This is a genomic window from Microbacterium sp. Root53 (assembly GCF_001426925.1).
Classification (GTDB): Bacteria; Actinomycetota; Actinomycetes; order Actinomycetales; family Microbacteriaceae; genus Microbacterium.
On the sequence record NZ_LMFR01000004.1, the window covers coordinates 1 to 56,109 of the forward strand.

General features: G+C 72.4%; 52 protein-coding genes and 1 pseudogene. 28 read left to right on the top strand and 25 right to left on the bottom strand.

The annotated features are described in order from the left end of the window. Positions 1-539 precede the first annotated feature (539 nt). Positions 540-968: pseudogene (locus ASD19_RS02680) on the bottom strand (cbb3-type cytochrome c oxidase subunit I); the annotation flags it as partial. Positions 969-1,599: 631 nt separating this feature from the next. On the opposite strand from ASD19_RS02680, the gene ASD19_RS02685 reads away from it, so the two are divergent. After that, a complete protein-coding gene (locus ASD19_RS02685; protein ID WP_055988578.1) occupies positions 1,600-2,994 on the top strand; it encodes a purine-cytosine permease family protein in 1,395 nt (464 codons plus the stop codon). Positions 2,995-3,081: 87 nt separating this feature from the next. Here the strand turns inward: ASD19_RS02685 and ASD19_RS02690 are convergent, their stop codons facing one another. Continuing rightward, a complete protein-coding gene (locus tag ASD19_RS02690; RefSeq protein ID WP_055988580.1) occupies positions 3,082-4,548 on the bottom strand; it encodes a helix-turn-helix domain-containing protein in 1,467 nt (488 codons plus the stop codon). Between the two features lie 90 nt (positions 4,549-4,638). Here ASD19_RS02690 and pxpA point away from each other — a divergent pair, with 90 nt between their 5' ends. The 6 genes from pxpA to ASD19_RS02720 are packed head-to-tail and all read left to right on the top strand — an operon-like array spanning position 4,639 to position 9,105. Continuing rightward, entirely contained in the window at positions 4,639-5,373 is a 735-nt protein-coding gene (gene pxpA, locus ASD19_RS02695; RefSeq protein WP_055988680.1) for a 5-oxoprolinase subunit PxpA, read from the top strand. Positions 5,374-5,418: 45 nt separating this feature from the next. After that, entirely contained in the window at positions 5,419-5,655 is a 237-nt protein-coding gene (locus ASD19_RS02700) for an acetyl-CoA carboxylase (protein ID WP_055988582.1), read from the top strand. Positions 5,656-5,694: 39 nt separating this feature from the next. Continuing rightward, entirely contained in the window at positions 5,695-7,050 is a 1,356-nt protein-coding gene (locus tag ASD19_RS02705; protein ID WP_055988584.1) for an acetyl-CoA carboxylase biotin carboxylase subunit, read from the top strand. Further along, positions 7,047-7,940 carry a 5-oxoprolinase subunit B family protein gene (locus ASD19_RS02710; RefSeq protein ID WP_055988586.1) on the top strand — a complete coding sequence of 298 codons (894 nt, stop codon included), beginning with the start codon at positions 7,047-7,049 and terminating at the stop codon, positions 7,938-7,940. Before ASD19_RS02705 ends, ASD19_RS02710 begins: the two co-directional genes overlap by 4 nt. Further along, entirely contained in the window at positions 7,930-8,895 is a 966-nt protein-coding gene (locus tag ASD19_RS02715) for a biotin-dependent carboxyltransferase family protein (RefSeq protein WP_055988589.1), read from the top strand. The genes ASD19_RS02710 and ASD19_RS02715 overlap by 11 nt, the downstream gene beginning before the upstream one ends. Positions 8,896-8,910: 15 nt before the next feature. Next, on the top strand, positions 8,911-9,105 hold the full coding sequence (locus ASD19_RS02720) for a tautomerase family protein (RefSeq protein WP_055988591.1): 195 nt from the start codon (positions 8,911-8,913) through the stop codon (positions 9,103-9,105). 67 nt (positions 9,106-9,172) lie between these two features. Here the strand turns inward: ASD19_RS02720 and ASD19_RS02725 are convergent, their stop codons facing one another. Both ASD19_RS02725 and ASD19_RS02730 read right to left on the bottom strand, forming a co-directional pair. After that, positions 9,173-9,784, bottom strand: a complete 612-nt coding sequence (locus tag ASD19_RS02725; protein ID WP_055988593.1) for an amidase family protein — start codon at positions 9,782-9,784, stop codon at positions 9,173-9,175. A 207-nt stretch (positions 9,785-9,991) separates the two neighbouring features. After that, positions 9,992-10,615, bottom strand: coding sequence for a hypothetical protein (locus tag ASD19_RS02730; RefSeq protein WP_055988595.1), 624 nt, complete (start codon positions 10,613-10,615; stop codon positions 9,992-9,994). 302 nt (positions 10,616-10,917) lie between these two features. Here ASD19_RS02730 and ASD19_RS02735 point away from each other — a divergent pair, with 302 nt between their 5' ends. Next, positions 10,918-11,124, top strand: coding sequence for a cold-shock protein (locus tag ASD19_RS02735; protein ID WP_055988597.1), 207 nt, complete (start codon positions 10,918-10,920; stop codon positions 11,122-11,124). Positions 11,125-11,217: 93 nt separating this feature from the next. Here the strand turns inward: ASD19_RS02735 and ASD19_RS02740 are convergent, their stop codons facing one another. The 3 genes from ASD19_RS02740 to nucS all read right to left on the bottom strand — a co-directional run bounded on the left by ASD19_RS02740 (position 11,218) and on the right by nucS (position 13,987). Next, positions 11,218-12,489 carry a hypothetical protein gene (locus ASD19_RS02740; RefSeq protein WP_055988599.1) on the bottom strand — a complete coding sequence of 424 codons (1,272 nt, stop codon included), beginning with the start codon at positions 12,487-12,489 and terminating at the stop codon, positions 11,218-11,220. Between the two features lies 1 nt (position 12,490). Next, positions 12,491-13,162 carry an HAD hydrolase-like protein gene (locus ASD19_RS02745; protein ID WP_055988600.1) on the bottom strand — a complete coding sequence of 224 codons (672 nt, stop codon included), beginning with the start codon at positions 13,160-13,162 and terminating at the stop codon, positions 12,491-12,493. Between the two features lie 129 nt (positions 13,163-13,291). Further along, a complete protein-coding gene (gene nucS, locus ASD19_RS02750) occupies positions 13,292-13,987 on the bottom strand; it encodes an endonuclease NucS (protein ID WP_055988602.1) in 696 nt (231 codons plus the stop codon). A gap of 93 nt (positions 13,988-14,080) precedes the next feature. Here nucS and ASD19_RS02755 point away from each other — a divergent pair, with 93 nt between their 5' ends. Then, the gene (locus ASD19_RS02755; RefSeq protein ID WP_055988605.1) at positions 14,081-14,422 is read left to right on the top strand and encodes an ArsR/SmtB family transcription factor; all 342 of its coding nucleotides are present in this window, start codon (positions 14,081-14,083) and stop codon (positions 14,420-14,422) included. Continuing rightward, positions 14,419-14,850 carry an SRPBCC domain-containing protein gene (locus ASD19_RS02760; RefSeq protein WP_055988607.1) on the top strand — a complete coding sequence of 144 codons (432 nt, stop codon included), beginning with the start codon at positions 14,419-14,421 and terminating at the stop codon, positions 14,848-14,850. The genes ASD19_RS02755 and ASD19_RS02760 overlap by 4 nt, the downstream gene beginning before the upstream one ends. Here the strand turns inward: ASD19_RS02760 and ASD19_RS02765 are convergent. Then, the gene (locus ASD19_RS02765; RefSeq protein WP_055988609.1) at positions 14,837-16,102 is read right to left on the bottom strand and encodes an MFS transporter; all 1,266 of its coding nucleotides are present in this window, start codon (positions 16,100-16,102) and stop codon (positions 14,837-14,839) included. The two genes, ASD19_RS02760 and ASD19_RS02765, sit on opposite strands and share 14 nt — an antisense overlap. Continuing rightward, positions 16,099-16,902: an HAD-IIA family hydrolase gene (locus tag ASD19_RS02770; RefSeq protein WP_055988611.1), complete on the bottom strand. Its 804-nt coding sequence runs from the start codon at positions 16,900-16,902 to the stop codon at positions 16,099-16,101. Before ASD19_RS02770 ends, ASD19_RS02765 begins: the two co-directional genes overlap by 4 nt. A gap of 206 nt (positions 16,903-17,108) precedes the next feature. Here ASD19_RS02770 and ASD19_RS02775 point away from each other — a divergent pair, with 206 nt between their 5' ends. After that, positions 17,109-18,086 (top strand): SDR family NAD(P)-dependent oxidoreductase, encoded by a 978-nt coding sequence (locus ASD19_RS02775; protein ID WP_230667969.1) that lies wholly within the window; start codon positions 17,109-17,111, stop codon positions 18,084-18,086. Positions 18,087-18,173: 87 nt separating this feature from the next. Here the strand turns inward: ASD19_RS02775 and ASD19_RS02780 are convergent, their stop codons facing one another. Then, a complete protein-coding gene (locus tag ASD19_RS02780; RefSeq protein ID WP_055988612.1) occupies positions 18,174-18,806 on the bottom strand; it encodes a metal-dependent transcriptional regulator in 633 nt (210 codons plus the stop codon). A 78-nt stretch (positions 18,807-18,884) separates the two neighbouring features. Here ASD19_RS02780 and ASD19_RS02785 point away from each other — a divergent pair, with 78 nt between their 5' ends. Further along, entirely contained in the window at positions 18,885-19,493 is a 609-nt protein-coding gene (locus ASD19_RS02785; RefSeq protein ID WP_055988614.1) for a TrmH family RNA methyltransferase, read from the top strand. Between the two features lie 7 nt (positions 19,494-19,500). Here the strand turns inward: ASD19_RS02785 and ASD19_RS14885 are convergent, their stop codons facing one another. Beyond that, complete coding sequence (locus ASD19_RS14885) at positions 19,501-20,898, bottom strand: M23 family metallopeptidase (protein ID WP_055988616.1); 1,398 nt, start codon at positions 20,896-20,898, stop codon at positions 19,501-19,503. 140 nt (positions 20,899-21,038) lie between these two features. On the opposite strand from ASD19_RS14885, the gene ASD19_RS02795 reads away from it, so the two are divergent. Further along, on the top strand, positions 21,039-21,506 hold the full coding sequence (locus ASD19_RS02795; protein WP_055988618.1) for a VOC family protein: 468 nt from the start codon (positions 21,039-21,041) through the stop codon (positions 21,504-21,506). Positions 21,507-21,550: 44 nt separating this feature from the next. Here ASD19_RS02795 and ASD19_RS02800 read toward each other — a convergent pair whose 3' ends face one another. From ASD19_RS02800 to ASD19_RS02810, 3 genes are all read right to left on the bottom strand, one after another. After that, positions 21,551-22,804 carry a glycoside hydrolase family 6 protein gene (locus ASD19_RS02800; RefSeq protein ID WP_055988620.1) on the bottom strand — a complete coding sequence of 418 codons (1,254 nt, stop codon included), beginning with the start codon at positions 22,802-22,804 and terminating at the stop codon, positions 21,551-21,553. 292 nt (positions 22,805-23,096) lie between these two features. Beyond that, on the bottom strand, positions 23,097-24,116 hold the full coding sequence (locus ASD19_RS02805) for an aldo/keto reductase (RefSeq protein ID WP_235562949.1): 1,020 nt from the start codon (positions 24,114-24,116) through the stop codon (positions 23,097-23,099). Between the two features lie 54 nt (positions 24,117-24,170). Next, a complete protein-coding gene (locus tag ASD19_RS02810) occupies positions 24,171-25,496 on the bottom strand; it encodes an MATE family efflux transporter (protein ID WP_055988622.1) in 1,326 nt (441 codons plus the stop codon). Between the two features lie 383 nt (positions 25,497-25,879). Between ASD19_RS02810 and ASD19_RS14890 the strand changes: the two genes are divergently transcribed. From ASD19_RS14890 to ASD19_RS02830, 4 genes are all read left to right on the top strand, one after another. After that, complete coding sequence (locus ASD19_RS14890) at positions 25,880-26,005, top strand: hypothetical protein (RefSeq protein WP_268777922.1); 126 nt, start codon at positions 25,880-25,882, stop codon at positions 26,003-26,005. 151 nt (positions 26,006-26,156) lie between these two features. Then, a complete protein-coding gene (locus ASD19_RS02820; RefSeq protein ID WP_055988626.1) occupies positions 26,157-28,136 on the top strand; it encodes a M13 family metallopeptidase in 1,980 nt (659 codons plus the stop codon). Positions 28,137-28,321: 185 nt separating this feature from the next. Continuing rightward, positions 28,322-28,648 (top strand): hypothetical protein, encoded by a 327-nt coding sequence (locus ASD19_RS14240; protein WP_156377082.1) that lies wholly within the window; start codon positions 28,322-28,324, stop codon positions 28,646-28,648. A 623-nt stretch (positions 28,649-29,271) separates the two neighbouring features. Beyond that, a complete protein-coding gene (locus ASD19_RS02830; RefSeq protein ID WP_055988630.1) occupies positions 29,272-32,463 on the top strand; it encodes a DEAD/DEAH box helicase in 3,192 nt (1,063 codons plus the stop codon). A 196-nt stretch (positions 32,464-32,659) separates the two neighbouring features. Here the strand turns inward: ASD19_RS02830 and ASD19_RS02835 are convergent, their stop codons facing one another. Then, positions 32,660-33,256, bottom strand: a complete 597-nt coding sequence (locus ASD19_RS02835) for a uridine kinase family protein (RefSeq protein ID WP_055988632.1) — start codon at positions 33,254-33,256, stop codon at positions 32,660-32,662. Positions 33,257-33,416: 160 nt separating this feature from the next. On the opposite strand from ASD19_RS02835, the gene ASD19_RS02840 reads away from it, so the two are divergent. Continuing rightward, a complete protein-coding gene (locus ASD19_RS02840) occupies positions 33,417-34,322 on the top strand; it encodes a serine hydrolase (RefSeq protein WP_235562950.1) in 906 nt (301 codons plus the stop codon). Between the two features lie 31 nt (positions 34,323-34,353). Continuing rightward, positions 34,354-34,662 carry a pyrimidine/purine nucleoside phosphorylase gene (gene ppnP, locus ASD19_RS02845; RefSeq protein WP_055988634.1) on the top strand — a complete coding sequence of 103 codons (309 nt, stop codon included), beginning with the start codon at positions 34,354-34,356 and terminating at the stop codon, positions 34,660-34,662. Between the two features lie 25 nt (positions 34,663-34,687). Here the strand turns inward: ppnP and ASD19_RS02850 are convergent, their stop codons facing one another. From ASD19_RS02850 to purU (ASD19_RS02875), 6 genes are all read right to left on the bottom strand, one after another. After that, positions 34,688-35,293 (bottom strand): PadR family transcriptional regulator, encoded by a 606-nt coding sequence (locus ASD19_RS02850; RefSeq protein ID WP_055988637.1) that lies wholly within the window; start codon positions 35,291-35,293, stop codon positions 34,688-34,690. 81 nt (positions 35,294-35,374) lie between these two features. After that, the gene (gene ligM, locus ASD19_RS02855) at positions 35,375-36,784 is read right to left on the bottom strand and encodes a vanillate/3-O-methylgallate O-demethylase (RefSeq protein ID WP_055988639.1); all 1,410 of its coding nucleotides are present in this window, start codon (positions 36,782-36,784) and stop codon (positions 35,375-35,377) included. A 41-nt stretch (positions 36,785-36,825) separates the two neighbouring features. Next, on the bottom strand, positions 36,826-37,701 hold the full coding sequence (gene purU / locus ASD19_RS02860; RefSeq protein WP_055988641.1) for a formyltetrahydrofolate deformylase: 876 nt from the start codon (positions 37,699-37,701) through the stop codon (positions 36,826-36,828). Continuing rightward, positions 37,698-38,507, bottom strand: a complete 810-nt coding sequence (locus ASD19_RS02865; protein WP_235562953.1) for a methylenetetrahydrofolate reductase — start codon at positions 38,505-38,507, stop codon at positions 37,698-37,700. The genes purU (ASD19_RS02860) and ASD19_RS02865 overlap by 4 nt, the downstream gene beginning before the upstream one ends. A 164-nt stretch (positions 38,508-38,671) precedes the next feature. Continuing rightward, the gene (locus tag ASD19_RS02870; protein WP_235562951.1) at positions 38,672-39,877 is read right to left on the bottom strand and encodes an MFS transporter; all 1,206 of its coding nucleotides are present in this window, start codon (positions 39,875-39,877) and stop codon (positions 38,672-38,674) included. 231 nt (positions 39,878-40,108) lie between these two features. Beyond that, on the bottom strand, positions 40,109-40,978 hold the full coding sequence (purU, locus tag ASD19_RS02875) for a formyltetrahydrofolate deformylase (protein WP_055988645.1): 870 nt from the start codon (positions 40,976-40,978) through the stop codon (positions 40,109-40,111). Between the two features lie 154 nt (positions 40,979-41,132). On the opposite strand from purU (ASD19_RS02875), the gene ASD19_RS02880 reads away from it, so the two are divergent. The 6 genes from ASD19_RS02880 to pcaC all read left to right on the top strand — a co-directional run bounded on the left by ASD19_RS02880 (position 41,133) and on the right by pcaC (position 46,099). Next, positions 41,133-41,927, top strand: a complete 795-nt coding sequence (locus ASD19_RS02880) for an IclR family transcriptional regulator (RefSeq protein ID WP_055988646.1) — start codon at positions 41,133-41,135, stop codon at positions 41,925-41,927. Positions 41,928-42,018: 91 nt separating this feature from the next. Then, positions 42,019-42,840: a protocatechuate 3,4-dioxygenase subunit beta gene (gene pcaH, locus ASD19_RS02885; RefSeq protein ID WP_055988649.1), complete on the top strand. Its 822-nt coding sequence runs from the start codon at positions 42,019-42,021 to the stop codon at positions 42,838-42,840. Continuing rightward, entirely contained in the window at positions 42,840-43,400 is a 561-nt protein-coding gene (gene pcaG, locus ASD19_RS02890; protein ID WP_055988651.1) for a protocatechuate 3,4-dioxygenase subunit alpha, read from the top strand. The genes pcaH and pcaG overlap by 1 nt, the downstream gene beginning before the upstream one ends. 7 nt (positions 43,401-43,407) lie before the next feature. Then, positions 43,408-44,931, top strand: a complete 1,524-nt coding sequence (locus ASD19_RS02895; RefSeq protein ID WP_235562952.1) for a lyase family protein — start codon at positions 43,408-43,410, stop codon at positions 44,929-44,931. Then, the gene (locus ASD19_RS02900; protein WP_055988654.1) at positions 44,928-45,701 is read left to right on the top strand and encodes an alpha/beta fold hydrolase; all 774 of its coding nucleotides are present in this window, start codon (positions 44,928-44,930) and stop codon (positions 45,699-45,701) included. The genes ASD19_RS02895 and ASD19_RS02900 overlap by 4 nt, the downstream gene beginning before the upstream one ends. Then, a complete protein-coding gene (gene pcaC, locus ASD19_RS02905) occupies positions 45,698-46,099 on the top strand; it encodes a 4-carboxymuconolactone decarboxylase (protein ID WP_055988657.1) in 402 nt (133 codons plus the stop codon). Before ASD19_RS02900 ends, pcaC begins: the two co-directional genes overlap by 4 nt. A gap of 254 nt (positions 46,100-46,353) precedes the next feature. Here pcaC and cydC read toward each other — a convergent pair whose 3' ends face one another. The 3 genes from cydC to ASD19_RS02920 are packed head-to-tail and all read right to left on the bottom strand — an operon-like array spanning position 46,354 to position 52,399. Continuing rightward, on the bottom strand, positions 46,354-49,683 hold the full coding sequence (gene cydC / locus ASD19_RS02910; protein ID WP_082542928.1) for a thiol reductant ABC exporter subunit CydC: 3,330 nt from the start codon (positions 49,681-49,683) through the stop codon (positions 46,354-46,356). Positions 49,684-49,739: 56 nt separating this feature from the next. Beyond that, on the bottom strand, positions 49,740-50,795 hold the full coding sequence (gene cydB, locus ASD19_RS02915) for a cytochrome d ubiquinol oxidase subunit II (RefSeq protein ID WP_055988659.1): 1,056 nt from the start codon (positions 50,793-50,795) through the stop codon (positions 49,740-49,742). Positions 50,796-50,812: 17 nt separating this feature from the next. Further along, entirely contained in the window at positions 50,813-52,399 is a 1,587-nt protein-coding gene (locus tag ASD19_RS02920) for a cytochrome ubiquinol oxidase subunit I (protein WP_055988661.1), read from the bottom strand. Between the two features lie 134 nt (positions 52,400-52,533). Here ASD19_RS02920 and ASD19_RS02925 point away from each other — a divergent pair, with 134 nt between their 5' ends. From ASD19_RS02925 to ASD19_RS02935, 3 genes are all read left to right on the top strand, one after another. Then, entirely contained in the window at positions 52,534-52,896 is a 363-nt protein-coding gene (locus ASD19_RS02925; RefSeq protein ID WP_055988662.1) for a BlaI/MecI/CopY family transcriptional regulator, read from the top strand. 24 nt (positions 52,897-52,920) lie between these two features. Further along, positions 52,921-53,679 carry a M56 family metallopeptidase gene (locus ASD19_RS02930; protein ID WP_055988664.1) on the top strand — a complete coding sequence of 253 codons (759 nt, stop codon included), beginning with the start codon at positions 52,921-52,923 and terminating at the stop codon, positions 53,677-53,679. Between the two features lie 281 nt (positions 53,680-53,960). Continuing rightward, complete coding sequence (locus ASD19_RS02935) at positions 53,961-55,358, top strand: flavin monoamine oxidase family protein (RefSeq protein ID WP_055988666.1); 1,398 nt, start codon at positions 53,961-53,963, stop codon at positions 55,356-55,358. A 21-nt stretch (positions 55,359-55,379) separates the two neighbouring features. Here the strand turns inward: ASD19_RS02935 and ASD19_RS02940 are convergent, their stop codons facing one another. Then, entirely contained in the window at positions 55,380-56,105 is a 726-nt protein-coding gene (locus tag ASD19_RS02940; protein WP_082542929.1) for a Pr6Pr family membrane protein, read from the bottom strand. Positions 56,106-56,109 lie beyond the last annotated feature (4 nt).

The following is a 56,109-nucleotide window of genomic DNA, read 5'->3' on the forward strand; positions in this document are numbered from 1 at the left end:
GGCCTGGCTGCACTTCTACAATCACCACAGGCCCCACACCGCGATCGGGAAGCTCCCGCCCATCAGCCGGATCTCAAACAACCTGGCTGGGCAGTACATCTAGGCGGCGTCGCCGCCCGCGGTCTCGATGTTATCGCTCGGCGCGGCCGGCACAGGGCCGGACGGCGGGAACAGGTGCCTTGCCACGACCATAAAGAGCGCGAGTATCTGTGCTGCCCCGCGGCGAGCCAGGTGATGACCACGGGCATCTCTGGCGTCGGCCCCGCCGTTGCGTCGGGCTTGAAGAGCTCGAGGAGCATGTAGAAGCTGAAGACGATGTAGCCGCAGACGACGGCGACGAACAGGACGAACGACCACCAGAACACGCCTTGCTGCCAGCCGCGGTAGCGCGCGTCGTAATCCGACGTTTAAGGGCTCATCCGGGCAAGAGGACGCCCATCCAGGTGCCGGCTAGAACCAGCACTGGGAGCAGAGCACCGAGCACTGCGAGCCCATACAGAAACCAACGACGAACGCGTTCCGAATCCGCGGCCGTGGCGAGCTGAAGCGCCCGACGGCGTCAGGAAACCGCCGACCGCGACGAGCGAGCCGAACAGGAACAGCCAGAACGAGAGCGCGTTCAGCCGCGGGAACGCCACATCCGGAGCCCCGATCTGCAGCGGCATGATCGCGTTCGCGAAGCCCGCGAACAGCGGCGTCGCGAACATCAGCAGCATGATCGTGCCGTGCATCGTAAACAGCTGGTTGTACTGCTCCTTGGTGGGGACCACCTGCATGCCCGGCTGGAAGAGTTCGGCGCGGATGAGCAGCGCCATCACCCCGCCGAGCAGGAAGAACGGCAGCGCCGCGATCAGGTACATGTAGCCGATCGTCTTGTGGTCGGTGGAGGTGATCCACCGGAGGAAGATGTTGCCCTTCTGCTCGGTGCGAGAGGCGCTCAGTAGCTCCGCCTGCCGGGGCGGAAGCACCGCCGCCCCCGCGCGTCCCGCCTGCCCCGCGCTGCCTTCTGCTGCGATCACTCCGGCCTCCTCGGTCTCCCTCGAGCGATCCCGTCCCGCGGCCCGTCGCGTGCGCGCGGCGACCCGGCTGGCGGCACGGTAGGACTGGCCGCGCGGCCAGCACATCCGCTTGCGTCGCCGCCCGCGGAGGCGTACAAGCCGCACCCGGCGAGCATCCCGTGGGCCCTCCGGCCCGGGCGACCTCGTTCGGTGGGAAACGGCGCACCGGAGTGGGCGATTTGCTGGCATCCTGAGGGGACCGCGCGGGACGTCGGCGACCGACGTCCCGCGCGTTCGGCGCGGAGCAGGAGGCGGGATCGCCCGCACCCCATGCCGCGAAACGCGCGGGTAACCACGACCTCATCTGGGTCCCGGCCGTTTGTGCAGATAGCCGACGGGCGCGTCGACATTCCGGCGCCTGCACAGTATTCGAAAGCCTGCGCGGGCTCCAGAATGTGTCGCACGCGGCTTCACGGGGCGTTCCCCGAGCGTCCGCGATTCACACCGCCGGTACCCGCCGGCGGTAGATCCCATCCCATGTCCGAGCCGGGCCCGGCGACTAGATCGCGGCTCGGTCCCGGCGGACACAACGGAGGTACCCGTGAGTCTCAATCTCACCGGAAGCAACGACGACGTCGAGGCGACGGATGCTCTTGCCCGAGAAGGCAACGACGAAGACCAGATGAAGAAGGGACCGCTGCTGCTGGCCTGGTACGGCACGGCAAGCGCCTTCTTCTTCGTGTACATCGGCGCGGCCATGGCGCTCGCCTACGGCACCGTGCAGGCCCTCATCGGCCTGGTGCTGACCATCATCGCGTACGGCCTGATCAACGCCGTGCTGTCGAAGTACGCGATCAACAACCGCACCACCGTGGCGGAGTTCTCCCGCACGATCCTGGGTCGAGCGGGCTCGTCCATCGCGACCCTGATCTTCGCCCTGATCGCGATCTACTACGCGGTGTTCGAGGGATCCATCGTGGTCTACGCGTTCGCGGCCGCCTTCGGCGGTCCGCTGTGGCTGTGGAGCCTGATCGTCGTGATCTACTCCACGCCGCTCGTGATCGGCGGCGTCCGTCGCTTCCTCGACAAGCTCAACGGGTGGCTCATGCCGCTCTACATCGGCGGGCTCATCGCGGCGGTCATCTGGGCCGGCGCCGTGTACGGCTTCAGCGACACGTGGCTGACACAGGCCCCCGAGGCGCCGGCCACCCTCGCCAGCGGCGGTCCGGGGTGGCTCGCCACCTTCGCCGGGTACATGGGCATCTGGATCATGATGATGTTCACGATGGACTACGCGGCGCTCGGCAAGCGCAAGGACGTGCGTTTCCACCAGACGCTCACGTTCGGCCCGCTCTTCTACGTGCTGGCCTACGGCTTCTCCGCGTTCGTCGGCATCTTCCTCACCTTCACGATCCCCGGCATCGAGGTCTCCGAGACCGGGCTTGCCGGCGGGGTCGTGAGCCTGATGGGGATCCTCGGCCTCATCGTGATCATCGCGTCGCAGACGCGCATCAACACGGCGAACTACTACCTCAGCTCCGCGAACCTGAAGGCGTTCGGCGAGCGCGTGCTGAAGATCCGGATCCCCAACATCGCCTGGGTGCTGATCTCCTCGGTGATCATCTTCCTGTGCATGCTGCTCCCCATCGTGCAGTACCTGCTCATCGCGCTCGCCTGGCAGGGCGTGCTGGTGACGGCCTGGGTGGCGATCGCGCTGGTGCACATCCTGCTGAACCGCGGGCAGAACGGCGAGCACGCCGCGATCGGCGATCACCACTACCGGACCTTCAACGCGAACGGCCTGATCGCGTGGATCGTCGCGACGGCCGTCGGCCTGGTGATGCTCCAGCTCGGCGTGATCAACCCGGACCTCGGCGGCATCGGCTCCACGTGGGGTCCGATCCTCACGGCGGTGCTGGGCGGGGCGATCTACGCCATCCTCTGGCGCGTGAACCCGAACAGCCGCACCGGCCTGACCAAGGAGGTCCGCTCGTAACCACGGGCGCGCCGCACGCGAGGCGGGCCGTCGGGGGAAGACCCCGGCGGCCCGCCTTGCGTTGCGCGGGCAAGGGCCGCGCCGGACTCAATACGGCTCCAGGTCGACGAGTCTCAGGGCCATCAGGCAGGTGGACTTCCCCTCGAGGGTCTCGAGCGATACGCCCAAGACCTCCTCAATGCGTCGCAGTCGGTAGCTCAGCGAGTTCCGGTGGATGAAGAGCTCCTCGCAGGTCTTCGACGCCTGGGCGTTGTGACGGATCCACGCCCGAAGCGTCGGCAACAGCTCACTGCTGCGCTGATCGTCGTGCTCGAACAGCGGCGCCAGGAAGCGCTCCGCCGACTCTCGCGCCCCGCGGCCGGCGGCCGCCGCGACGACGGCGCTCAGGCCCAGGGCCGGCGCGATCACCTGCACGGGCGTGTGGTTGACGAGATCGAGCGCGTGGACGAGCGCGATGCGCAGCTCGTCGATGGTGTGCACGGGTCCGCGATACACCAGCGGCAGCGCGGGCGTGAACCGCATCAGCGCCTCCGCGGCCGCGGGGAACCCGTCGCGGGGGAACTGCGCGATCGCGATCATCCGGTCGTCGATCTCGGCGACCCGGACGTTGTGGAAGGCACGGTGCAGCGCGTCGCGGAGCTTCCACGCGGAGGCGGCGTGGTCGCCGCTCATGTCCGCGACGGCGAGCGCGGTCTCGGCCTGCCGGCTGAGGCCGAGCTCGTGGAAGGCGTTCGCGACGTCGCTGCGGGTGGACTCCGACCAGCCCACGCAGCGGTTCACGAAGCGGAGCATGTCCTGGTGGCTGCTGGCGTCCACGGCGACGGCGCGGTTGAGCTGCAGGGCGAGGATCGAGCTGACGGGGGCGAGGAGCGTCTGCAGCTCGAGCCCCGACTGGTGGACGCGCACGGAGAGCTGGCACGGGTTGCTCAGACCCATCGGCAGGTTCACGTTCAGCACCTCCGGCCCCGAGGGGCGCGCCGGGCCCGTGCGCCACGTCGCGGTCTCCGGGTATTGCGCGATGAGCGAGTCGAACGCGTCGTAGACGGCGAGCGGCTCGTCGATGGAGGCGTGGATGGCGGCCAGGAGCGTGGTGATCTCGGCCCCCTGGCTGGCCAGCCGGGCGCATTCGTCCGCGATCAGCCAGCTCCGGTCGTACTGCTCGAGCCGTTCCGCCTGCAGCCACTCCTCGACGAACTGGTCGATCTTGTGCAGCGGGACCGTGGGGGGGACCTCCAGCAGCGGGACGTCGTACGCGGTGCACGCGTTCACGAGCCCGCGCGGCATCTGCCGGTGCGCCGCTCCGATGGAGAACGCGACGGCCGAGACCGGCACCCGCGCCAGGCGCTCGACGTACCCGTCCCAGATGCTCTGCTCGGTGAAGTTCATCCCGATGCCCGACGTCAGCAGCAGCACGTTCTCGTCCAGGAAGGGCGTGGGGTCGAGGTGCTCCATGGGCGCGCAGCGCGCCACCTCCTGCTGGAGGCGCTTCGTCCCGGTGGGCGTCTCGAGGCGAAGCTGGAGCGACGGGTCGGTCAACAGGTCTGCGACATGCATGCTTTCCTCCTTGCTTGCGCCCAAAGACATGCGCGACTCTTTTGCGTTTGCACAATCACCTGAACTCGAGTCGGAGCGTAGCGTATGAGCATGACAGCGCAGCGCAGCGGAGACATCTCCCTGAACTCGGACATGGGCGAGGCCTTCGGCCTCCACACCTTCGGCAACGATGCCAACCTGATGTCGATCATCGACGTCGCGAATGTGGCGTGCGGTTTTCACTCGGGTGACCCGCAGACGCTCGAGGCGACCGTCGCACTCGCCAAGGCGAACGGGGTCCGCGTGGGAGCGCACCCCGGGCTGCCCGACCTGGTCGGCTTCGGTCGCCGCGAGATGAAGCTGACGCCCGAGGAGGTCGAGAGCCTCATCCGGTACCAGGTCGGCGCCCTGAGCGGCTTCCTGAAGAAGTACGACCTGCCGCTGAACCACATCAAGCCCCACGGCGCCCTCTACGGCATGCTGGCGCGCGACGAGGAGCTCATGGCCGGGGCCACGCGCGTGGCGGCGGACTACGGCGTGCCGATCTTCGGCATCGCCGGATCCGCCCACCAGCGGGTGAGCGAACGCGAGGGCGTCGAGTTCGTGGGTGAGCTGTACGTCGACCTCGACTACAACGCCGACGGCGGCCTCATCATCCTGCGCCAGCCCCACGCGACGGATCCGGCGGCGGCGGCGGAGCGCACCCGCCGCGCCCTCGAGACGGGCTCGATCCTGTCGGTCGACGGCACCGAGATCCCGCTGCGCTTCGGCAGCGTCTGCGTGCACTCCGACACGCCCAACGCGGTGGAGGTCGCCGAGGCCGTCCGCGGGGCGCTCGCCGAGTAGCGGCGCCAGGCAACCAGTCCCCTTAACCCATTGGAGAACACGCACGTGAGCGCACAGGTAATCGCCCCCCTGCCCGGCATCTTCTACCGCCGGCCGGCCCCCGACAAGGCGCCGTTCGTCGAGGTCGGCGACGCCGTCGAGGCGGGGCAGACCATCGGCATCGTCGAGATCATGAAGCAGTTCAGCGAAGTCCGCACCGAGGTGGCGGGAGTCATCACCTCGTTCGAGGTCGAGGACAACGGAACCGTCGGTCCCGGCGACGTCATCGCCACGATCGACTGACCAGCGTCCGCCGCGGCAGCGGCAGAAGGAGCACCAGAGGTGAAGAAACTGCTCATCGCCAATCGCGGCGAGATAGCAATCCGCGTCATCCGCACGGCGAAGGAAATGGGAATCGCCACGGTCGCGGTGGTGAGCGAGGCGGATCGGGGGTCGAACGTCGAGCGCATCGCGGACGAGACCCACGTGATCGGCCCGGCGCCGGCCGGGTTGAGCTACCTGAACCAGGACGCGATCCTGCACGCCGCCGCCGTGAGCGGCGCCGACGCGATCCACCCGGGCTACGGCTTCCTCTCCGAGAACGCCGGATTCGCGCGACGGGTCCAGGAGGCCGGGCTGATCTGGGTCGGGCCCAGTCCCGAGTCGATCGAGCTGATGGGCGACAAGTCCCGCGCGCGCGAGGCCGCGAGCGCGGCCGGCGTGCCGGTCCTCGCGGGCACCGAGGGTCCGCTGGACACCGACGGCGACATCGAGGCGGTGGCCGACAGCATCGGCTACCCGCTCGTGGTCAAGGCGTCGGCGGGCGGCGGCGGGCGCGGCATCCGGCGCATCGACTCGCGCGAGGACGTCCGCGGCACCGTGGAGGTCGCGCAGGCCGAGGCTCTCGCGGCGTTCGGGTCCAGCGACGTGTACTTCGAGCGCTTCGTGACCCGCGCCCGGCACGTCGAGGTCCAGCTCCTGGGCGACGGCGAGACGTGGCTGCACCTGGGCGACCGCGACTGCTCCATGCAGCGCCGGCAGCAGAAGGTGATCGAGGAGGCGCCCGCGCCGGGTCTGCCCGACGAGCTGCGCGCGCGCATGCGCGCCTCGTCGGTGGAGCTGGCTCGCCAGGCGAAGTACATCGGCGCGGGCACCGTCGAGTTCCTCTACGACCCGGAGCGCCAGGAGGTCGCGTTCATCGAGATGAACACGCGCCTGCAGGTCGAGCATCCGATCAGCGAGGCGATCACCGGGATCGACCTGGTGCGCGAGCAGCTCCGCGTGGCCTCGGGCGAGAAGCTCGGGTACACGCAGGAGGACATCCGCTTCGACGGGCACGCGTTCGAGTTCCGCATCAACGCGGAGGATCCGGCGAACAACTTCATGCCCAGTCCCGGCCTGATCGAGAGCCTCCAGCTCTCGGGCGGCCCCGGCGTGCGGGCCGACTTCGGCTTCTCCGCGGGCCAGACCGTGATGCCGTTCTACGACTCCCTGCTCGGCAAGGTGATCGTGTGGGGCCCGGACCGGGCCCAGGCCCGGGCGCGGGCGGCGCGGGTCCTCGGCGAGACCGAGATCTCCGGCATCAAGACCACCGTCCCCCTGATGCGACGCCTCTTGGAGCTCGAGGACTTCGCCGCCGCCGAGCACTACACGACCTATATCGAGTCCGTACCCGGCCTGTTGGGAGCAGACGCATGACACTTCCGGAGCGCGCCCGCTACACGTGGGGAGGCGACGAGTTCCTGCTCATCGAGATCTCCCCGGACATGAGCCTGGAGGCGAACTTCGTCGCCACCGCCATGGCGCACGGGCTCGAGGAGGCGGCGCTGAACGGCATCGTCGACATCTGCCCCGCGAACGCGTCCCTGCTCATCCGCTTCAACCCGGACGAGCTCGCCTCCGCCGACCTGGAGGCCAAGGCGCGCGAACTCGAGACCGAGGTCCGCCGCGCGGCGGTGCAGGCGCTCGAGACGCGGATCATCGAGGTGCCCGTCTGGTACGACGACCCGTACACGCGAGAGGTCGCCGCGCGGTTCCGCGAGGGCTACCACCAGAACCCGAACGGCTCGGACCTGGACTACGCGGCCGAGGTCAACGGCCTGGCGGACGCGGCCGAGTTCATCCGGCGCCACCACGAGACGCCGTGGCTGGTCTCGATGGTGGGCTTCGTGGCGGGCCTGCCGTTCCTGTTCCAGCTGGCGCCGCGCGAGCGGCAGCTCGAGGTGCCGAAGTACCTGAGCCCGCGCACCGACACGCCCGCGCTCACGATCGGCTACGGCGGCTGCTTCACCGCGCACTACTCGGTGCGCGGCGCGGGCGGCTACCAGATGCTCGGCATCACGCCGACCCCCATCTACGACCCCGAGCAGCGGCTCGAGGACTTCTCGGACTTCATGGTGCTGTTCCGCACGGGCGACATCGTCAAGTACCGCCCGGTCGACGAGGCCGAGTACCGCCGGATCGAAGCCGAGGTCGCTGCCGGGACGTATCGCTACAAGCAGGCGCCCGTCACCTTCACGCTGGCCGACGCGCTGGCCGACCCCGCCGGGTACAACACCACCCTTCTGGAGGCCCTGGATGTCGCTTGAGATTCTCACCCCGGGACTGGCGACCACGGTGCAGGACCGCGGCCGCTTCGGCTACTACCGCTTCGGGATCCCCCAGGGCGGCGCCATGGACCAGTACGCGGCCGCCCTCGCGAACCGCCTCGTCGGCAACACCGAAAAAGAGGCGGTGCTGGAGTGCACCTACCTGGGTCCCAAGCTCCGCGTGGACGCGGACACCGTGCTCGCCGTGACGGGCTCCCCCGTCGACGTGCTCGTCAACGGCGAGCGCCGGACCGGATACACCCGTCTCGAGCTCGCCGCGGGCGATGAGGTGTCCTTCGGCGTGCTGAAGGGCGGCGCGAAGTACTTCATCGCCGTGGCCGGCGGCATCGACGTGCCCGAGGTGCTCGGGTCGCGCTCCACGTACCCGATCGGCCGCCTGGGTGGTGTCCAGGGGCGCGCCGTGCAGGCCGGTGACACGCTGCCCGTCGGTGCGCCGCCGCAGGCCACGCTGCCGCGCATGGACGAGGTCCCCGAAGACCTGCTGCCCGACTACGGGCGCGAGTTCACCGTGCGGATCATGCTGGGCCTGTACGACCACAAGCTCACCGAGCAGGGGCTGCGCAACCTCACCGAGGCCGAATGGACCCTGACGCCCGTGGCAGACCGCATGGGGCTGCGCTTCGACGGCCCGGGCGCCGAGTGGAAGCAGGAGGAGCAGCCCTTCGGCGCGGGCCAGGACCCCTCCAACATCACGGATGCCGGCTACGCGGTCGGCTCGATCCAGATCCCCGGCGGCACGCAGCCCATCGTCCTGCACTGCGACGCGGTGTCCGGCGGCGGCTACGCGCAGGCCGCGACCGTCATCAGCGCGGACATGGACCTGTTCGCCCGGATGGGCCCGGGCGCGAAGGTCCGATTCGTCCCGGTCACGATGGAGCAGGCACTCGACGCTCGCGCGGAGCGCAAGGCCCGCTTCGCGCGCGTCTGGTCGTAGGGAAGGGAGCGGGCGATGCCCCTCGTCACCGTGAAGCTGTTCGAACACCGCCTCCAGCAGGACCCCGAGCTCGCCCGGCGGCTCGCGGTGGCCATCGACGAGGTCGTGGCGGAGCACTGCACCGCGCCAGGCGGGCGCCGGCCCGACACCTGGGTCACGGTCGAGGGCATCCCCCGCGAGCAGTGGACCTTCAACGGGGAGACCCGGTAGGAGACGCGGGGGGTGGCGCCGGACGGCGCCACCCCGCCCGGTACCGGCGGCACCCCTGGGCAGCCGGTCAGGACGCCGTCATCGCCGCGGCACCGATCGCGTCCGAAAGCCGGGCGGCGACGTCGAGGGCCAGGAGGTCCTCGCCGTGACGAGCGACGATCTGCACGCCGATCGGGAGGCCGGCGGGCCCGAACGCGACGGGTACCGTCACGACGGGGTTGCCCAGCATTGACCACGGCCGGCAGAACAGCGGGTCGCCGGTGCCGTCCTCCGCGAACGGCGCCTCACCGATGACGGCGGGCGCGACGAGCACATCGACGTCCTCGAACAGCGCGCTCGTTGCGGTGCGGACCCGGTCGGCGACGCGCACGGCGGCGCGATACGCGCCGGGCGCCGTCCGCAGACCCTCCCCCAGGCGCTCCCGCAGCTGATCGGTGAGCATCTCCGGATGTGCGCGATACTCCGGCAGCAGGGCGTGGCTGGTGTCGGTCATGGCGATCAGGTCGTGTGCGGAGACGATGTCGTCGAAGGCCGGGGGCAGCTCGACGGCGGCGGCGCCGAGCGCGGCAGCGGCCGACTCGGTCGCGGCGCGGCTGGCCGGTTCCGCCTGCGCCCACCAGGGGGTGCGCACGAATCCGATCCGCGCGCCGGCGGCCCCCGCCGCGCGCGGCCCGCGCACCCCCGGGGGGCGCGTGCAGCACGCGCCACGCTAGCGCCAGGCCCGCGGCCCTCATCTGATTGGAAAATCTGCGCACGAAGCCTGTAACGGGCTCGTGGAGGCCTCCCGGGGCCCAAGTGGCTGTAGGGCTGGCTCAAAGTGCAAACCACCTCACAGCGACGAAGAACGGGCTCCCGGATGGGGGCCCGTTCTTCGTTCCCGGGCCGATCAGCCGGCCTGCTCCTGGGCCGCGAGGAGGGCGTCCGACGTCTCGGCGAGGAGGTCGGCCAGCGCGCCGCCCAGCTCGAGCTGCTCCCCGGCGAAGCGCGCCCGGGCGGCGTGGTCGTCCTCCAGGTTCAGGCCCTCGCGCCAGGCGTCGTACAGCGGTCCGCCCGCGTCTAGATGCACGCGCAGGGCGAGCGCGTGGCGCACGCCCGCCGGCTCTGCGCCCGTGACGCCGAGCGCCGCGAGCAGCTCGCCCGCATCGGCGATCGCCTCCGCGTCCGGAGGAGTGCGGGCCTCGAGGAATCCGCCGACCGCCTCGGCCACGGGGGCCTGCTCGTCCGCGGACGCGTCGGCGGGGACGTCCGGGAAGGCCCAGTCGAGCACCTCTCGGCGCTCGCCCGCCGGAAGGTCGGACAGCACGCACGCGAGCGCGGCCGGGTCGCTCAGCTCCTCGCGCTCCCGCTCCCGGGTCCACGACGCCATGCGGGAGATGTCGACGCCGGCCTGCTGCAGGCACGCGGTGAACGGCGTGCCCGCGTGGGACGACAGACCGCCGCCGCAGCCGGCGAGCACCAGCGCGAGCGCGACGGCCGTGCCGGAGGCGGCGGCGCGGCGGGGGAGTCTCATGGGTCCATGGTCGGCGGGCCCGCCGCGCCGGGCAACTCGGCGCAGCTCTGTCCTCCGAACGGGGGACAAAAGGTCAGATCGTCCTATACACTGGTCGGGACAACCTCGGTCGTCCGGCCCTCACCGATTCCCCCCATTGGTGAGGGCCGCCGTGGTCTTCGCCCGACGCCCCGCAGTCCCGGCAGGCGGCGCAACCGGGCGTCATTATCGCTCAAGCCCTATCTCTTCACGGGTTACTCCGTTAGCGTGACTGTGTCGGCACGATGTTCGCGCCGGCTTCATCACAGATAGAACGGCAGTAAATGGCTACGCAGGGCACCGTCAAGTGGTTCAACTCGGAGAAGGGCTTCGGCTTCATCTCTCCCGACGAGGGCGGCTCTGACGTCTTCGCGCACTACACCGCGATCGAGGCTTCGGGTTACCGCTCGCTGGAGGAGAACCAGCGAGTCGAGTTCGAGATCGCTCAGGGCCCCAAGGGCCTCCAGGCGGAGAACATCCGCCCCCTCTGAGTCGGATCTCCAACGGTCGGCCGCGTCACGCGGCGTGACTACCCAGGGCCCGGCGGCTTCGGCCGCCGGGCCCTTTCTCCTGCCCCGGCGGCGTCACTCGCCGGCGCTGGCGAGGCGGTGGTGATCGGCGAGGGCCTTGGCGTCCTCCGCGTGGCGGATCGCGCGCCGCGCCGCGTCGAGCGCCTCGACCGGATCCTGGGTCTGGCGCGCTGCGGCAAGCTCGCGGCGCGCCGCGTCGAGCCGCACGCGGGCGTCCAGCCCGGCGGTGTGCTCGGGGATCGCCGCCTCGGCATGGCCGATCGCGCTGCGTGCCGCGGCGAGCGTTCCCGGCAGCGCCGTGCGCGCGCCGTGCAGCCGCTGCTGCGCCGTGTGCGCGTCCGCGAGCGCCATGTCCAGGCGGTCGCGCACCCGCGCGATGGCCTCGTTGGCCGACACGGGGCGCCGCGCGGCGGTGGGCTCGATGCGGTCGAGCTGCTGATCCGCCCAGCGGATCTCGTCGCCCAGGCGCTCGGCCTGATCGGCCGGCAGCGCGGCCCGGATCGACGTGGCGGAACGGACCGCCGAGCGCGCGGCGGCGATCTCGTCGCTCACCGCGAGACCGGCCTGGGTCACGAGGCGGTGGGTCTCCTCGAGCGTGCGCGAGGCGGCATCTGCGCGGCGCAGCGCGCGCTCCGCCCCGGCGAGGTCCTCCAGCGCCGAGCGGGTCGGGTGGGCCGCGATCTCGCGTGCCGCCGCGATGCGTCGCTCGGCCTCGGCCACGGCGGAGCGCGCGTCGTCGACCGCGCGGGCCGCGTCCGTCCACTCCTCGGGGTCTGCACGCTGCTCGAGCTCCCGCAGCAGCGCCCCCGGGTCGCCCATCCGCGCCCGCAGCTCCGCGAGTCGGCGCTCGGCGCCGGCGACCTGCTCGGAGGCGCCGACGTTCGCCTGGATCCAGTCCCGGTGCTCGCGCCGCGCGGCCTCGATCGTGGCGAGCTCGCGCTCGATCCGGCGGTGCAGATCGCGGGCCGCGCGCGCCGCGTCAGCCGGGACCACGCGCGGGTCGCCGGCGTCGCGGTAGGCGACGAACGCCTCGTCCCGCGCGTGCTGCGCGGTCATCCGGGCCCGGCGCAGCGACGGCGGGGCGCCGCCCCCGTAGAGCGCCCCCGACAGCCCGACCTCGAGATCCAGCTCGTCGACCGCGTCGTCCAGCTGCACGAGCGCCGCCCCGGCGGTGCCGAGCTCGGCGGCGGCCCGGCGACGCGCGGCGGGAGCGCGCCGGGCGAAGCGCACGGCCAGCACCACCACGACCACGAGGACGGCGGCCGACCCGAAGACGACCGCGGCGGGGACCAGCCACGCCAGCAGGTCGACTTCGGTGAGGTCCATGTCAGTCCCGGCTGAGCACCAGCTCGCGCAGCTGCGCGTGGTCGTCGACCACGGCTTGCGCGCCCTCTTCCTCGCCCGGGTTCCCGAAGCCCCAGCGCACGAACACGACCGGGACCCCGTACTCCGCGGCGCCCTCGACGTCGTGGTGGCGGTCGCCGATGAGCACGGGTCGCGACACGTCGACGCCCGCCGCGGCGAGGCCCTCGAGCGCGCGGCCCAGGACATCCGCCTTCGTGTCGAGCACGTCGGCCTCGGCCCGCGCTCCGACGATCGCCGTGAACGCGTCGTCCAGCGCGTAGTGCTCCAGGATCGCGCGCACCTGGTTCTGCGGCTTGGTGCTGGCGGTCGCCTGCGGCACACCCGCGGCGTGCACATCCCGGATCAGCTCGGCGACCCCCGGGTACAGCGCGACCGACTTGGCGTAGCCGTCGCGAGACGCGAGCGCGCGGTACGCGGCGACCGCCGCGGTGGCCTCCTCGGGCGACAGCAGCGCCCGCTGCTGGAACGACTCGAGCATGGGCGGCCCGATCCAGTGACGCAGCTCGTCGGCGGGCGGCGCCACGCGGCCCATCGCCGTGAGCACCTCCGTGATGCGGGGCAGGATGCCGGCCGACGCATCGGCGACCGTCCCGTCCACGTCCCAGAGGATGCACGACCAGGGCGAAGACGTCATGGCATCAGCCTAGACGCGGCGTCGACTGGTCCCGGGCGACGTCGACTGGTCCCGGGCGACGAGACTGGTCCCGCCGAGACCAGTCTCGTCGCCGAAGACCAGTCGAAGGGCGGATCGGGCGCCTCGGGGTCAGAACAGCCGCGGGGCGCCCGACTCGATGCCCTTCATGTCGTCGTAGTCGAGCACGAGGCAGCGGATGCCGCGGTCCTCGGCGAGCACGCGCGCCTGCGGCTTGATCTCCTGGGCGGCGAACACGCCCTGGATGCCCGTGAGCAGCGGATCGCGCCCGAGCAGGTCGAGGTAGCGGGTGAGCTGCTCGACGCCGTCGATGTCGCCGCGGCGCTTGACCTCGACCGCGATCGGCACGCCGCCGGCGTCGCGCACGAGGAGGTCGACCGGTCCGATGGCCGTCGGGTACTCGCGGCGCACGAGCGTCGCGCCCTCGGCGATCAGGTCGACCTGCTCGGCGAGCAGGCGCTGTAGGTCGGACTCCACGCCGTCCTTGATGAGACCGGGGTCGACGCCCAGATCGTGCTTCGACTCGTGGATCACCTCGTAGATGTGCACGGTCAGCGCATCGCCCGTCTTCTGGTGCGTCACGCGCCACAGCTCGGTCACGCCGGCCTCCGCGAGCTCCTCGCTCGGCTGCTCGACGTCGAGCCGGCACGGCGGGCTCATCCAGTTGAGCGGCTTGTACGAGCCGCCGTCGGAGTGCACGAGCAGGCTGCCGTCGCCCTTGTGCATCAGCACCCGGGTCGCGAGCGGCAGATGCGCGTTGAGACGGCCGGTGTAGTCCACGGAGCAGCGGGCGATGACGAGACGCACCGGATGAGCCTAGCCGTCTCCCGCGGATGCTCTTGCCGCCCGCCTTTGGTTGCTCTATGGTGACGGTTACCGAAGAGGAACCGAAGGGATGCCATGGATGCCGAAGCCGCGCTCGACGCGCTGGGGGACGCCACGCGGCGCCGGATCGTGGAGGCCCTGCGGGCGGGGCCCACGCCGGTGGGCGCCCTCGCCGAGGCGCTGCCGGTCGGCCGCCCTGCGGTGAGCAAGCACCTGCGCGTGCTCGAGGGCGCCGGCCTCGTCGAGCACCGCTCCGTCGGCACCCGCAACCTGTACGCCCTCGCGCCCGACGGGCTCGCGGCGGTGCAGACCTGGCTTGCGGGCCACTGGGACACCGCGCTCGCGGCTTTCGCCGAGCGCTCCGCGGCCGCGTCGGCGGACCGCGAGGCGGCCGCGTCCGAGCGGAGCGCGTCGTGAGCGTCCCGCCGCTGCGGCGGCAGGTGCTCGTGGCGGCCGATCCCGCGACGGCGTACCGGGTCTTCGTCCACGACATCGGCGCGTGGTGGCCGATCGCGTCGCACGGGTGCTTCGGCGCCGAGGCGACCATCGCGTTCGACGGCGAGCGGTTCGTCGAGACGGCCCCGGATGGCCGCACCGCCGTCTGGGGGACCGTCACCGAATCGCGTGAGCCGTCCCGTGTGGCGTTCACGTGGCATCCCGGACGCGACGCCGGCGCGGCCACCCACGTGGAGGTGACCTTCGCTCCCGCGAGCGAGGGGACGCTCGTGACGCTCGTCCACACGGGCTGGGAGGCCTACGCCGATCCCGAGGCGGCGCGGAGCGACTACGGCCGGGGCTGGCCGAAGGTGCTGGGGCGGTTCGCGGCGGTGGTCAGCGGCGTGTGACGTCGCCGGCGGGACCGTCCGCGACGCCGGGGGCGGACGGGTCCGACGACAGCGGGCGAGCCGCGCCCGACGCGAGACCGGATGCGACCGTCAGGGCGACGATGATCCACAGCGTGTTGAGCAGGCCGATCGCCTCGCTGATCGCCCCCAGCACGGGCGGGCCCGCCAGGAACGCGACATAGCCGATGGTCGCCGCCGCGCTCACGCGCGCCGCGGCCCGCGCGGGGTCGTCCGCGGCCGCCGACATCCCGAGCGGGAAGCCGAGCGACGCGCCGACGCCCCACAGCGCCGCGCCGACGAGGACGAGGGGCAGGTTCGGCGCGAGGATGAACAGCAGCAGGCCGACCGCCGCGGTCGCCGAGAGCACGCGGAGCACCGTCACGCGGCCGACGCGGTCGACGAGCGGCCCGCCGAACACGCGCACCACGGTCATGGCGACCGAGAACACCGTGAGGCCGGCCGCGCCCAGCGCCTCGTCGCCGCCGTGTCCCTCGACGATGCCGAGCGCCAGCCAGTCGTTCGCGGCGCCCTCGGCGAACGCCATCCCGAGCATGATCACGCCGAGCGCGTAGGTGCGCGGCTCGCGCCAGACCTCGAGCGAGGCCATCAGGCGCTCCCGCCAGCCGCGGCCGTGCTCGGCGGGATCCGGATCCACGGCCGCGCGGCGCGGCACGTTCGCGATCGCCGCGATCGCGATGGCCGCGATCGCGCCGGCGATGAACGCGGTGTGCCACAGCACGTCGACGCCCCAGCTCACGGCCACGGTGCCGATGGCCGCGCCGATCACGGTGCCGAAGCTGAAGAACGCGTGGAACAGCGGCAGGATCGTCTTGCTCTGGAGCTGCTCGATGGCCGTGCCCTCGACGTTCATCATCACGTCGAGCGAGCCGTTGCCCAGGCCGAACAGGATGAGGCCCACGAGCACGAGCGGGAAGGACGCGAGCACGTCGGTCCCGATCCCGATCAGGAGCACGCCGAGCGCGAAGACGAACATCGACGCGAGCATGCCGCGGCGGGCGCCGAACCTCGCCAGAACGGGCGTGGAGAGCGACAGGCCCAGGATGGACGCCACGCCGGCGCCCATGAGCAGCGCGCCGACGCCGATGTTGTCGACCCCGAGCGCGTCCTTGATCGCGGGCACACGCGAGGCCCACGTCGCGATGCTCAGGCCGCTGGTGAGGAAGATCGCGAAGATCGCGATCTTCCAGCGCAGGACGCGGGCGGGCGGGAGGGCGGTCTCCGGGGCCGTCACTCCTCCACCTCGGTCGCCGGTGCGTCGGCCGTGGGCAGGAGCTCGGCGACCGACGAGAGCACCTCGTTCGGCCGGAACGGGTAGCGCTCGATCTCGCGCTGATCGCTGATGCCGGTCATCACGAGCACGGTGTGCAGGCCGGCCTCGATGCCCGCCACGATGTCGGTGTCCATCCGGTCGCCGATCATGCCGGTGTTCTCGGAGTGCGCGCCGATCCGGTTCAGCGCCGAGCGGAACATCATCGGGTTCGGCTTTCCGACCACGTACGGCTCGCGACCCGTCGCCTTGGTGATGAGGGCGGCGATGGCGCCGGTGGCGGGCAGCGGGCCCTCGGCGCTCGGGCCGGTCGCGTCGGGGTTCGTGACGATGAAGCGGGCGCCGCGGCCGATCAGGCGGATCGCCTTGGTGATCGCCTCGAAGGAGTAGTTGCGCGTCTCGCCGACGACCACGTAGTCCGGGTCGGTCTCGGTCATGATGAACCCGGCCTCGTGCATCGCGGTCAGGATGCCGGCCTCGCCGATCACGAACGCGGATCCGCCGGGCGCCTGGGACTTCAGGAAGTCGGCGGTCGCGAGCGCGCTGGTCCAGATCCGGTCCTCGGGAACCTCGATGCCCGAGGCGCGCAGCCGCGCGGACAGGTCGCGCGGCGTGAAGATCGAGTTGTTCGTCAGCACGAGGAACGGCGTGCCGTCATCCCGCCACTTCGCCAGCAGCTCCGGCGCTCCGGGGATCGGCAGGTTCTCGTGGACGAGCACCCCGTCCATGTCGGTCAGCCAGCACTCGATCTCGTCGCGTCGCATGGTCCCTATTCTCACGCCCCGCGATCGGCTCGGGCGGAATTTCTTTCAGAAGCGTCTCGCACGCTCGCGCCGACGTTCCGCGCCGGACACTCGCGAGCGAGGAAATCGAAACGGGCTGCGCGGGCGGAGCGAGTCGAAGCCGGTCGAAACGTCGCCGAGCCGGGGCGGGACCTGCGCGTATGGCGCTGCGGGGATATGTTCGGGGTGTGATCGCCCGAGCACCCTGGGATCCGGCCGCTCTGCCGGACCTGTCAGGACGGCAGTACCTGGTGACCGGGGCCAACGCCGGCCTCGGGTACTTCGCGAGCGAGCAGCTCGCGGGCGCGGGCGCGCACGTCATCCTGAGCGGTCGCAGCCCGAACCGGCTCGCCGCCGCGCACGACGCGCTCGAAGCGCGCGTGCCCGGCGCCTCGGTGGAGACGCTGCTGATGGACGTCAGCAACCCCGGATCCATCCGGGCGGCGGCGGCGTCGCTCCGCGGCGGCCTCTTCTCCCGCTCGCGCCTCGACGGCGTGCTGCTGAACGCGGGCATCGTGCACACGCCGCGCAACCGCGAGCTGACGCGCGACGGCCGCGAGCTCGTGTTCGCGACCAACGCCCTCGGGCACTTCGTGCTGGCGGCCGAGCTGCTCACGACCCTCGCGAAGACCGCGTCGCGCCGCGAGCACACCCGGATGGTGTGGCTCGGCAGCATCTCGACCCACCTCGGCGTCGCCGAGCCGATCGACATCCAGAGCGAGCGCCGCTACGACGCGTGGCACGCGTACGTGCAGTCGAAGCTCGTGGTGCACGCGCTCGGCATCGAGGCCGACGCCCGCCTGCGCGCGGCGGACGTGCCGGTCGACAGCGTCGTGGCGCACCCCGGCTACTCGATCGGCGGGCGGACGCCGACGGTGCACGGCGTCAACGAGCCCGGAGCCTGGAAGCGCCTGCGAGACCGGCTGCAGCCCTTCGCGCAGAGCAAGGAGGCCGGTGCCGCGTCGCTCGTGCGTGCGCTGGTGGATCCGGATGTGCGGGGCGGCGAGTACTGGGGGCCGAAGCTGCGCACGCGCGGCGCGCCCGTGCGCCAGCGCCCCTCTCGCTGGGCCGCCGACCCGGACGTGCGCCGCCGGGTCTGGGCGGAGTGCGAGCGCCTCACGGGCATGGAGTGGCCCTTCCAGCGCGCCGCGCGCGCGGCCCGCTGACACGGCATCCGGCCGTCGAGACCGCACGGGATCGGCGAGACCGCCGCCGACGGCGCCGGTCTCGCCGGCCGACCGCGGTCTCGCGGATCAGGCCGTCAGCCAGATGACCTCGGCGGCGCCGGCCGGGAGGGCGATGACCGCGCCGCCCGCCTCCACGCCGCCGCGCGCGACCCGCACGTCGAGGCCCACCGAGATGCCGGCCCGCTCGATGTCGCGCAGCAGCGCCGGATCCTGGTCGCTGACCCGCAGCACGCGGCCGGCGTGACCGACCGGCGCCTCCGTGAGGCGCACGAAGCCCTCGCGCTCGACCCGGCCGGAGGCATCCGGGATCGGATCGCCGTGCGGATCGAAGCGCGGGCGCCCGAGCCGCTCGTCGATCTTCTCGAGCAGGCGGTCGCTGATCGTGTGCTCGAGGACCTCGGCCTCCTCGTGCACCTCGTCCCACGCGTACCCGAACTCCTCGACCAGCCACGTCTCGATCAGCCGATGCCGGCGCACCATCTCGAGCGCGCGGCGCTCGCCGAGGGGCGTCAGCCGCACGGCCCGGTACGGCTCGTGCGCCACCAGGCCCTGCGCGCCGAGCTTCTTGACCATCTCGGTGACGCTCGACGGGGCGATCCCGAGCTTCGCCGCCAGCACGCTCGGCGTGATCGGGGCGTCCTGCCACTCGGTGTGGGCGTAGACCACCTTCAGGTAGTCGTCGATCGCGGGCGAGGGCACGTCTCGATCGTAGGCGGGCGACGCCGCGAGATCCCGGGCTAGCCTTTCGGAGTGAGCGAACCGACCCCCGGCACCCCGATGGACGAGGTGCGCGGGCACGGCGTCGGGCCGTGGCCGGGGGAGTGGCCGACCGATCCCCGGTACGACCCCGAGCTGCTCACCCACGGCGACACCCGCAACGTGATCGACCGTTACCGCTACTGGCGCATGGAGGCGATCGTCGCGGATCTCGACACGCGGCGGCACCCGTTCCACGTCGCGATCGAGAACTGGCAGCACGACATGAACATCGGATCCATCGTGCGCAGCGCCAACGCGTTCCTCGCCGACACCGTGCACATCATCGGGAGGCGTCGGTGGAACCGGCGCGGCGCCATGGTGACCGACCGGTACCAGCACGTCGTGCACCATCCGGACATCGCGTCGTTCACGGCGTGGGCCGCGGGGGAGGGCATCCCGGTCCTGGCGATCGACAACGTCGGCGACGCGGTGCCCGTCGACCGCGCCGAGCTGCCCGCGCGGTGCGTGCTGCTGTTCGGTCAGGAGGGTCCCGGGCTGTCCGACGAGGCGCTCGCCGCGGCGTCCGGCCACATCGAGATCACCCAGTACGGCTCGACGCGCTCGATCAACGCCTCGGCGGCCGCCGCCATCGTGATGTACGAGTGGTGCCGGAGGCACGCGGGCTGACGCGCGCTCAGCCCGTGGGCGTCGGCGTCGGCGTCGGGGTCGGTGAGGGCGCGGGCTCCGGGGCGACGGTCTGCTCGGAGAGCGGATCGGTCGTCGGCACCGGTTCCGGCGCGGTCGTCACGAGCGGGGCCGGGGCCGTGGTCTGGACGGGCTCGGGGGCCGTGGTCTGTGTGGGTTCGGGGGCCGTGGTCTCCGTCGGCTCCGGCGCGGGTTGCTGCGTCGGGGTCGGTGTGGGCGTCGGGGTCGGTGTGGGTGTGGGGGTCGGCGTCGGTGTGGGTGTGGGTGTGGGTGTCGGCGTCGGTGTGGGTGTGGGGGTCGGCGTTGGCGTCGGCGTCGGCGTCGGGGACGGAGTGGGCTTCGGCGCGGGGCTCGGCTCGGGCTCGGCCGCGGGCTGGGGCTTGGGCGCGGGCTCGACCGAGGCGGTCGCGGGCTTGGCGGGCTCGGACGGCGGCGCGACCGGTGTGAGGGGAACCGGCTTGATCGACACGCGCCCGGTGAGGAACGGCATCGGGTCGACCGCGCGCCCGTTCACCCGCACCTCGAAGTGCAGGTGGTTGCCGAAGCTGCGGCCCGTGTTGCCCACGTGGCCGATCACGTCGCCCGCCTCGACCCAGTCGCCGACCTCCACACGGCGGCTCCCATGGGACATGTGCCCGTAGAGGGTCTGGCGGCCGTCGGCGTGCTGGATGATCACGGCGACGCCGTAGCCGTAGTAGCCCTCGCTCGACAGGATGACGATCCCCGGGGCCGCGGCGCCGATCGGCGTGCCGGCCGGTGCGGCGAGGTCGATCCCCATGTGGCGCCCGCCGCGGGCGGCGAACAGGTCCGTCAGGGCGACGTTCGTGAGCGGCCAGGCGAGGCGGCCGGCCATGAGCCCGCGGTCTCCGAGCGCGGCGAGCTCGGAAACGTCCACCGGGATGCCGGCGGCCAGGGCCGCGCGAACCAGCTTCGCGCGCTCCGCGCGGCGTCGCTCCTGCAGCTCGGCGGGCGTGCTCGCGGCGTACGCGCGAGGCTCCAGGGCGCCGTCGGCCGAGTAGGCCTCCATCGCCGCGAGGATCCCCGCCTCGCCGTCCGGGCGCACGCGGGAGTCCGCGCGGTGGAACGTCGTGAAGACCGGCCGCTCCGCCACCGGCGCCTGCCGGGGCTGGTAGCCGTGACCCGGGTCGATCGGCATGTCGTACTGCGTCTGCGCCACGTACGCCGCGGCCTGCACCGCCGGCTGCGCCACGCTCAGGCTGACGGTCTCGGGCGCCGGGGCCCCGATCGCGGCCACCGCGCCCGTGCCGGCGGTCGTCGCCGCCAGCATCGCGAGCGCGACGCTCGCACGCACCGCGCCCCGTGCGACCGCGCGGGATCCCCGCGCCACGGCGGCGCGGGGTCCGCGATCGGGTGTCTTGGGCTGCATGGGTCCCTCGCGCCCATACTGGGACATCCGCCATGCCGGGCGGAAGGGGTCGGGCCGTCTTTCCCGGCCCGCGGGAGCCATCTCACCCCTCGTGTCACCCGGACCGCCGGCGTAGCGTGGCCGGCGAAAAGGAGGCCGCAATGATCACCGCACCCCTGATCCGCCCGTTCCTCTGGTTCGACGGCAACGCCCGGGAGGCCATGCAGTACTACTGCGAGGTGTTCCCCGAGAGCCGCATCGACCGGATCGATGAGTACCCGGACGAGAGCATCGACCCGCACTTCGAGGGCATGGCCGGGAAGGTCATCAACGGCGAGTTCACCCTGGCGGGGACCGCGTTCGGCTGCCTGGACGGCGGCCCGTACTTCACGTTCAACGAGTCGATCTCGTTCGTCGTCGCGTGCCGCGACCAGGCCGAGATCGACTACTACTGGGAGCGCCTGTCGTCGGTTCCCGAGGCCGAGCAGTGCGGATGGTGCAAGGACCGCTTCGGCGTGAGCTGGCAGATCGTGCCCGTGGACTTCGACCGGTTCATGCGCACGCCCGAGCAGATCCAGGCGTTCATGAAGATGAAGAAGATCGTGATCGCCGAGCTCGAGGCCGCGTAGACGCGGGGCGGAGCGCGTCGTGCGCCCCGCCCCGCGTCCGCCGATCAGAGCGCGGGCACCGCGTTCTCGATGAGCTCCCGCGCCATCTCCGGGAACCAGCCGCCCGCGGCCGGCGCGACCATGCCGCGCGCCGGATCCTCGGGGCCGGCGGTGCCGCGCAGGCACTGTCCGTCGGACTCGCCGGGCACCTTGATCCACAGATAGGCGTCGAGCAGGTCGTAGCCCGTGTCGGTCGAGGGGCGCAGGCCCAGACCCCGGTCGAGCGGGTTGCACCAGTCCTCGTAGCCGGCTGCGACCTGCCAGGGGCCCTGGCCGTTGCGGCTCGTGTCGATCACGAAGTGGGTGGACGGCTCGATGTCGCCGAGCTGCGACGCGTAGCGGGAGTCGACGCCCGACGTGTTCAGCGCCGGGTCCGCGGCGTCCGCCGACCACTCGCCGTACGGATCCATGGACACGCCGCTCCAGCCGTTGGCGGGCCCGCCGTTCCAGTACTGGCTGCCGCAGTCGCCGAACGCGCCGCCCGCCTCGGTCACGAGCGCGATGCACGACGAGATCCAGGTGCCGTACGCGGTGAGGTTGGCCGTGTACTGGTAGTTCGAGGCGTTGAGGAAGAAGCCGTCCGCCTGCTGCACCCCGGCCTTCAGGAGACGGTCGCTGATGTCGCCGACGCTGAGCCACGCGCTGTGCGTGCCGTCGAGGTAGACCGCCGTGTTCGGCAGCGCCGACAGGGTCTCGACCGCGTGGCGCAGCATCGTGAAGCGGTCCTCCGCGGCCGTGGCGGGGTCGAGCTCGGCCGGGCGGCACCACTCCTGTGTGCCCTCGATGGTCGTGTAGTGGGGGATGATCCCGAGTCCGTCGGGCTCGAGGACGACGACCGCGTCCTTGCCGCCGATCCCCTTGGCGAACCCGTCGATCCACGCGGTGTACTCGGCGACGCTGGTGGCTCCGCCCGCCGAGTACTGCGCGCAGTCGCGGAACGGCACGTTGTAGGCGACGAGCACGGGGACCTCGCCCTCCGCGTGCGCGTGGACGACGACGTCCTTGACCTCCTGCTTCACCTCGACGGGCGATCCGCCCGTGAACCAGGAGGCCGTGGGGAAGGGCGCGAGCGCGAGCGCGTCCTCCCGCGCCTGGCCCGTGAGGCCCTCGGCGGCCCGGTACGTCGTGCTGTCGGGGTCGGAGTAGAGGGTGGTCGTCGGATCGATCACGTCGTTCGCGGCGAACGCCGGTGCGGCGCCGCCGAGGCAGACGAGGACGAGGGCGGAGGCGGCCGCGGTGGCCGCTCCGGCACGCCTCATCGTCGAGGCAGGGGACATCTGGGCTCCTTACGGTGCCGTCGGACCCGCCGACGGCGCTGTCGTGATGGGTCTGTGCAGAGCTGATCCCGATGTGTGGGAGCGCTCCCACGCTCGGGGTCAGATACCAACCTGGCGGGCGCGACGCGGCATGTCAAGGGGCGATCGGCGCGCCCGTGCGCCGCTCACAGGACGAGCGGCCCGCGCGCAGGCTCATCCGCCCCGGAACGCGACGGGAGCCACATCCGGCCTGTCAGCGGGCGCGCGGGGCGCGCCGAGAGGCCGGAGCCGTGGCTCACTCGCGCCCGGCGGAGACCCAGGCCGGGCTGAACGACCGGTGTCCGTGCACGCGCGACGCGAGAGCGTCGAGGCGCGAGACCTGCGCGGGATCGAGCCGGATGTCGGCGGCCGCGAGGTTCTCGTCGACCCGCTCCGGGAAGCGCGTCCCGGGGATCGGCACGACCGGCAGGCCGAGCGCGCGGCCCTTCTCGTACAGCCACGCGAGCGCGAGCTGGGCGGGCGTCACGCCGGCCTCGGCGGCGGCGGCGAGGACCTCGTCGAGCACCGGCTGGTTCGCGGCGAGCGTGTCCGGGGCGAAGCGCGGGAACTTCGGCCGCCCGTCGTGCTCGCCGACCGCGGCCGGGTCGAACGCCCCCGTGAGCCACTGGCGGCTGAGGGGGGAGTACGGGACGAAGCCGATGCCCAGCTCGCGCGCGGCCGGCACGACGTGCGCCTCGACGTCGCGGCTCACGATGCTCCACTCGCTCTGCACGGCCGCGATCGGGTGCACCGATGCGGCGCGGCGCAGCTCGTCGCCCGTGGCCTCGGAGATGCCGATGTGCCGGATCTTCCCCTCGGCCACGAGCTCGGCGAGGGCGCCGACGGTCTCCTCGATCGGCACGTCCGGGTCCACGCGGTGCTGGTAGTAGAGGTCTAGATGGTCCGTGCCGAGGCGCTTCAGGCTCAGCTCGAGCTGCTCGCGCACGTACGCGCCGTCGCCGCGGATCCCGCGCCTGCCGACTCCGCCGCCCCCGACGATCCCGAACTTCGATGCGAGCTGCACCTCGCCGCGGCGCGTGCGCAGGAGGCGCGAGATGATGCGCTCGCTGCGGCCGTCGCCGTAGATGTTCGCGGTGTCGATGAACGTCACGCCCGCATCCACCGCGTGAGTGAGCGTGCGCAGCGCGTCGTCGTCGCTCACGGGACCGTAGATGTCGCTCAGCGACATGCCGCCGTAGCCCTGGCGCGGCACCTCGAGGCCGTCGCCGAGGGTGATCAGGTCGGCAGGGCTGGGGGAGGTCCGTGTCGCGCTCACGCGTTCGAGCCTAGGGCGCTCCCTGATGCCGCGGGCCGCCCGCGATCGCGTGCGTCACGCGCGAGCGTGCATCCACGCGCCGCCGCGGACCCGCGTGCCGAGCGTGACCAGCCGCGCGCCCATGAACACCAGGAAGAACGCGGCCGACAGCCACGCGAGGCCGCCCCATCCGGTCGGCGCGAGCCACGCGATCGCGCCGAGCGAGGGCAGGAACGGCGCGAGGTTCAGGACCCCCGCGATCGCGAGGTAGCGCGCGTCGCCCGCGCCCATCAGCACGCCATCGAGCACGTAGACGACGCCCGCGAGGGGCTGCGTCAGCGCCATCAGCAGGAGGGCGGGCTGGATGACGGCCGCCAGCTCGGGGTCGCCCGTGAAGGCCAGGCCGAGCACGCCGGAGAGCGCAGCGAAGAGCAGTCCGATCGCGAGCCCGAACCACGCGCCCCAGGCGGTCGTCCGTCGCAGCACGAAGCGCACGGCCTCGAGGTCCCCGGCCCCGAGGCTCTTGCCGATCAGCGCCTGAGCCGCGATCGCGAGCGCATCCAGGGCGAACGCGGCGGTCGATGAGATCGTGAAGACGATCTGCCATCCGGCGAGCTCCTGCGTGCCCAGGGCCGTGGCGACCGCGACCGTGAGGAGCAGCGCCAGGCGCAGGCTCACGGTGCGCAGGAACAGCCAGCCTCCCGCCCGCGCCGATCCGCGGATGCCCGCGCGCTGCGGCCGCACCTGCGCGTCGTGGCGCCGCGCGAGCCGCCCCGCGACGACGGCGTAGGCCGCGACCATGCCCCACTGCGCGACCACGGTGCCGACGGCCGAGCCCGCGATGCCCCAGCCGAACCCGTAGATGAACAGCGCGTTCAGCGCGGCGTTCGCGACGAAGCCGAGCCCCGCGATCCACAGCGGTGTCACGGTGTCCTGCAGGCCGCGCAGCAGCCCGGTCGCGGCGAACACGATCAGCATCGCGGGAAGGCCCCACATCGAGATGCCGAGGTAGACGCCGGCCTCCGCGGCGACGTCCGGGCTCGCGCCGAACGCCGCGACGAGCGCGGGCGTCGCGAACCATCCGGCCACGGCGAGCACCGCGCCCATCCCGAGCGCCAGCCACATCCCGTCGATGCCGACCGAGACGGCGCCGCCGGCGTCGCCCGCGCCGAACCGCCGCGCGACGGCGGGCGTCGTGGCGTACGCGAGGAACACCATGAGCCCGACGATCGTGCTCAGCACGGCGCTCGCGATGCCGAGGCCCGCGAGCGGCACGACGCCGAGATGGCCCACGAGCGCGGCGTCCACCATGAGGAACAGCGGCTCGGCGACCAGCGACCCGAGCGCCGGGATCGCCAGCCGCAGGATGTCGCGGTTCAGCGTCGCCGTGCGGGTCGTCACCCCTCGAGCGTAGGACGGGCCGCCGACGCGCCGCGCGCCGCCGATGTCACATGCCGTGCGCCGAGATCACCCGCGCTCGGCGAGATCATATGCGGTTGCGGGTGATCTCGCCGCGCGGATGTGATGTCGGTTCAGGCGGGGCCGGAGCCTCGTCCACAGGGGCGGATCGGCGCGGGTTTGCGCGGGATGGCCGGGGGTGGCCGCGTGCGGGGGCGGCGGGGTGTCCAGAGTGGCGGGCATGGAGAAGGTCAGGCTGCTCACCCTCGCCGAGCTCGACGCGCGGGGGCGGGCCGAAGCCGCCGTGCGGGCGGATGTCGCAGCGGGGCGGCTCGTGCGCATCCGGCTCCGCCAGGAGCTCGCCGATCCGCGACCACACGGGCCGCGTGACCCACGGCCTGTCGATCTCGTCGATCGCGCTCGAGCACCCCGGCCGCTCGATCGAGGAGATGGCGCCGCAGGCGATCGCGGCCGCGAACGAGATCTCGCGCCTGCTCGGCGCCGCGGTCTGACCTCGCCCCCGTCCGTGTGGTCGTGGTTCATGACGTGCCACGGCTCCAGCCGCGACCCGCCGCGCGCCCGGCCGAACCCCGGATCGGAGAATCGGGTCCGGATCATCCGGTCATCGCGCGCGCCGCGGCACGCCGTGCTTAGGGTGGACCCATGACCGACGCCGCTCCCACGACCGCCCTCCGCTCCGGCATCGCCATCGAGGAGCTGAGCGACGAGATCCGCCCGCAGGACGACCTCTACCGCCACGTGAACGGCGCGTGGATCGAGCGCACCGAGATCCCCGGCGACAAGGCCCGGTGGGGCTCGTTCCACCTGCTCGCCGAGCAGGCAGAGAAGGACGTGCGCGCGATCATCGAGGAGTCGCAGCAGGCAGAGCCCGGCACCGAGGCCCGCAAGGTCGGCGACCTCTACGCCAGCTTCATGGACGAGCAGCGCATCGCCGAGCTGGGCGCCGCGCCCCTCGCGGAGCCCCTCGCCCAGGCCGACGCCGTGACCGACGTGGCCTCCTTCCTCGGCACGGTCGGATCGCTCGACCGCCAGGGCGTCGCGAACGTCATCGGCGTCTTCGTCGAGCCCGACCCCGGCAACCCCACCCGCTACGTCCCCTTCCTGGTGCAGTCCGGGCTGTCGCTCCCCGAGGAGAGCTACTACCGCCTCGAGTCCTTCGCCGAGGTGCGCACGCAGTTCCGCGCGCACGTCGAGCGGATGCTGGCGCTCGCCGGCATCGCGGACGCCGCCGGCCAGGCCGACCGGATCGTCGCGCTCGAGACCGAGATCGCCTCGCACCACTGGGACAACGTGCGCAGCCGCGACGCGGTCGCCACCTACAACCTGAAGACGTGGGACGAGATCCAGGCGCTCACCGGTCTGGACCTGACCCCGTGGCTCGAGGGCGTCGCGCCCGGCCGGCCCGAGGCGTTCGCCGAGGTCGTGGCGTACCAGCCGTCGTTCCTCGAGGGCCTCGGCACGCTGCTCACGGACGAGCGGATCGAGGACTGGAAGGCGTGGCTGCGGTTCAAGATCGTGCGGGCCGCGGCGCCGTACCTGTCCGACGACTTCGTGAACGAGAACTTCGACTTCACCGGCACGACCCTCACGGGCGTGCCCGAGATCCGCGAGCGCTGGAAGCGCGGCGTCGCGCTCGCCGAGGGCGCGCTGGGCGAAGCCGTCGGCAAGGTCTACGTCGAGCGGCACTTCCCGCCGGCCGCCAAGGCCGCGATGGACGACCTGGTCGCCAACCTGATCGAGGCGTACCGGCAGAGCATCACGACGCTCGAGTGGATGGGTCCCGAGACGCGCGAGCGCGCGCTGAAGAAGCTCGACTCGTTCACGCCGAAGATCGGCTACCCCGTGACCTGGAAGGACTACGGCGCACTCGAGATCGACGCGACCGACCTGCTCGGCAACGTCCGCCGCGCGAGCGCGTTCGAGCACGACCGCCAGATCGGCAAGGTCGGCAAGCCGATCGACCGCGACGAGTGGTTCATGACGCCGCAGACCGTCAACGCGTACTACAACCCGCTGATGAACGAGATCGTGTTCCCGGCGGCCATCCTGCAGTATCCGTTCTTCGATCCGGAGCGCGACGACGCCGCGAACTACGGCGGGATCGGCGCCGTGATCGGCCACGAGATCGGCCACGGGTTCGACGACCAGGGCAGCCGCTACGACGCCGACGGCAGCCTGACCGACTGGTGGACGGACGCCGACCGCGCCGCGTTCGAGGAGCGCACCAAGGCGCTCATCGCCCAGTACGACGCGCTCACGCCCCTCGGCCTGGACGAGTCGTACAAGGTGAACGGCGCCCTCACGATCGGCGAGAACATCGGCGACCTCGGCGGCCTCGGCATCGCGCTCAAGGCCTATCAGCTCTCGCTCGGGGGCGAGCCGGCGCCCGAGATCGACGGGTACACCGGCGTGCAGCGCCTGTTCCTGTCGTGGGCGCAGGTGTGGCAGCAGAAGGGCCGCGAGGCCGAGACCATCCGCCTGCTGACGATCGACCCGCACTCGCCCAACGAGTTCCGGTGCAACCAGATCGTCCGCAACATCGACGCGTTCTACGACGCGTTCGGCGTGACCGAGGCGGATGCGCTCTGGCTGCCGGAGGAGCAGCGCGTCACCATCTGGTGAGGCTCAGGAGCGCCGAATGTCCGCGTGCTGACCGTTACGAAAGTGCGCGGGTCAGGAGTGAGCACGGTCAAGGCGTGACACTGCGAGCGCCGTAGATCTGTATGTCCCCAAAAAGGCTACATGCCCGCGCGATTCTATTGTGAGACGATCCCATTGATTCGACACCAAAAGAAAGTGGGTTCCCGATGAAGCGGCTGAAGACTGCAGGAATTGTCGCGCTAGCCGTGCTGGTCTCGCCGTTGCTAATGGGAGCCGCAGATAAAGATTCGAAACCACCGAAGGATGAAGAATTCTACATCCTTCATGTCGCTTCCGGGGAACGGATCAACTCGTCCGAGATCCAGGATCTCATCCCCGAGCCGCGCTCGTCAGAGCCCGGCGCGAGCCCGTATCTGATAAATGACCCGGCCGCCTGGACCGCATGCTTTGGCCCCACCTTCAATGCGAACTACCCCCTTCGTTATCCCACAACCAGTCAAGACTGCAGCAGGCAAGCAGCATGGGCATTTTGACTGTGGACCTCGGAGTGCCGTACAGCGGCTGGCCACTCCGCCTCGGAGGCGACTACCAGTTCGGTATCGGCCAGCTCGATCCTAAACTCGTACGGGAACTCCAAGACTGGGCGGCAGAATTCAACGCCAATTTTGACGAAGAATCCGGATGGTCATCACCGAGCCAAAGAGAAGAGCATGCTCGAATAGGATTCGAGTTGCTCCAGAAAGTGCAGGATCAACTCGGGTCGGATTACGATGTTGTGCTTGATCCGATTGGTGGCGGCCTCACGCCGTGGCAGTCCTCGGACCGACCCGCACTCGCCCAACGAGTTCCGGCGCAAGCAGATCGTGTGCAACATCGATGCGTTCTACTACGCGCTCGGCGTGACGAGGCAGATGCGCGCTGGTCTCCGAGGGGTTTCGCGCGAGAAGGCTCACATGATTTCCCCTCGAAGGAGCCGCGCCCGCCAGTGGCCGAGGGAGGTCACCGCGCGGGCCGAAGTGCCACGCCCGAGTGGGCGACTGCCGCGTGCAGTACCGGATTGAAGACGGTTGGCTAATCGTGGTCATCGTGCACGCGGGTCGCCGCCGCGAGGCGCACGACCATCGGCGGTGTCGGGCGTCCCGCTTAGGCTCGGGGGGTGCCGTTCGTGCTGAGCCCCGCGGACCTCCCGCGGATCCTGCCCGTGTGGATGGTTCAGCACGGTGCGCACCTCGCCGAGCAGGGCGTGGCGCGCATCGTCGAGCGGTACGACCTGGGCGGCACCACCTCGTACGAGGGGCGCGTCGCGCGGTGGACCGTCTACGTCGACCTGGATGAGCGCACCGGCCCGCGGATGGACTGCACGGAGTGCGGCGCCGTCGGATGCGTGCACGCGGCGGCCGTCCTGCACCTGATCGCGCACGGTGCGACGTCCGGGGCGACGCTCGCACGCGGCCCGGGCGCGGGCGCCGGAACCGGCACCGGCCTCGTCGAGCCGTGGCGGCGCGCACTCGAGCGCGCGCTCGACGAGGGCCACCACAGCGAGACGGTGGACGTCGCCCTGCTGATCGGGCTGGATCGCGACGGGGTGCAGATCCGCCCGGCGCTGCGCGGCACGCGCGGCACGTGGATCCGCACCGGCATCGGCTGGCGCGACCTCGACGGCAAGGGCCTCACGGCGGATCAGCGTCGCGCGCTCGGCGAGCTCGAGGCGCTGTTCGAGGCGCGCGAGCACTTCCCTGGCGCCGCAGCCGACCACCGCCCGGTGCACCGCAGCCGCTGGGGGTCGTACGACCGCGCGCCGCAGTGGATCCGCCTCGACGAGCTCCCGAGCCGCGGCCTGTGGGACGTGCTCGTCGAGCTGCGCGACGCCGGCGTGCATCTCGTCGCCGACACCAGGGCGCAGCCGGCCGTGACGCTGCGGGCCGAGCCGGCGGCGCACTTCCTCGCGCTCGACCGCCGCGACGACGCGCTGCACGTGCAGCCCGTGATCGACCTGGCCGACGCCGCGGATGCGCGCATCCTGCCGGTCGGCGTGCCCGTGGCCGCCATGGCGCTGACCGACGACGAGCGCGTGCGCGAGCTGGTGCCGCTGCGCGAGCCCCTGGCCGACTCCTTCACCCGGCTGATGCAGGGCGAGCCGTTCGCGGTCCCCGCCGAGGCCGTCCCGGACTTCGAGCGCGAGTACCTGCCGAAGCTCCGGGGCATCGCGGCGCTGCGATCGCCCGGCGGCACGTACGACATCCCGGCTCCGCCGCGGCCGGCGCTCATCCTGACCGTCGCGCACGACGAGGCGCGTGCGCGGCTCGCGTGGCGGTGGGACCTGCCGCCCGGGTCGCCGCGGGTCCCCGCCGAGGAGCGCCGCATCGGCGACGCGGTCGCGGATGCGGCGGGTGAGCGCGCCGACCTGCTCGGCGTGCGACAGGGCACCGGGTTCGGGGCCGCGTGGCTGACGCGCGACGAGACGGTCGAGTTCCTCGCGGCCGTGCTGCCGGCGCTGCGCGGGGTCGAGGGGCTCCGGATCGAGGAGACCGACCAGCTCCCCGAGTACCGCTTCGCGGGAGAGCTGCCCGTCGTGCACGTGTCGGCCCAGCCGCACGGCAACGACTGGTTCGACCTCGAGGTCAGCGTCGACGTCGGCGGCGAGCCCGTGCCGCTCGGCATGCTGCTCGCGGCCCTGGTGGCACGCGACCGCTATCTCGTGCTGCCGAGCGGCGCGGTGTTCACGCTGCGCTCGGAGCGCTTCGAGCCGCTGCGGCAGCTGCTCGACGAGGCCCGCGGGCTGCAGGATCGCGCGACCGGGCCGCTGCGGATCAGCCGCCTTCAGGTCGACCTGTGGACCGAGCTCGTGCAGACCGGCGTGGTCGAGGCGCAGGAGCAGGAGTGGCTGCAGTCTCTCCGCGCGCTGTCGGACGCCGACCGCCTCGAGCCCGTCGCGGCGCCGGAGGGCTTCCGCGCCACGCTGCGCGAGTACCAGAAGGTCGGGCTCGCGTGGCTGGACTTCCTGCGCGTGCACCGGCTGGGCGGCATCCTGGCCGACGACATGGGCCTCGGCAAGACCGTGCAGGTGCTCGCCGCGCTCGAGCGGGCGCGCGCGGATGAGCCGGATGCGCGGTTCCTCGTCGTCACGCCGACGAGCGTCGTGGGGCACTGGGTGTCGGAGTCGGAGCGCTTCGCGCCCGGGCTGCGAGCGGTCGGCATCGAGGAGACGTCGGGCAAGCGCGGCACGCCGCTCGCCGAGGTCGCGGCCGCCGCGCGCCTCGTGGTCACGAGCTACGCGCTGTTCCGCCTCGACTTCGCGGAGTACGAGGCGCTCGGCTTCCGCGTGCTCGTGCTCGACGAGGCGCAGCAGATCAAGAACCACCGGTCGCAGGGCTACCGGTGCGCGCGGCTGCTCAGCGCGCCGACCAAGTTCGCCATCACGGGCACGCCGCTCGAGAACAACCTGCTCGAGCTGTGGGCGCTCGTCTCGCTCACCGCGCCCGGCCTGCTGGGCGGCGAGAAGTCCTTCACGGACCACTACCGCAAGCCGATCGAGCGGGAGCGCGACGGCGCCCGGCTCGCGCGGCTGCGGCGGCGCATCCGGCCGTTCCTGCTGCGGCGCACCAAGGACCGGGTCGCGGCCGACCTCCCGGAGAAGACCGAGCAGCTGCTCGAGGTCGAGCTGCACGGCGCGCACCAGCGGATCTACCAGGTGCGGCTGCAGCGCGAGCGGCAGAAGGTCATGGGGCTGCTCGACGACGTCAAGGCCAACCGGATGGAGATCCTGCGCTCGCTCACGACGCTGCGGATGCTGGCCCTCGATCCGGAGCTGGTCGGGGAGGCGCCCGCGCCGTCCGCCAAGCTCGAGAAGCTCGGCGACCTGCTAGACGAGATCGTCGGCGACGGGCACAGCGCGCTGGTGTTCAGCCAGTTCACGACCTTCCTCGGCCGCGCCGCGGGCGTGGCTGAGCGCCGCGGCATCCCGTTCGCGTATCTCGACGGATCCGTCACCGCGCCGCAGCGGCGCCGGATGATCGACCGCTTCACGTCGGGCGACGTGCCGGTCTTCTTCATCTCGCTCAAGGCCGGCGGGTTCGGGCTCAACCTCACCCAGGCGGACTACTGCATCCTGCTCGACCCGTGGTGGAATCCTGCCGCCGAGCTGCAGGCCACCGACCGCGCGCACCGCATCGGCCAGACGCGTCCCGTGGTGGTCTACCGGCTGATCTCGAAGGGCACGATCGAGTCGAAGGTCGTCGCGATGCAGGAGAAGAAGTCGCGGCTGTTCCGGGATGTGCTCGCGGGCGACGAGGATCCGGCCGCGATCGGCGGGCTCACGGCCGACGACTTCCGCGCCCTGGTGCAGTAGGCCGCCGGCGGCTTGGGGCGTTTCGACTCCGCTCGCTGGCGCTCGCTCCGCTCAACGACCGGCGGGCCGCGCCGGGGGCTTCACGCGTTTCGACTCGCTTCGCTCGCTCAACGAGCATTCCCCCTTGCTCGTTGAGCGACCGAGCGAAGCGAGGGAGTCGAAACGGCCCGAGCCTCCCCTCGAGGCCCGGCTCCGCTCAACGACCGGCGAGGATGCGGCGGATGGCGCGCACCGACGCCGGGCGGCAGCCCGCCTCCGTGAGTCGGCCCACGATGACGGGCTCGAGCCGCGCGAGCATCAGGCCGCGGCGCACCAGGAAGGCCGGGGCCTTGCGGCGCTCGCGCAGGTCGCGCGTGAGGCGCAGGCCCATCGTCAGCCAGCGCGAGCGGCGCACGCACAGCGCGTCGGCCAGGATGCCGCGGCGCCGCGCCTCGGCCACGACCTCGCCCACGAACACGCCCTCCGCGACGAACCGCGTGGCGCCGCCGAGCTCGATCGTGCGCGTGCCGACCGGGTCGTTCGCCGCGATGTCGTAGACGGGGACCTCGGTGCGCCCGGTGCGGGCCAGCTCCTCGAGGGCCGCGATCGCGCGATCGGCGTGCCAGGACGCGGGGTGGTCCCAGTCGACCTCGCCCGTGGCGAGGCGCGGCAGGGCGGGGTCGTCCCCCGAGCGGTAGAAGTCGTCGAGGCGCAGCAGCGGAAGGCCCGAGGCCTCGGCCAGGCGGGACTTGCCGGATCCGCTCGCTCCGCCGATCAGCACGACCTGCGCGAGTGGCGGGACGTCGGAGGGCATGGGGAAGATTCTGCCCGAGCGGGGCTGGGACGACGATGAACCCCGGGCCCGCCGTGCCGGCATCGATTCTTCACCGATCCGTTGCCTGATCGACCGCGGCGGGACCGCCGCGGTGAGGCACAATCGAGGAGGGGGAGTCTTCGGAGGATCGACGATCGACGTGCCCGCACATCCCTCACACCGCGCAGACCTGCGCGCCGCCGCTCCCGCGACCCGCGGCGGCCGCGCGCGGTCGAGCACGCGCCGGTTCCGCTCGACGGTGGAGGCGCTCGAGGCCCTGTCGCTCGAGGGCGCCCGCGTCTCGGTGCACGTGATCGAGCTCGACCGCGGCGAGGCCGTGCTGGCCGGCGACGACCACATGCCGCTGCCGGTCGGCGGGCTCGGCGTCGTGCCGCTGCTCGTCGAGGTGGCCGCGCAGTTCGACGCCGGCATGCTCGACCCGTTCGAGCTCTCCGATCGCTCCGACCTCGACGACGCGGGCGCCTCCGGCGTCTGGCGCCTGCTCGCCGCGCCGACCCTGCCGCTCGCCGACCTGGCCGTGCTGGCCTCGTCGTCGGGCGACGCGCTCGCCGCGAACGCGCTGCTCGACCGTGTGGGGCACGAGCAGGTCACGCGCCGGCTGGTGTCGCTCGGGATGCCTCGCTCGGCGCTGCTCGACCGCTTCCGCGAGGAGCGCGGGCCGGATGACGCCCCGCACGTCGCGCTCGGCACCGCGCGCGAGTACGCCGCGCTGTTCGCCGCGCTCGCGGCGCGCACCGTGGTCAGCCGCGACGTCAGCACGCGTGTCACCGACTGGCTCACGCCGTCGGCCGACGCGGGCCTGGTGGGCGCGATGCTCGGGCTCGACCCGCTCTCGCACGGTGAGGACGAGCACGGCCTGGTGCACTTCGGGCGCACGGGCCGTGAGCCCGGCGCCCGCGCCGAGGCCGGCGTCATCGCGGGCCGCCGCGCGGCGTTCGCGTACGCCATGATCATCGCGTTCGACGACCTGTCGCCCCTGCACCGGCACCGGGCGCACAGCGCGTTCCACGCGCTCGGCAACGACCTCATGGAGTACGCGGTCTGAGCCGCGCGCCGGCCGCCGGTACGCTCGTGCCATGGCCTACGCGAACGTCACGCTGGATCCCGCCGCGAACATCTACTTCGACGGCAGGTGCGTGAGCCACACCTTCTTCCTGGCCGACGGCACGCGCAAGTCGGCGGGCGTCATCCTGCCCTCCGAGCTGACGTTCGGCACCGGCGCCCCCGAGGTCATGGAGCTCCACACCGGGTCGTGCCGCGTGCGCCTCGCCGGCTCGGAGGAGTGGACCGCCTACGGCGCGGGCGACTCGTTCGAGGTCCCCGGCGACTCGTCGTTCGACATCGTGGTGACCGAGCCCGTCTCGTACGTCTGCCACTACGGCTGACCGGGCGCCCTCCAGAGGGCCCCGCTCAGGACGCCGAGTGCGCGTCCTCGGGGCCGTAGAGGTCGTCCAGCAGCGCGAGGCCGCGCTCGGCCCACGCGATCTCGGTGCGCGCGCGGTCGACCAGCCCCTCGTAGCCGAAGCGCTTGAACGCGACCGTGCGGTCGTGGTCGTGCTCCGGCATGGCGGCGAGGCGGCGCACGAGCATGGGGTTGATGCGCGCGTCGATGCGGCCGAGCTCGGCCTCCCACTGCTCCAGCTCGCCGCGCCAGTGCCGGATGTGGTCCTCGAGGAACGCGCGCGCGGCGTCCGGTGAGGCGGCCTCCAGGTAGGCGGCCTTCAGGTTCGCGGGCTCGCGCACGCGGGCGTAGGGGAGCGGCTCCTCCATCCAGCGGATGTAGGCCCGGTCGCCCTCCGCGGTGAGGTGATAGACGCGGCGCGTGCCGCGCTCGCCGCGGGTCTGGTCCTCGCCGACCACGAGGCCCTCGGCCTCCATCTTGCGCAGCTCGGGGTAGATCTGGCTGTCGGGCGCGTGCCAGAGATGGCCCACCGACACCTGGAACTGCTTCTGCAGGTCGTAACCCGACAGCGGTCCGACGCGCAGAAGCGCCATCAGCGCGTATCGAAGGCTCATGCGTTCATCCCCCTGTCGTGTCCTCCCGTTGTATCGGACGCGGGGCCCGGTCGGCGAACCGACCGGGCCCCGCGCGACGGATCAGGCCTTGTAGCCCGTGCGCCATCCGCCGTGGTACTCCTGGCGGGCGACCGTCGAGTACGGCACGGGGCTCACGACCACGCGCACCTCGGTCTGCTCGTGCGGCTCGACCGAGGCCTTGCGGCTGCCGCCGTCGGGCTCGCCCCACACGACCTTCAGCTCCGTGCCCTCCGGCACGTCGGCGTCCACGGTCGCGAGCGAGAGCCCGCGCTTCTCGTTCGCGCTGTAGCCGGTGAACATCGAGAAGCCCACGACCGTGCCGTCGGCGTCGACCACCTTGTCGTAGTTCGCGGATCCGTAGTTCGCCAGCGGCAGGTCGAAGAACTTGTACTGCGGTCCCTCGACGTCCAGCAGCGACGTCCACACGCGTCCGAGATCCTCGGCGTTCCACGCGAGCGTCACCTTCTTGCGCTGCGTCGCCGGGTCGATCTTCTCGAGCGCGTCGCGGCCGATGAAGTCGTGGTCGAACTTCACGAACGAGCCGTAGCCCAGGGCCCACGGCGTGAGCTCGTAGTCGGCGATGTCCTGCGAGACGAACGATCCCGCGAGCGTGCCGGTGGCCTCGTAGCTGTCGGCGGGCAGCCACTCGCGGTACGCGCGCTCTGCCTCGCCCGAGTAGATCGCGGGCAGCGGCGACGGGATCCATCCGGACTCGAGCGTGTTCGACGGGTACGCGCGCGAGCCCACCGGCACGAGCCCGAACTCCGCGCCCGCCTCGACGATCGCGTCGCGGATGCGGTGGTGGTCGGCGTACGGGCCCCAGATCTCCAGGCCCGGGGCGCCGGCCATGCCGTGCCGCAGGGTGCGCACGGTGGTCCCGTCGATCGTCATGGTCGACATGTTGAAGAACTTGAGCTGCTCGAGGGGCCCGCTGTTGAGCTTCTCGATGACCTCCCATGCGCGGGGGCCCTGGATCTGGAACCGGTAGTACTTGCGCGAGACCGCGTCGCCGTAGGGGCGCGACGGTGAGCGGCGGTCGACCTCGATGTCGAGGTTCGAGTATCCGCCGGTCTCGCCGTGGAACAGCAGCCAGTTCGCGGCGGGCGCGCGGCCGACGTAGACGTACTCGTCCTCGCCCTCGCGGAACAGGATGCCGTCGCCGACGACGCCGCCGGTCGAGCTGGTCGGCACGTACTGCTTGGCTTTGTCGACCGGGAAGTTCGCGACCGAGTTGACCGCGGTGTCGCTGATCAGCTTGATCGCGTCGGAGCCGCTCAGGAACAGGTTGTCCATGTGGTGCGACTGGTCGTACAGGACGGCCGTCTCGCGCCATGCGCGCTGCTCCTTGATCCAGTTCTGGAAGTCGGCCGGCACGACGGGGTAGATGTACGAGCCGATCTGCGAGTTGCGAAGCAGGTCGACGGCCGATCCGGCCTGGTCGATGACCTCCTGTAGATTCCTGGGTGCCACGGTGAACCTCTCTCTGTGGGGTGGGTGTGGGAAAGACGGTGCTAGAAGACGATGGTGTGGTTGCCGTGCCGGATGACGCGGTCCTCGGCATGCCAGGCGACCGCGCGCGACAGCACGGCGCGCTCGACGTCGGCGCCGCGGCGCTGAAGCTCGGCGACGGTCTCGGAGTGGGTGACGCGCACGACGTCCTGCTCGATGATCGGGCCCTCGTCCAGGTCCTCGGTCACGTAGTGGGCGGTCGCGCCGATCAGCTTCACGCCGCGCTCCTTGGCCTTGCGGTACGGGCCGGCGCCGATGAAGGCGGGCAGGAACGAGTGGTGGATGTTGATGACCGGCACGCCGACCTTCTCGAGGAAGCCGCCCGAGATCACCTGCATGTAGCGCGCGAGCACCACGAAGTCGACGTTGCCCGCCAGGAGCTTCAGGATCTCGGCCTCCGACCGGCTCTTGTCCGGGCCCTCCTGCGACGGCACGTGGAAGAACGGCACGCCGAAGGAGCGCACGTCCTCGGCCGTGTTCGTGTGGTTCGAGATGACCATCGGGATGGTCACGGGCAGCTCGCCGCGGCGATGCCGCCACAGCAGGTCGAGCAGGCAGTGGTCGCTCTTGGACGCGAGGATGGCCATCCGCTTCGGGATGGACTGGTCGCGCAGCGACCACGTCATGCCGAACGGCTCGAGGGTCTGCGCGAGATCCGCCTCGATCTCGGCCTGCGCGACCGCCAGATCCGGCCGGTGGAACACCACGCGCTGGAAGAAGTCGCCGCCCTCCGGATCGGAGGAGTACTGGTCGAGCGAGAGGATGTTGCCCTTGTTGCGCGTGATCAGCGCCGCGACCGCCGACACGATCCCGGGCTGATCCGGGCCGTGCACGATGAGCACCGCATGGTCGAGCAGGGCCGGGTCGTGCAGCGTCATGCCGAGACCCTGTGCCGGTAGTCGCGGGCCCACTCGGCCGTGGCGCGCAGCCCGCCGAACGCGTACATGTGCAGCTTCACGTCGCCGCTCGCGGGATCCGCGGCGAGCAGGTCGGCCAGCTCGGTGACGAATCTGTCGGGGCCCGCGGTGCCCATCAGGTTGGTGAGCGAGAAGCCGTACTTCTTGACGATCATGGCGTTCGCGCCGATCCCGAAGCGCCGCGCGAAGTTCAGCAGCCGCTTGATGCCGGCCGGCCCCGGCGTGCCGATCCGGATGGTGGCGTCGATGCCGCGCTCCCGCACGTCCCGGATCCAGGTCGTCACGGGGTCGGTGTCGAACGCGAACTGCGTCAGGATCACGGCGCCGAGGCCCTGCTCCGCGAGCGACGCGGCCTTGTTCTCGAGGTGCTCCCAGAGAACATCCGTCGGGATGTCGGGGTGTCCCTCGGGGTAGCCCGCGATCGAGACCTCGCGCACGCCGTACTTCTGCAGCACGCCCGCGCGGATGACGTCGAAGGAGCTGTCGTACGGTCCCTCGGGCGTGGCCGGGTCGCCGCCCACGGCGAACACGTGCTCGGTCGCGCCGACCTGCTGCAGGCGGTCGAGGAACTCCTCCAGCTGCGCCTGCGACGCCAGCCGTCGCGCCGAGATGTGCGGCACGGGGACGAACCCCGCCTCCTTCACGGCCTGCGCCGCGGCGACGCGCATCTCGAGGTCCTCGTTGCCCAGGAACGTGACGTTCACGCGCGTCCCCTGCGGGATCGCATCCTGCGCCTCGTGCAGCCCCGGCACGTCCTTGCCCGTCATCTCGAGCGAGTAGTCGTCGGCGAGCTTCGCCTGCGGCGAGGTGGTGTCTGCCACGGGATCGGTCCTTCCGCTCCGGTGCGCGCCATCGCGCATCCGTGACGGACTTTACCTATGGCGATAGGGAATGTCCATAGGTCGTCTCGCCGCCTGAGTGCGACGGCGCGTCAGCGCTCGAAGACGCGGCGGTCGCGACCGACCAGGATGCCCAGGATCGCCTGGGTCGCCAGGATCGCGGCGAGGAACAGCATCGGAGCGGTCCAGCCGCCCGTCGCCGTGTGGAGCAGGCCGAAGGCGATGGGCGGGAGAGCGGCGAAGGCGTAGCCGACCGACTGCGCCATGCCCGACAGGGCCGACGCGGTGTGGTGGTCCCGCGAGCGCGAGGCCATGAGCGTGAACGACATCGCGAGGGACGCGCCGCTCGTGAGGCCGGCGAGCACGCTCCACGCGAGGATGCCGTCCGGCGCCAGCAGGAACCCCGCGACGCCGACGATCGCCAGGGCGGGAAGCAGCGCCGGCGCCCACCGCTCGAGGCGTCCGCGCAGGGCGAGCGGCAGCGCGAGCGAGCTGACCACGCCGGCGAGCTGGTAGACCATGACGTCCACGCCGGACTGGGCCTCGCCACGGCCGATCGACAGCGCGAACGGCGCGAGCCACGTCAGCAGCACGTAGAAGTGCGAGGCCTGGACCCCGAAGTACATCCCGACCTGCCACGCGACGCGATCGCGCCAGACCGTCTCTCGACGGGCGTCGTGCGGGCGCGCCGCGGCGGCGCCGTGCCCGGCGCGGCGGTGGTGGGCGAGCCAGAGACCGAGCGCGATGGGCAGCGTCGCGCACACCGCGATCAGCGCGACCCGCCAGCCCCACGGCTCGGCGCCGGTGCGGACGTGCGAGATCGGCACGACCACGCCGGACGCGAGCGCGCCGCACCCGGCGAGCAGGGCCGTGTAGAGCCCGGTCACCGCCGGGACGCGCGTGCCGAAGGCGCGCTTCACGATCGCGGGGACGAGCACGTTGACGGCGGCGAGGGCGACGCCGATCACGGCCGAGCCGATCCAGAGGCCCGCGAGCGGGCCGGGCAGAGACCGGATGACGGTGCCCGCCGCGAGCAGCGTCAGCGCGAGCGTCATGACGCGGTTGATGCCGAACCGCTGCGAGGCGGAGTGGGCCAGCGGCGAGCACAGCGCCCACGCGATCAGCGGCACCGAGGTGAGGCCGCTCAGCGGCGCGATCGGCACGCCGGTGTCGGCGGTCATCTGCTCGAGCAGCGGGCCGATGCCCGTGATCGTGGAGCGCATGTTCACCGCGACCAGGCAGAGCGTGAGCAGCAGGAACCCGGTCCGGACCCCTCGAACCCGCGCGTCGACGCTCACGAGGCGTGACTCTATCGCGGTGCCCATCGGCTTCGGCTCGCTCCGCTCGCTCAGCGACCGAGAGCAACCCCCCGGTCGTTGAGCGGAGGCGAGGAACGAGCCGGAGTCGAAGCGCGGCCGGATCATCCCGGCCGGCCGGGGAGGATCAGCCCGTTTCGACTCCGCTTCGCTCCGCTCAACGACCGGCAGCAACCATGGTCACCGACCGTCGTGCGAGGGAAGCGACCGCTCCTAGAAGACGATCGTGTGGTTGCCGGAGCGGATGACGCGGTCCTGGGAGTGCCAGAGCACGGCGCGGGAGAGGACCGCGCGCTCGACGTCGGCGCCGCGGCGGCGGAGCTCGGTCGTGGAGTCGGCGTGGGTGACGCGAGCCACGTCCTGCTCGATGATCGGGCCCTCGTCCAGGTCCTCGGTCACGTAGTGGGCCGTGGCGCCGATGAGCTTGACGCCGCGGTCCTTGGCCTTCTGGTAGGGGTTCGCGCCGATGAAGGCGGGCAGGAACGAGTGGTGGATGTTGATGACCGGCACGCCGACCTTCTCGAGGAAGTCGCTCGAGAGGATCTGCATGTAGCGCGCCAGCACCACGAAGTCGACCTTGCCCGCCAGGTGCTGGAGGATCGCCGCCTCCGAGGCGCTCTTGTCGGGTCCCTTCTGCGAGGGCACGTGCACGAACGGCACACCGAACGAGGCGACGTCCTCGGCCGCGTTCGTGTGGTTCGAGATGACCATCGGGATCTCGACGGGCAGCGCGCCGCGGCGGTGGCGCCACAGCAGGTCGAGCAGGCAGTGGTCCTCGGTCGACGCGAGGATCGCCATCCGCTTCGGCACGGACATGTCGCGCACGGTCCACGTCATGCCGAAGGGCTCGAGGGTCTCGGCGAGGTCGGCCTCGATGGCCGGAAGCGCGCTCGTGAGCCCCTCGCGGTGGAACACGACGCGCTGGAAGAAGTCGCCGCCGACGGGGTCGCTCGAGTGCTGGTCGAGCGAGACGATGTTGCCCTCGTGGCGGGCGACGAGCGCCGCCATCGCGGCGACGATCCCCTTCTGGTCGGGACCCGAGACGATGAGGCAGGCGTGGTCGGTGAGGCCGTCGATCCGCATCCGACGATGGTATCGCCGCGGGGCGTCCGATCCGTGCCGTGGATACCCCGCCCCCGTTCCTGGGAATCTCCCGAAGGCTGGGACCTTCTTGCGTGACTTCCGCGGAAAGTCAAGACCCTGTGGTCCGCTCGCGACGGTTGGCTACGTTTGGGCCATGTCAACCGCAACCATTCGCGAGATCGCCCCGACCACCGTGGACGCCGACGGAATGCTGTCGCGGACCATGCGCATCCTGGGCTGCTTCACGGCCGATGAGCCGGAGTTGTCCGCGTCCCGGCTGGGCGTGCTGACGGGGCTGTCCTCGTCCACGCTGCACCGGATCCTGGCCCAGATGCTCGAGCTCGGGCTGCTCGCCCGCACGCCCGGTCGCCGCTACGCGATCGGCGCGCGCCTGTGGGAGCTCGGGGAGCTCTCGCCCCTGGCCCTGCGGCTGCGCGAGACCGCGCTGCCGTTCATGTCGCGCCTGTACGAGGTGACCGGCGAGAACGTGCACCTCGCGGTGCTGGACGGCCCGTCGCCGGAGCGCGCGACGGCGCTGTACGTCGGGCGCCTCACCGGCCGCACTTCGATCCCGACGCTGAGCCGGATGGGCGGCCGCCAGCCGCTGCACACCACCGGCGTCGGCAAGGCGCTGCTGGCCACGCAGAGCCGGGAGTGGCTCGACCGCTTCCTGTCGCGCCCGCTGGATCGCGAGACCACCCACTCGATCACGGACCCCGAGGCGGTCCGCGCCGAGATCGACCGCGCGCGGATGCGCGGCTACGCCACGACGCGCGAGGAGATGACGCTGGGCAACGTCTCGGTCGCGGCCCCCGTGGGCACGGTGGCGGGGCTGCCGCCCACCGCGATCGGCGTCGTGACGCGCATCGAGGGCGCCGACGTGCGCCGCCTGGGCGCGCTCGTCGTGCAGACGGCGTCGGAGCTCGGACGCGCGCTCCGCGCGGCGTGAGGGGCTTTAATTCTCACTGAGTGAGAGAACCGGGCGCCGTGCTCCGCGCCCGGTGTCAGCCTGGTGACTCCCGCACGTCGAAGGAGACGCCATGACCGACACCGCCCCGCAGGCGGCCGCTCCGGAGTCGCTTCTCAGGTCGCACGACTTCCCGCCCCAGTCGCAGATCACCGCCGAGATCGAGCAGCTGCACGCCGAGTACGCGCAGCGCGTCGCGGGCGGCGAGGACCTGCCGCGCACCGTCCGCGACTTCGCCCCGTACCGCTCGAGCATCCTGCGCCACCCCACGAAGAACCCGCGCCTGGTCGACCCGGAGACGATCGAGCTGCACTCGCCGGCGTTCGGCCAGCGCGACGTCGCGGCGATCGAGTCGGACCTGACCCTGCAGCACAGCGGCGAGCCGCTGGGCGAGCGGATGACCGTCACCGGACGGCTGCTCGACGGCTGGGGCCGCCCCATCCGCAACCAGCTGATCGAGATCTGGCAGGCCAACGCCGCGGGCCGGTACATCCACCAGCGCGATCAGCACCCGGCGCCGCTGGACCCGAACTTCACGGGCGCGGGCCGCACGATCACGAACGACGCGGGCGAGTACACCTTCACGACGATCAAGCCGGGCGCCTACCCGTGGAAGAACCACGTCAACGCGTGGCGCCCCGCCCACATCCACTTCTCGGTGTTCGGCTCGGGCTTCACGCAGCGCATCATCACACAGATGTACTTCCCGGGCGACCCGCTGTTCCCGCTCGATCCGATCTACAACTCGATCCGCGACCAGAAGGACCGCGACCGCCTGATCGCCACGTACGACCACGACCTCACGGTGCCCGAGTTCTCGATGGGCTACCGCTGGGACATCGTGGTGGACGGCCCGGATGCGACCTGGTTCGAGCCCGAGGAGGGGGAGCACTGATGCGCGGCGACAAGACGCTGGAGCCGACCGCGGGCCAGACGATCGGCCCGTTCTTCAAGTTCGGGCTCGAGTACGAGCGGATGAACGAGGTCGCGTTCCCGCACAGCCCGGGCGCGATCGTCCTGTCCGGAGCCGTGTACGACGGCGCGGGCGCGCCGATCCCGGATGCCGTGGTCGAGATCTTCGGCGCGGATGCCGACGGCACGGTCCCGAACGCGCGCGGCACGCTGCACCGCGACGGGTACTCGTTCACGGGCTTCGGGCGCGCCATGACGACCGACGACGGGCGCTTCCACTTCTGGACGCGCGACCCCGGCCCCGTCGACGGCAAGGCGCCGTTCTTCGCCGCGATCGTCTACGCGCGCGGGCTGCCGGACAAGCTGCACACCCGCATCTACCTGCCGGAGCACGAGGAGCTGCGGGCCGCGGATCCGTTCCTGTCGGGGCTGACCGAGACCGAGCGCGCGTCGCTCATCGCGGAGCGCACACCCGAGGGATACCTTCGCCACGACATCCACCTGCAGGGCGACAAGGAGACCGCCTTCATTGCCTTCGGATAGGAGTGCATTGCCTTCTGACGCGTCGGGGTTCGATCTCGGGCTGCTGTCGCCGGTGACCGCCGGCCATGAGGGGCCGGTGTCGGACGATGCGGTGCTGGCCGCGCTGGTGGAAGCCGAGGCGGCGCTGGTCGAGGCGTACGGCGCGGTCGGCGGGCTGGACGACGTGCCCGATCGCGGCGCCGTGCTGACCGAGGTGCGGGCTCTGGGCGCCGCCCCGATGGACGTCCGGGAGCTCGCGCTCGCCGGGGTGGCGGGAGGCAACCCCGTCATCCCGCTCGTGAAGCGGCTCAGGGCCGTCGCCGGGCCGGCCGTGCGCCCGTGGGTGCATCGCGGCGCGACGAGTCAGGACATCCTGGACACCGCGCTGATGATCGTCGCGAAGGATGCCGTCGGCACCGTGCTGGGGCGGCTGGACGTCGCGATCGACGCGCTCGGTCGCTTCGCCCGGGAGCACCGCGACGAGGTCGCCGCCGCGCGCACGCTCACGCAGCACGCCGTTCCGACCACGGTCGGACTGCGCGCGGCCACCTGGCAGCGCGGCGTGCGTCGCGCCCGGGCGCGCCTCGCCGACGCGCGCGACGCGCTGCCCGCGCAGCTCGGCGGGGCGGGCGGCACGCTGGCGTCGTTCGTCCAGATCCTCGGCGCGGAGCGCGCCGCGCGGCTCCCGGCCGCCTACGCCGACGCCACCGGGCTCGCCGCGCCGGACGCCCCGTGGCACACGACCCGCTGGCCCGTCACGGAGCTCGGCGACGCGCTCGTCCAGACGCTGGACGCCCTGGGCGTGCTCTCGGCGGACGTCGCGACCCTGTCGCGCACCGAGATCGGCGAGCTCGCCGAGGGCACGGGCGGCGGATCCTCCGCCATGCCGCAGAAGCAGAACCCCGCACGCTCCGTCCTGATCCGGTCGGCCGGGATGCGTGCGCCGCACCTGGGAGCGACGCTGCACACCGCGGCGGCGCTCGCCGTGGACGAGCGCCCCGACGGCGCCTGGCACGCCGAGTGGCCCGCGCTGCGCGAGCTGCTGCGCCTCGCGGTCGGCGCGTCCGCGCACGCCGCCGACCTGGCCGAGGGCCTGCGCGCGGACGCGACCGCGGTCGCGCGCAACCTCGCCGCCACGCGCGGCCTGATCGTCTCCGAGCGGCTGTCGATCGTGCTCGGACCGATCCTCGGCGCCGAGAAGGTGGCCGAGATCGTGCGCGCCGCCGGGCTCGGCGGCGACCTCGGACTGCTCGTCCACGGCGCCCTCGAGGCCGCGGACGCCACCGTGCCCGAGGGGCTCGACGACCTGCTGGACCCCGCGGGCTACACGGGCCTCGCGGGCCGCCTCGTCGACGGCGGGCCGGGTCACGCGGCGGCGCACGACGCGCCTCACGCCGCCCCGCCCCTGGACCCGGCCGCCGAGGTGCCGGGACCGTACGATCCGTTCGACGACGGGTCGCGCCTGCCCGAGCCGCGCGACACGAAGCGCGGATTCGATCCGTTCGATGAGCTGTTCGGCGACGCCTCGCGCGCCGGAGAGGACGACCGATGACCCAGCCCGCTCTGACCTTCACCGCGCCCGCCGGGCCCGACGGCGCGCCCCTGCTCGTGCTGGGGCCCTCGCTCGGCACGTCGGGCATCCTGTGGGAGGACGTGATCCCCCACCTGACCGCCCGCTTCCGCGTCACCTGCTGGGACCTGCCCGGCCACGGCGCGTCGAGGCCGGCGACCGAGCCGTTCACGGTCGGCGAGCTGGCCGACGCAGTGGCCGACGGCATCCGGGAGTTCGGCGCCCCCGCGCTCTACGCCGGGGTCTCGCTCGGCGGCGCGACCGGTCTCGAGCTGCTGGTGCGCCATCCGGACGTCGTGAGCGCCGCCGCCATCGTGTGCGCCTCGCCGAAGTTCGGGGAGCCCGAGATGTGGGCCGAGCGCGCGGCGCAGGTGCGCGCGCAGGGCACCGCATCGCTCGTGGTCGGCGCGGCGCAGCGCTGGTTCGCGCCCGGCTCGATCGAGCGCCGCCCGGTGCTCACGGGACGCCTGCTCCACAGCTTGCGCGACGCGGACGACGGCAGCTACGCGCTGTGCTGCGACGCGATCGCGCAGTACGACGTGTCCTCGCGGCTGGGGGAGATCGCGACTCCGGTCCTCGCCGTCTACGGCGAGCACGACGGCGTCTCGCCGGAGGAGCACGCGCGCACGATCGCCGACGGCGTCCAGGACGGGCGGATGATCCGGATCGACGACGCGTCGCACCTGGCGCCGGCCGAGCGCCCCGACGAGGTCGCGCTCGTGCTGAACGACTTCTTCGGGGGGAACGCATGAGCCGGCCGATGGGCGAGGGCCTCAGCGACGGGGAGCGCTACGACCAGGGCATGACCGTGCGGCGCGAGGTGCTGTCGGACGCGCACGTCGACCGCGCCACGGCGAACCAGACCGAGCTCAGCGCGGACTTCCAGGACTTCATCACCCGGGTCGCATGGGGCGACGTGTGGTCGCGCCCCGGCCTCGACCGTCGCTCCCGCTCGGTCGCCGTGCTGTCGTCCCTGATCGCGCACGGTCACCACGAGGAGCTCGCGATGCACCTGCGCGCGGCCATCCGCAACGGCCTCACGGTCGACGAGATCCGCGAGGTCATCCTGCAGTCCGCCGTCTACTCGGGCGTCCCGGCGGCCAACACGGCCTTCCGCATCGCGAACGAGGTGTTCGGCCCCGAGGCCTGACGGTACGACGCGGCGGCCGGAGGGAGCACCCCGGCCGCCGCGCGTGTCCGATCAGTACCCGACGGGGATGACGCCCGTGTCGGTCTGGTAGCCGGTGACCGGGGCGTGAGGACCGCGAGCGTCGAGTCGACGCCGTAGGGCTCGTTGCCGTGGATGCGACCCTGCAGTCCGGTTCCTCGGCGGGTCAAGATTTCGATATGCCGCAGAATGCGCGGACGAGCGTCGATTCTGCTGACGATCGGACGGAACCTGCGTCAGGCGCCGAGCGGGATCGCCGCGTCGCCGGGCGCGACGTCGGCGGCGCGGTGGGAGACCAGCAGCACGATGCGGTCCTCGGTCGCGCGGCGGACGTCCGCCATCACGGCGGCGGCGGTCGGGGCGTCGAGGTGGGCCGTCGGCTCGTCCAGCAGGATGACGTCCGCGCGCGTCAGCAGGGTGCGCGCGATCGCGAGGCGCTGACGCTCGCCGCCCGAGAGCGCCGCGCCGCAGGGGCCGACCCGGGTGTCGAGCCCCTCGGGGAGCCGGCGCAGCAGCGCGCCCAGTCCCGAGCGCTCCAGCACGGCGCGCATCTCGCCGTCCGTGGGAGCGTCGTCCCGGCCGCGCGCGAGGAGGAGGTTGGCGCGCAGCGTCGAGTCGAACACGTACGCGTCCTGCGGGCACCACGCCACCCGCTCGCGCCAGGCCGCCAGGTCGAGCTCCGTGAGCGGCACGCCGTCGATCCGCACGGCGCCCGCCGCAGCGGGCAGCGCGCCCATCACGACCGACAGCAGGGTGGACTTGCCGGAGCCGCTCGGGCCGCCGACCGCGAGCCACTGGCCCGTGCGCACCGCGCCGTCGATTGGCGCGAAGACCGGCGCGGCGGCGCCCGGGTAGCGGGCGGCGACGCCGTCCAGCCGGAGCTCCCACACCGGCGAGGCCGGAGTCGCGGTGCCGGTCGAGACCGGCGCGGGCTCTGCGAGCACGGGCGCGAGGCGGTGGCGCACTTCGGTGAGGGCGGGCAGCCGGTGGGCGGCCGCGACGAGGTCGGTCAGCGGCTCGGCCGCCGCGAGCGACAGCAGCGCGATCACGCACGCGAGCTCGGCCGGAGCCCCCGGCGCCCAGACCGGGACGAGGAACGCGAGCGCCGAGCACGCCAGCACCACCGCCGCGGTGCCAGCGCCGGATGCCCAGGCCACGCGGCGCTCGGCGTCCGCCAGGCGCGCGTCGGCCTCGGCCAGCACGCTCAGCGCCGCGTCGGCGGCCGCGTTCGCGCGCAGGTCGTCCGCGGCCGCGGCGAGCGAGGCCGTCCCGCGCACGAGCGCGGACCGTTCCCGGATGCGTGCCCGCTGTGCCGCGCGCGACGTGGTGATCGCCAGCAGGGAGCCGATCGCGACCGCGGAGACGACGACGAGCAGCACCCGTCCCGCCACCTCGGGGAGCACGAGCGCGGCCGTGACGCCGATGCCGGCCACCGTGAGCACGCCCGAAGCCAGCGGAGGGATGACGCGGGGCAGCAGGTCGCGCAGCTCGCCCGAGAGCGTCACGAGGTAGTCGACGGGGGAGCCGCCCTCCAGCAGGCGGCGGGATCCCGCGCCCCGTGCCGCGATCGCCCGCCAGAGCCGCAGGCGCAGCGCATCGACCACGCGGAACGCCGCCTCATGCGTCGCGAGCCGCTCCGCGTAGCGCGCGACCGACCGGCCGATGCCGAAGAAGCGCACCCCGACGATCGCCACGAGGAGGTACATGATGTGCTCCTCGACGCTCGCCCGCACGATCAGCCATCCCGATACGGCGCTCAGCGCCAGGCCGAGCGCGACCGCGGCGAATGCGAGCGCGATCCCGGCGACCCAGGGGCGGGCGGGGGAGGCGGGGGCAGGCGCCGTGGGCGCCACCGCCGTGGGGCGCTTCGGCTCGTTTCGTCTCCGCTCGCTGGCGCTCGCTCCGCTCGACGACCGGGGCGCGGGGCCGGACGAACCCCCGGCGCCGCCGACCTCGATGCGCGTCCCGGCGAGCGCGAGGGTCTCGGGCTCGTGGGCAGCGAGCACGACCGTGGCGCGCTCGGCGCGCGCGAGGATCGCAGCGCGGACGCGATCGGCCGACGTGCGGTCCAGGTGCGCGGTCGGCTCGTCGAGCACGAGCAGCGGCGCGCCCTGGTCGACGCGCGCCAGCGCCCGCGCGACCGCGAGGCGGCGCAGCTCGCCCGGGCTGAGTTCGGCGACCTGCGCGTCCGCGACGTGCTTCAGGCCCAGCTCCGCGAGCGCGGCGGCGGGATCCGCCGCACCGTGAAGCGCGAGCTCCTCGCGCGGGGTCGCGGCGAACGCCCGGGGCGCCTGCGCGGCGTAGGCCACGCCATCCGGGGCGACGCCGCGGATCGTCCCCGACACGTCGGCGTCGGCGGGCAGGACGCCCGCGAGCGCCGCGAGCAGCGTCGACTTGCCCGCGCCGCTCGGGCCCGTGACCGCCACGATCCCCGCGACGTCCGCGTCGAGGCCGTCGACCGTGGGCGTCTCCCGGCCCGCGTATCGCACGGTGAGGTCGCGGAGGGAGAGTCGTCCCGCGGGGGAGGCACCGCGGACGTCCGCGCGCCGCGGACGGGCGAGGATCCCGCGCACGCGCTGCAGCGCCGACAGGCCGTCCTGCGACGCGTGGAACGCGGTGCCCACGTCGCGCAGCACCGCGTAGCACTCGGGCGCGAGGATCAGCACGAGCAGGGCGGCCTCGAGCCCGACGGAGCCCTGCATGAGCCGCAGCCCGAGGAACACGGCGACCACGGCGACCGAGATGGTCGCGATCAGTTCGAGCGCGAGCGACGAGAGGAACGCCCACCGCAGGGTCTCCTGGGTGCGGGCACGGTACGCGCGCTGGATGCCGTCGAGCGCCCGGGACTGCTCGTCGACCCGGTTCAGGCCGACCAGCACCGGCAGGCCGCGCGCGAGCTCGGTGAGGTGGTCGGCCAGCCGCGCGAGCGCGCCGAGCGCCTCGTCGGTGCGGGCCTGCGTGTGCCGCCCGATCAGCACCATGAAGAACGGGACGAGGGGCACGGTCACGACCACGACGAGCGCGCTGACCCAGTCCGCGCCCAGGATGCGCAGCCCCACCACGGCCGGCACGACGACCGCCGCGATCATCGCCGGCAGGCTGCGCACGTAATAGTCGTCCAGGTCCTCCAGCCCGTCGGTGGCCAGCACGGCTACCGAGCCGTCGCGCCCCGCGTCGCCGTCGGCGATCCGGCGCCACAGTCGCGAGCGGAGCGTGCTCTTCACCGTGATCGCGAGCCGCCGGGCGACCGCGTCGACCGCCCATCCGGAGCCGGCGCGCAGGACGGCTCCGAGCGCGCCCAGCAGGACGATGGACCGCCCGTCGAGCGTCCCGGCCTGCAGCCCCGCGACGCCCGCGGCAACGGCACCGGCGACCAGCACGAGCCCGAGCGCACGCAGCGCCGCGAGCAGGCCGAGGGCGAGGATCGCGCCCGGCCCGACCGGGCCGAGCTCGGGGCGCTGCGCGGGCGCCTTCGGGCGCGCGGCCTCGAGGAGCCAGGGGTCGAGGTCGCGGGGAGGCTCGGTCGGTTTCGACTCCCTCGCTTCGCTCGGTCGCTCAACCACCACAGTGGTGCTGGTTGAGCGAGCGAAGCGAGTCGAAACCCCTGAAGCGGTCACCGGCGTCAGTCCTTCGCCCGGAGGATGGCGGGCACGAAGCCGTGGGCGTCGGGGATGGCGCCCGGAGTGATGCGTCTGCGGAAGATCCAGTAGGACCACGCCTGGTACGCGATCACGAGCGGCAGTCCGAAGGCCGCGACGACCGTCATGACCGTGAGCGTGTAGGTGCCGCTCGCGGCGTTCCACACCGTGAGGCTGTGCGCGGGGTCGAGCGTGGAGGGCAGGACGTTCGGGAACATGGCCGCGAAGATCGCGCCCGCGCCGCCGACCAGGAAGGTCGCGAAGCCGACGAACGCGAGGCGCTCGCGCCGCCCCCGGGCGCTGATCCAGCCGATCGCCGCGCCCGCGACGGCCAGCGCGACGAGCGACCACGACAGCGCCGTCCCGCCCTGCGCGAACTGCACCCACAGGGCCCACACGGCGGCGGGGGCCAGGCACAGCGGGGCCCATGTCGCGGCGAATCGGCCGGCGCGCTCGCGCACCGGCCCGTCGCTCTTCAGCGCCAGGAACGTCGCGCCGTGCACGAGCGCGAACCCGACGACCGCGAGCCCGCCGATGACCGCCGGGGGCGTCAGCCACACGAACGGGTGCCCGACCCGGTCGCCGTTGGCGTCGATCGGCAGGCCCGTCGACGTGATCGCGAGCGCGGCGCCGATGCAGAACGCGACCACGAGCGATCCGACGCCCAGGGCCCACGTCCAGAACGCCGCCCAGCGCGGATCCGCCATCTTGCCGCGGTACTCGATGCTCACGGCACGCGCGATGAGCGCCAGCAGCGTGATCGTGAGCGGCACGTAGAGCGCCGAGAACAGCGAGGCGTACCACATCGGGAACGCCGCGAAGAGGGCGGCGCCGGCCGTGATCAGCCACACCTCGTTGCCGTCCCAGACCGGGCCGATCGTGTTGAGCATCACGCGGCGGTCGTTCTCCTTCGCGGCGCGGTCGCCCCGGGCGCTGAGGAGCATGTGCATGCCGACCCCGAGGTCGAAGCCCTCGAGCAGCAGGAAGCCGATCCAGAGCACGGCGATCGCGACGAACCAGACGATGGGGAGGGTCTCCATGGCGCTGTCCTTCGGTCTCAGTAGGCGAACGCGAGCACGTCGTCGCGCTTGTCCGGGTCGTCGTCGCCGGGGGCGTCCGCGTCGTGCCGGTGCGCCAGCTCGGGCATCGCGCTCACGGTGCCGCCGCGCACGTACTTCACGAGCAGGAACACCTCGATCACGAGCAGCACGGCGTAGATCGCGGTGAGCGAGATGACCGAGAACAGCAGCTCGCCGACCGTGGCCCCCGGCGAGACCGCGGCGGCCGTGAACATGAACACGCCGTCGATGCCGCTCGGGTCGGGGTTCGGCGCCACGACGAACGGCTGCCGTCCCATCTCGGTGAAGATCCAGCCCGCGATGTTCGCGGCGAACGGGGCCGTGATGCCGAGCACGGCGAGGCGCATGATCCAGATCGACCGCGGCACGGTGCCCTTGCGCGTGAGCCAGAGCGCCACGACCGCCGCTCCGGCCGGGATCGCGCCCAGGCCGATCATGAGGCGGAAGCCCCAGTAGGTGATCCACATCACGGGCACGTACGTGATCTCGGCGCCCGCGCGCTCGCCGTAGAGGGCGTCGTCGGGCAGCGTGGCGCCGTACGCGTCGACATACTGCGGCTCGAGGTCGTGGATGCCGGGCATCTCGGCGCCGAAGTCGCCCTTGGCGAGCCAGCCGAGCACGCCCGGCACCTCGACCAGCGTGACCACCGAGTCGCAGTCGGTCGCCCCGGGGTCGCCGATCGACAACACCGAGAACGACGACCCCGTGTGGCAGGCGGCCTCCGCGGCGGCCATCTTCATGGGCTGCTGCTCGTACATGAGCTTGCCCTGGATGTCGCCGGTCCCCGCGACGGCGAGGAAGCCCACGACCGCGGCGACCGCGCCGATGCGCAGCGAGCGGAGCCACACGCCGTGGTCCTTCTCGTCGCGGCCGGCGACATCCGGGTGGGAGCCGACGACCACGCGCCCGGAGGCGTCCACCGTGTCGATGCCGTCGGCGCGCCGGCGCCACAGGTGGTGCCAGCTGATGCCGAGCAGGAACATGCCCGCGACCATGACGGCGCCCGCGATCGCGTGCGAGAACGCGGCGATCGCCGTGTTGTTGGTGAGCACCGCCCAGATGTCCGTCATGACGGGCCGCCCGTCCGGTCCGAGCTCGACGCCCACCGGGTGCTGCATCCAGGAGTTGGCGACGATGATGAAGTACGCCGAGACCCAGCTCGCCATGGCCGCCAGCCACAGCGCCGCCAGGTGCACGCCCTTGCGCAGGCGGCCCCAGCCGAAGATCCAGACGCCGAGGAAGGTCGACTCGACGAAGAAGGCGAGCAGGCCCTCGAGCGCGAGCGGGGCGCCGAACACGTCGCCGACGAAGCGGGAGTACTCGCTCCAGGCCATGCCGAACTGGAACTCCTGCACCAGGCCGGTCGCGACGCCGACGATGAAGTTGATCAGGTAGAGCTTTCCCCAGAACTTCGTCATGCGCAGCCAGCGCTCGTCGCCCGTGCGCACCCACGCGGTCTGCAGGATCGCGACCGCCGGGCCCAGGCCGAGCGTGAGCGGCACCATGAGGAAGTGGTAGACGGTCGTGATGCCGAACTGCCAGCGGGCGATGTCGAGGGGGTCCACGTGAGGGATTCTACGAGTCGTAGAAGTAGTTCTACAGGGGATCGAATTATTTCTCCTCGACGTCGAAGTAGTTCTACGCGCCTGCGAACTCGCGTACCCTGGAGGCAGAGGGATGCGCGCGGAGGAGGTGCAGGATGGGCAGTCTGGGTGAACTGGAGCGCTCCGTGATGGACGTGCTGTGGGATGCCGACGAGGTCGCGCTCACCGCATACGACGTGCAGGAGCACCTGGAGCGCGAGCAGGGCCGCCAGCTCGCGGCGACGACCCTGCTGACCGTGCTGTCGCGCCTCGAGAAGAAGGGCTTCGTCGCGTCCGACCGCTCGGCCCGGCCGCACCGCTATCGGGCGACCGCGAGCCGCGTCGACCACGTCGCGGAGCTCATGCACGAGGTGCTCGGCGACGCGGGCGACCGCAGCGCCGTGCTCGCCCGGTTCGTGGGCGGCGTGTCCGCCGAGGACGCCGAGGTGCTGCGCCGTCTCCTCGCCGGCGCCGCCTGACGCCATGCGCCCCGCTCGGGTCCGATGACGCTGGCCGAGCTCGCCGCGGCCGCGGCGCTGATCCTCGTCGCCGTGCTGCTCGCGTGGCCGGTGCCGATCCTGCTGTCGCGCGCCGCCTGGCCGGCGCGCGCGCCCGGATGGGCCCTGCTGCTGTGGCAGCTGATCGCCGTCGCGGGCGGCTTCTCGATGATCGGCGCGCTGTGGCTCGTCGGCCTCGCCCTGCTGCCGCAGTGGCCTCTGCTCGCCGCACTTCCCGCGGCCGCGCTCGCCGCGTACCTCCTGGTGCACCTCGGCATCACGATCGTGCAGTTCGAGCGGCAGCGCCGCCGCCACCTGGCGCTCCTGCAGCTGCTGTCCGCGCCCCATCCGACCCATGCCCGCACGCGCGTGCTCGACGACGCCGCCCCGGTCGCCTACTGCCTGCCGCGCGGCATCGGGTCGGTGACCGTCCTGTCGCAGGGGCTGCTCGACGGCCTCGATCAGGATGAGCTCGCGGCCGTGATCGCGCACGAGCGCGCGCACGTGGAGCAGCGTCACGAGGTGCTGCTGGTCGCCTTCAAGGCCTGGCGCGACGCGCTGCCGTGGTTCCCCATCGCGGCGCGCGCCGAGAGCGAGGTCGCCGCGCTCGTCGAGATGCGCGCCGACGACAGCGCGCGCCGCACGACGCGCGACGAGGTGCTCGCGCGCGCCATCCTGCGCGTCGCCGGCCCCGCGGGCCCGGCCGAGCACGCCTCGTCGCGCCGCGACCGCCACCGTGACCGCTTCCTGCGGCTGTCTTTCTAGGAGCGTCTCGCACGCTCGCGCCGACGCTCCGCGCCGGACACTCGCGAGCGAGGAACGTCGCTTCGCGCCGTTCGGCAGCGCTTCGCGCTGCGGTGTTCGCTTCGCTCAACGCTCGCTTCGCTCGCACGACGGTAGAGCTGGGCGTTGCTCTCGGTCGCTTCGCTCGCACGACGGTAGAGCTGGCGGCTTCCTCTCGGTCGTTGAGCGGAGGCGACGGAGGAGCCGGAGTCGAAACGGGTCGAAGCCTGCCGGGCGACCCGTCGGGATAGGGTGGCGACACGATGGGCATCTCGCGACGCACCCTGCTCGTCGGCGCCGGAGCCGGCGCCGTCGCCGTGCTGCTCGCCTCGTGCACGGGCGACCCGCAGCCGCGGCCGACCACGGCGGGACCGACCCCCACGTCGACGCCCGCCTCGCCGACCGCGAGCCCTGTTCCGGGTGCGCCCCGGCCCGCGGCGTTCCGGCGCAGCGCGTGGGCGACCGATCCCTTCTCGCGCGGCGCCGCGAGCTTCACCCCGCCGGGCGCCGCCCCCGCACAGCGCGAGGCGCTCGCGCAGCCGATCGGCGGACGGGTGTTCCTGGCGGGCGAGGCGACCGACCCCGACCGGCCCGGGACGCTGGCCGGCGCCCTGCGGTCCGGTCAGCGCGCGGCGCGCGAGGTCGTCGACGCGGCGGCCGGTCCGGACGAGCGGATCGCCGTCGTCGGGGCGGGCCTCGCCGGCGCGACCGCCGCGCGGCGCCTCGCCGAAGCCGGATTCGACGTGACCGTGATCGAGGCCAGGGACCGGATCGGCGGGCGCGTGCACGCCGTCGCGGACGATGAGTGGCCGGTCGCCCCCCAGCTCGGCGCCTGGCTGCTCACCGAAGAGGACGCCGAGATCGAGGCCCGGCTCGATGCGTTCGGGATCGAGCGCGAGCGGCTCGAGGGCGCCATCGCGCTCTCGAGCGAGGGCGAGGTCGACGTCCCCGGCGCCGAGCGGATCGCCGCGGCCATCGAGTGGGCCGCCGCGCGGCCCGCAGACGTCCCGCTCGCAGAGGCGCTCGCCGAGTCGGGCGCCGACCCGGAGGATCCGGCGCTCGCGGCCGCTGTGGCCGAGCTCGTCGCGCTCGCCGGCGCCGACCCCGATCGGCTGTCGAGCTGGTATCCGCCGCTCCTGCCCGGCACCGCCCTCACGGCCGCGCTCGGCGACCTGTCGGACCTGACCGCCCGGCCGCTCGAGGAGTTCCGGGTCAACCTCTCCACGGCCGTGGTCGGCGTCGCGTACGACGACACGGGCGTGTCCCTGCGCCTCGGCACGGGGGAGGCGCTGTCGGTCGACCGCGTCGTCCTGACCGTGCCGCTCGGGGTGCTGCAGGACGAGGGCGTCGAGTTCGAGCCTCCGCTTCCGTTCGCGCACCGCGGCGCGATCGCCGAGCTCGGGATGGGCCACCTCGAGACCGTCTGGCTGCGCTACGACGAGCCGTTCTGGCGCACGGATGCGGTGCTGTGGCACGTGGTCGGCGGCGACGCGCCCATCCGGACCTGGATCAACCTCGAGCCCCTCACGGGCGAGCCGGTGCTGGTCGGCCGGATCGGCGGCGAGGCCGCGCGCGCGTTCGCCGAGCTCGATGACGCCGCCGCCGTGGAGCGCGCGCTCGCGTCGCTCACGCCGTTCGTCGCCGCGGGCGACGCCGACTGACGCGGCGCCCCGTCCGCGCCGTCAGCGCCGGGGCGCGGTGATCCGCCTCCGGCTCAGCCAGATCAGCCCGGCCGACACCAGCGCGAACACCGCGAGCGCCGCGCAGCTGGTCAGCAGGAACTCCGCCGGCCCGCTCACCTGCCGCAGATCCAGGAAGTAGTACGGGTACCAGCCGATCAGCGAGCCGCGCCACATCGTGAAGGCGCCCCAGACCACCGGGTAGGCCAGCACGATCGACACGACGCGCCACGGCGCCGGTCGCCGCCCGGCCGCGAAGGCCCAGTCGACCAGCGCGAGCGCGGGCACCCAGAAGTGCAGCAGCTGATCCGACCACGGCACGTCGATCCGGATCGCGCGCTCGCCCGCCTGCCACACGAGGAAGCCGAACACGATGCCCGCCGTGGTCGTCCAGCTCAGCGCCACGGTGCGGGCGGAGGTCAGCCAGGGCGGGTCGGTCATCCGATGCAGCGCGTCGAACCCCGAGATCGCCCACACGCACGCGAACAGGATGTTCGACTGCATCGTCAGATACGCCAGGAAGTTCGACCCGGCGATGGTGTTCGAGCTGAGACCCCACAGCAGCCGGTGCACGAGCGCCACGACGCAGACGCCGACCACGGCCAGCCGCATCCATCCGGTGACGGCCGGATGCCACCAGTCGAGCGCAGCCAGGCGCTGCCACCTGCGTGCGGAGCGCGATGTCACCGTTGGGGCGCTCTCCCATCCGACGCGACCGTCGCGCGCCATCCGC

Excerpts from the sequence above, each read along its gene's own strand:
- ASD19_RS02690 (WP_055988580.1), bottom strand. The coding sequence starts at position 4,548 with ATGCATGTCGCAGACCTGTTGACCGACCCGTCGCTCCAGCTTCGCCTC.
- pxpA (WP_055988680.1), top strand. The coding sequence starts at position 4,639 with ATGACAGCGCAGCGCAGCGGAGACATCTCCCTGAACTCGGACATGGGC.
- ASD19_RS02710 (WP_055988586.1), top strand. The coding sequence starts at position 7,047 with ATGACACTTCCGGAGCGCGCCCGCTACACGTGGGGAGGCGACGAGTTC.
- ASD19_RS02715 (WP_055988589.1), top strand. The coding sequence starts at position 7,930 with ATGTCGCTTGAGATTCTCACCCCGGGACTGGCGACCACGGTGCAGGAC.
- ASD19_RS02720 (WP_055988591.1), top strand. The coding sequence starts at position 8,911 with ATGCCCCTCGTCACCGTGAAGCTGTTCGAACACCGCCTCCAGCAGGAC.
- ASD19_RS02730 (WP_055988595.1), bottom strand. The coding sequence starts at position 10,615 with ATGAGACTCCCCCGCCGCGCCGCCGCCTCCGGCACGGCCGTCGCGCTC.
- ASD19_RS02735 (WP_055988597.1), top strand. The coding sequence starts at position 10,918 with ATGGCTACGCAGGGCACCGTCAAGTGGTTCAACTCGGAGAAGGGCTTC.
- ASD19_RS02740 (WP_055988599.1), bottom strand. The coding sequence starts at position 12,489 with ATGGACCTCACCGAAGTCGACCTGCTGGCGTGGCTGGTCCCCGCCGCG.
- ASD19_RS02745 (WP_055988600.1), bottom strand. The coding sequence starts at position 13,162 with ATGACGTCTTCGCCCTGGTCGTGCATCCTCTGGGACGTGGACGGGACG.
- ASD19_RS02755 (WP_055988605.1), top strand. The coding sequence starts at position 14,081 with ATGGATGCCGAAGCCGCGCTCGACGCGCTGGGGGACGCCACGCGGCGC.
- ASD19_RS02770 (WP_055988611.1), bottom strand. The coding sequence starts at position 16,902 with ATGCGACGCGACGAGATCGAGTGCTGGCTGACCGACATGGACGGGGTG.
- ASD19_RS02785 (WP_055988614.1), top strand. The coding sequence starts at position 18,885 with ATGGACGAGGTGCGCGGGCACGGCGTCGGGCCGTGGCCGGGGGAGTGG.
- ASD19_RS14885 (WP_055988616.1), bottom strand. The coding sequence starts at position 20,898 with ATGCAGCCCAAGACACCCGATCGCGGACCCCGCGCCGCCGTGGCGCGG.
- ASD19_RS02795 (WP_055988618.1), top strand. The coding sequence starts at position 21,039 with ATGATCACCGCACCCCTGATCCGCCCGTTCCTCTGGTTCGACGGCAAC.
- ASD19_RS02800 (WP_055988620.1), bottom strand. The coding sequence starts at position 22,804 with ATGAGGCGTGCCGGAGCGGCCACCGCGGCCGCCTCCGCCCTCGTCCTC.
- ASD19_RS02820 (WP_055988626.1), top strand. The coding sequence starts at position 26,157 with ATGACCGACGCCGCTCCCACGACCGCCCTCCGCTCCGGCATCGCCATC.
- ASD19_RS14240 (WP_156377082.1), top strand. The coding sequence starts at position 28,322 with ATGAAGCGGCTGAAGACTGCAGGAATTGTCGCGCTAGCCGTGCTGGTC.
- ASD19_RS02835 (WP_055988632.1), bottom strand. The coding sequence starts at position 33,256 with ATGCCCTCCGACGTCCCGCCACTCGCGCAGGTCGTGCTGATCGGCGGA.
- ppnP (WP_055988634.1), top strand. The coding sequence starts at position 34,354 with ATGGCCTACGCGAACGTCACGCTGGATCCCGCCGCGAACATCTACTTC.
- ASD19_RS02850 (WP_055988637.1), bottom strand. The coding sequence starts at position 35,293 with ATGAGCCTTCGATACGCGCTGATGGCGCTTCTGCGCGTCGGACCGCTG.
- purU (WP_055988641.1), bottom strand. The coding sequence starts at position 37,701 with ATGACGCTGCACGACCCGGCCCTGCTCGACCATGCGGTGCTCATCGTG.
- ASD19_RS02865 (WP_235562953.1), bottom strand. The coding sequence starts at position 38,507 with ATGACGGGCAAGGACGTGCCGGGGCTGCACGAGGCGCAGGATGCGATC.
- purU (WP_055988645.1), bottom strand. The coding sequence starts at position 40,978 with ATGCGGATCGACGGCCTCACCGACCACGCCTGCCTCATCGTCTCGGGT.
- ASD19_RS02880 (WP_055988646.1), top strand. The coding sequence starts at position 41,133 with ATGTCAACCGCAACCATTCGCGAGATCGCCCCGACCACCGTGGACGCC.
- pcaH (WP_055988649.1), top strand. The coding sequence starts at position 42,019 with ATGACCGACACCGCCCCGCAGGCGGCCGCTCCGGAGTCGCTTCTCAGG.
- pcaG (WP_055988651.1), top strand. The coding sequence starts at position 42,840 with ATGCGCGGCGACAAGACGCTGGAGCCGACCGCGGGCCAGACGATCGGC.
- ASD19_RS02900 (WP_055988654.1), top strand. The coding sequence starts at position 44,928 with ATGACCCAGCCCGCTCTGACCTTCACCGCGCCCGCCGGGCCCGACGGC.
- pcaC (WP_055988657.1), top strand. The coding sequence starts at position 45,698 with ATGAGCCGGCCGATGGGCGAGGGCCTCAGCGACGGGGAGCGCTACGAC.
- cydB (WP_055988659.1), bottom strand. The coding sequence starts at position 50,795 with ATGGAGACCCTCCCCATCGTCTGGTTCGTCGCGATCGCCGTGCTCTGG.
- ASD19_RS02925 (WP_055988662.1), top strand. The coding sequence starts at position 52,534 with ATGGGCAGTCTGGGTGAACTGGAGCGCTCCGTGATGGACGTGCTGTGG.
- ASD19_RS02930 (WP_055988664.1), top strand. The coding sequence starts at position 52,921 with ATGACGCTGGCCGAGCTCGCCGCGGCCGCGGCGCTGATCCTCGTCGCC.
- ASD19_RS02935 (WP_055988666.1), top strand. The coding sequence starts at position 53,961 with ATGGGCATCTCGCGACGCACCCTGCTCGTCGGCGCCGGAGCCGGCGCC.
- ASD19_RS02940 (WP_082542929.1), bottom strand. The coding sequence starts at position 56,105 with ATGGCGCGCGACGGTCGCGTCGGATGGGAGAGCGCCCCAACGGTGACA.